At 45.1% G+C, this 57,671-nt stretch carries 44 protein-coding genes (2 of these 44 running past the window's edge); 19 read left to right on the top strand and 25 right to left on the bottom strand.

Annotated features, from left to right (window positions below):
* On the top strand, window positions 1-1,270 hold the 3' portion of the coding sequence (locus NO559_RS03710) for a potassium/proton antiporter (protein ID WP_258330445.1). 458 nt of this gene lie to the left of the window's left edge; 1,270 of the gene's 1,728 nt are visible here — the last part of the coding sequence; its start codon lies off the left edge, out of view; its stop codon occupies window positions 1,268-1,270.
* A 306-nt stretch (window positions 1,271-1,576) separates the two neighbouring features.
* On the opposite strand, the gene NO559_RS03705 is transcribed toward NO559_RS03710, so the two are convergent.
* A complete protein-coding gene (locus NO559_RS03705; RefSeq protein WP_258330444.1) occupies window positions 1,577-1,720 on the bottom strand; it encodes a hypothetical protein in 144 nt (47 codons plus the stop codon).
* A gap of 225 nt (window positions 1,721-1,945) precedes the next feature.
* Window positions 1,946-2,668: a Crp/Fnr family transcriptional regulator gene (locus NO559_RS03700; protein WP_258330443.1), complete on the bottom strand. Its 723-nt coding sequence runs from the start codon at window positions 2,666-2,668 to the stop codon at window positions 1,946-1,948.
* A gap of 498 nt (window positions 2,669-3,166) precedes the next feature.
* On the opposite strand from NO559_RS03700, the gene NO559_RS03695 reads away from it, so the two are divergent.
* A complete protein-coding gene (locus NO559_RS03695; protein ID WP_258330442.1) occupies window positions 3,167-4,102 on the top strand; it encodes a right-handed parallel beta-helix repeat-containing protein in 936 nt (311 codons plus the stop codon).
* Between the two features lie 145 nt (window positions 4,103-4,247).
* Window positions 4,248-4,985 (top strand): FMN-binding negative transcriptional regulator, encoded by a 738-nt coding sequence (locus NO559_RS03690; RefSeq protein WP_258330441.1) that lies wholly within the window; start codon window positions 4,248-4,250, stop codon window positions 4,983-4,985.
* Window positions 4,986-5,199: 214 nt separating this feature from the next.
* On the opposite strand, the gene NO559_RS03685 is transcribed toward NO559_RS03690, so the two are convergent.
* Window positions 5,200-6,495, bottom strand: a complete 1,296-nt coding sequence (locus tag NO559_RS03685; protein ID WP_258330440.1) for an aminotransferase class III-fold pyridoxal phosphate-dependent enzyme — start codon at window positions 6,493-6,495, stop codon at window positions 5,200-5,202.
* A gap of 242 nt (window positions 6,496-6,737) precedes the next feature.
* Here NO559_RS03685 and NO559_RS03680 point away from each other — a divergent pair, with 242 nt between their 5' ends.
* Window positions 6,738-7,961 carry a serine hydrolase gene (locus NO559_RS03680; protein WP_258330439.1) on the top strand — a complete coding sequence of 408 codons (1,224 nt, stop codon included), beginning with the start codon at window positions 6,738-6,740 and terminating at the stop codon, window positions 7,959-7,961.
* A gap of 41 nt (window positions 7,962-8,002) precedes the next feature.
* Window positions 8,003-9,379: a peptide MFS transporter gene (locus NO559_RS03675; RefSeq protein ID WP_258330438.1), complete on the top strand. Its 1,377-nt coding sequence runs from the start codon at window positions 8,003-8,005 to the stop codon at window positions 9,377-9,379.
* Between the two features lie 68 nt (window positions 9,380-9,447).
* Here the strand turns inward: NO559_RS03675 and NO559_RS03670 are convergent, their stop codons facing one another.
* Window positions 9,448-10,488, bottom strand: coding sequence for a LysR substrate-binding domain-containing protein (locus NO559_RS03670; RefSeq protein ID WP_258330437.1), 1,041 nt, complete (start codon window positions 10,486-10,488; stop codon window positions 9,448-9,450).
* A gap of 128 nt (window positions 10,489-10,616) precedes the next feature.
* Window positions 10,617-12,041: an aldehyde dehydrogenase family protein gene (locus NO559_RS03665; protein WP_258330436.1), complete on the bottom strand. Its 1,425-nt coding sequence runs from the start codon at window positions 12,039-12,041 to the stop codon at window positions 10,617-10,619.
* A gap of 288 nt (window positions 12,042-12,329) precedes the next feature.
* On the opposite strand from NO559_RS03665, the gene surE reads away from it, so the two are divergent.
* Entirely contained in the window at window positions 12,330-13,157 is an 828-nt protein-coding gene (gene surE, locus NO559_RS03660) for a 5'/3'-nucleotidase SurE (protein WP_258330435.1), read from the top strand.
* 630 nt (window positions 13,158-13,787) lie between these two features.
* On the opposite strand, the gene NO559_RS03655 is transcribed toward surE, so the two are convergent.
* Genes NO559_RS03655 through NO559_RS03640 form a run of 4 tightly spaced genes read right to left on the bottom strand, consistent with a single transcriptional unit; the run spans window position 13,788 to window position 17,509 of the window.
* A complete protein-coding gene (locus NO559_RS03655; protein WP_258330434.1) occupies window positions 13,788-14,930 on the bottom strand; it encodes a PepSY domain-containing protein in 1,143 nt (380 codons plus the stop codon).
* Window positions 14,931-14,951: 21 nt separating this feature from the next.
* Window positions 14,952-15,668 carry a hypothetical protein gene (locus tag NO559_RS03650; protein WP_258330433.1) on the bottom strand — a complete coding sequence of 239 codons (717 nt, stop codon included), beginning with the start codon at window positions 15,666-15,668 and terminating at the stop codon, window positions 14,952-14,954.
* Window positions 15,669-15,673: 5 nt separating this feature from the next.
* Window positions 15,674-17,017, bottom strand: coding sequence for an OprO/OprP family phosphate-selective porin (locus NO559_RS03645; protein ID WP_258330432.1), 1,344 nt, complete (start codon window positions 17,015-17,017; stop codon window positions 15,674-15,676).
* Window positions 17,018-17,074: 57 nt separating this feature from the next.
* Window positions 17,075-17,509 carry a hypothetical protein gene (locus NO559_RS03640; RefSeq protein ID WP_258330431.1) on the bottom strand — a complete coding sequence of 145 codons (435 nt, stop codon included), beginning with the start codon at window positions 17,507-17,509 and terminating at the stop codon, window positions 17,075-17,077.
* A 462-nt stretch (window positions 17,510-17,971) separates the two neighbouring features.
* Here NO559_RS03640 and NO559_RS03635 point away from each other — a divergent pair, with 462 nt between their 5' ends.
* Both NO559_RS03635 and NO559_RS03630 read left to right on the top strand, forming a co-directional pair.
* Window positions 17,972-19,060 carry a PepSY domain-containing protein gene (locus NO559_RS03635; RefSeq protein WP_258330430.1) on the top strand — a complete coding sequence of 363 codons (1,089 nt, stop codon included), beginning with the start codon at window positions 17,972-17,974 and terminating at the stop codon, window positions 19,058-19,060.
* Window positions 19,057-20,439: a P1 family peptidase gene (locus NO559_RS03630; protein ID WP_258330429.1), complete on the top strand. Its 1,383-nt coding sequence runs from the start codon at window positions 19,057-19,059 to the stop codon at window positions 20,437-20,439. Before NO559_RS03635 ends, NO559_RS03630 begins: the two co-directional genes overlap by 4 nt.
* Window positions 20,440-20,677: 238 nt before the next feature.
* Here NO559_RS03630 and NO559_RS03625 read toward each other — a convergent pair whose 3' ends face one another.
* From NO559_RS03625 to NO559_RS03600, 6 genes are all read right to left on the bottom strand, one after another.
* On the bottom strand, window positions 20,678-23,116 hold the full coding sequence (locus NO559_RS03625; RefSeq protein WP_258330428.1) for a TonB-dependent receptor: 2,439 nt from the start codon (window positions 23,114-23,116) through the stop codon (window positions 20,678-20,680).
* A 345-nt stretch (window positions 23,117-23,461) separates the two neighbouring features.
* A complete protein-coding gene (locus NO559_RS03620) occupies window positions 23,462-25,582 on the bottom strand; it encodes a TonB-dependent receptor (RefSeq protein ID WP_258330427.1) in 2,121 nt (706 codons plus the stop codon).
* Between the two features lie 134 nt (window positions 25,583-25,716).
* Entirely contained in the window at window positions 25,717-28,980 is a 3,264-nt protein-coding gene (locus NO559_RS03615) for an amidohydrolase family protein (RefSeq protein WP_258330426.1), read from the bottom strand.
* Between the two features lie 36 nt (window positions 28,981-29,016).
* Window positions 29,017-32,280, bottom strand: a complete 3,264-nt coding sequence (locus NO559_RS03610) for an amidohydrolase family protein (protein ID WP_258330425.1) — start codon at window positions 32,278-32,280, stop codon at window positions 29,017-29,019.
* 412 nt (window positions 32,281-32,692) lie between these two features.
* Complete coding sequence (locus NO559_RS03605; RefSeq protein WP_258330424.1) at window positions 32,693-33,415, bottom strand: ABC transporter substrate-binding protein; 723 nt, start codon at window positions 33,413-33,415, stop codon at window positions 32,693-32,695.
* Window positions 33,416-33,547: 132 nt separating this feature from the next.
* Window positions 33,548-35,038: a methyl-accepting chemotaxis protein gene (locus tag NO559_RS03600; RefSeq protein ID WP_258330423.1), complete on the bottom strand. Its 1,491-nt coding sequence runs from the start codon at window positions 35,036-35,038 to the stop codon at window positions 33,548-33,550.
* A 523-nt stretch (window positions 35,039-35,561) separates the two neighbouring features.
* Between NO559_RS03600 and NO559_RS03595 the strand changes: the two genes are divergently transcribed.
* Window positions 35,562-37,703, top strand: coding sequence for a carboxy terminal-processing peptidase (locus NO559_RS03595; protein WP_258330422.1), 2,142 nt, complete (start codon window positions 35,562-35,564; stop codon window positions 37,701-37,703).
* Window positions 37,704-37,712: 9 nt separating this feature from the next.
* On the opposite strand, the gene NO559_RS03590 is transcribed toward NO559_RS03595, so the two are convergent.
* The 6 genes from NO559_RS03590 to NO559_RS03565 all read right to left on the bottom strand — a co-directional run bounded on the left by NO559_RS03590 (window position 37,713) and on the right by NO559_RS03565 (window position 44,122).
* Entirely contained in the window at window positions 37,713-37,940 is a 228-nt protein-coding gene (locus tag NO559_RS03590) for a hypothetical protein (protein ID WP_258330421.1), read from the bottom strand.
* A 133-nt stretch (window positions 37,941-38,073) separates the two neighbouring features.
* Complete coding sequence (gene serS, locus NO559_RS03585; RefSeq protein WP_258330420.1) at window positions 38,074-39,366, bottom strand: serine--tRNA ligase; 1,293 nt, start codon at window positions 39,364-39,366, stop codon at window positions 38,074-38,076.
* Window positions 39,367-39,419: 53 nt separating this feature from the next.
* Window positions 39,420-39,797, bottom strand: a complete 378-nt coding sequence (gene crcB, locus NO559_RS03580) for a fluoride efflux transporter CrcB (protein ID WP_258330419.1) — start codon at window positions 39,795-39,797, stop codon at window positions 39,420-39,422.
* Between the two features lie 6 nt (window positions 39,798-39,803).
* On the bottom strand, window positions 39,804-41,117 hold the full coding sequence (locus NO559_RS03575; RefSeq protein ID WP_258330418.1) for a replication-associated recombination protein A: 1,314 nt from the start codon (window positions 41,115-41,117) through the stop codon (window positions 39,804-39,806).
* On the bottom strand, window positions 41,107-41,760 hold the full coding sequence (gene lolA / locus NO559_RS03570; RefSeq protein WP_258330417.1) for an outer membrane lipoprotein chaperone LolA: 654 nt from the start codon (window positions 41,758-41,760) through the stop codon (window positions 41,107-41,109). The genes NO559_RS03575 and lolA overlap by 11 nt, the downstream gene beginning before the upstream one ends.
* A 13-nt stretch (window positions 41,761-41,773) precedes the next feature.
* Window positions 41,774-44,122 carry a DNA translocase FtsK gene (locus tag NO559_RS03565; protein ID WP_375542732.1) on the bottom strand — a complete coding sequence of 783 codons (2,349 nt, stop codon included), beginning with the start codon at window positions 44,120-44,122 and terminating at the stop codon, window positions 41,774-41,776.
* A 220-nt stretch (window positions 44,123-44,342) separates the two neighbouring features.
* Here NO559_RS03565 and trxB point away from each other — a divergent pair, with 220 nt between their 5' ends.
* From trxB to infA, 4 genes are all read left to right on the top strand, one after another.
* Entirely contained in the window at window positions 44,343-45,296 is a 954-nt protein-coding gene (trxB, locus tag NO559_RS03560; RefSeq protein ID WP_258330416.1) for a thioredoxin-disulfide reductase, read from the top strand.
* Between the two features lie 6 nt (window positions 45,297-45,302).
* A complete protein-coding gene (aat, locus tag NO559_RS03555; RefSeq protein WP_258330415.1) occupies window positions 45,303-46,016 on the top strand; it encodes a leucyl/phenylalanyl-tRNA--protein transferase in 714 nt (237 codons plus the stop codon).
* The gene (locus NO559_RS03550) at window positions 46,009-46,731 is read left to right on the top strand and encodes an arginyltransferase (protein ID WP_258330414.1); all 723 of its coding nucleotides are present in this window, start codon (window positions 46,009-46,011) and stop codon (window positions 46,729-46,731) included. Before aat ends, NO559_RS03550 begins: the two co-directional genes overlap by 8 nt.
* Window positions 46,732-46,823: 92 nt before the next feature.
* Window positions 46,824-47,042 (top strand): translation initiation factor IF-1, encoded by a 219-nt coding sequence (gene infA / locus NO559_RS03545; protein WP_258330413.1) that lies wholly within the window; start codon window positions 46,824-46,826, stop codon window positions 47,040-47,042.
* Window positions 47,043-47,058: 16 nt separating this feature from the next.
* Here infA and clpA read toward each other — a convergent pair whose 3' ends face one another.
* Together clpA and clpS are read right to left on the bottom strand one after the other, a co-directional pair.
* Window positions 47,059-49,335, bottom strand: coding sequence for an ATP-dependent Clp protease ATP-binding subunit ClpA (gene clpA, locus NO559_RS03540; protein WP_258330412.1), 2,277 nt, complete (start codon window positions 49,333-49,335; stop codon window positions 47,059-47,061).
* A gap of 32 nt (window positions 49,336-49,367) precedes the next feature.
* Window positions 49,368-49,736, bottom strand: a complete 369-nt coding sequence (gene clpS, locus NO559_RS03535) for an ATP-dependent Clp protease adapter ClpS (protein ID WP_258330411.1) — start codon at window positions 49,734-49,736, stop codon at window positions 49,368-49,370.
* A 217-nt stretch (window positions 49,737-49,953) separates the two neighbouring features.
* On the opposite strand from clpS, the gene cspD reads away from it, so the two are divergent.
* Complete coding sequence (cspD, locus tag NO559_RS03530; protein ID WP_258330410.1) at window positions 49,954-50,217, top strand: cold shock domain-containing protein CspD; 264 nt, start codon at window positions 49,954-49,956, stop codon at window positions 50,215-50,217.
* Window positions 50,218-50,280: 63 nt separating this feature from the next.
* On the opposite strand, the gene icd is transcribed toward cspD, so the two are convergent.
* Together icd and NO559_RS03520 are read right to left on the bottom strand one after the other, a co-directional pair.
* Window positions 50,281-51,534 carry an NADP-dependent isocitrate dehydrogenase gene (gene icd, locus NO559_RS03525; RefSeq protein WP_258330409.1) on the bottom strand — a complete coding sequence of 418 codons (1,254 nt, stop codon included), beginning with the start codon at window positions 51,532-51,534 and terminating at the stop codon, window positions 50,281-50,283.
* Between the two features lie 71 nt (window positions 51,535-51,605).
* Window positions 51,606-53,837, bottom strand: a complete 2,232-nt coding sequence (locus NO559_RS03520; RefSeq protein WP_258330408.1) for an NADP-dependent isocitrate dehydrogenase — start codon at window positions 53,835-53,837, stop codon at window positions 51,606-51,608.
* Window positions 53,838-54,004: 167 nt separating this feature from the next.
* Between NO559_RS03520 and NO559_RS03515 the strand changes: the two genes are divergently transcribed.
* From NO559_RS03515 to purB, 5 genes are all read left to right on the top strand, one after another.
* Entirely contained in the window at window positions 54,005-54,640 is a 636-nt protein-coding gene (locus NO559_RS03515; RefSeq protein WP_258330407.1) for a pseudouridine synthase, read from the top strand.
* Window positions 54,641-54,675: 35 nt separating this feature from the next.
* Window positions 54,676-55,116, top strand: a complete 441-nt coding sequence (locus NO559_RS03510; protein ID WP_258330406.1) for an NUDIX hydrolase — start codon at window positions 54,676-54,678, stop codon at window positions 55,114-55,116.
* A 27-nt stretch (window positions 55,117-55,143) separates the two neighbouring features.
* Window positions 55,144-56,253, top strand: a complete 1,110-nt coding sequence (gene mnmA / locus NO559_RS03505; protein WP_258330405.1) for a tRNA 2-thiouridine(34) synthase MnmA — start codon at window positions 55,144-55,146, stop codon at window positions 56,251-56,253.
* Window positions 56,254-56,276: 23 nt separating this feature from the next.
* Window positions 56,277-56,906 carry a high frequency lysogenization protein HflD gene (gene hflD / locus NO559_RS03500; RefSeq protein ID WP_258330404.1) on the top strand — a complete coding sequence of 210 codons (630 nt, stop codon included), beginning with the start codon at window positions 56,277-56,279 and terminating at the stop codon, window positions 56,904-56,906.
* A 124-nt stretch (window positions 56,907-57,030) separates the two neighbouring features.
* Window positions 57,031-57,671: the beginning of an adenylosuccinate lyase gene (gene purB, locus NO559_RS03495; RefSeq protein WP_258330403.1), read on the top strand. Its footprint extends 724 nt past the window's final position; 641 of the gene's 1,365 nt are visible here — the first part of the coding sequence; the start codon lies at window positions 57,031-57,033; its stop codon lies beyond the right edge, outside the window.

Here is a 57,671-nt window from a genome sequence, read left to right as displayed (position 1 = left end):
TGCGACCCTAGAGATTGAGTCTGGGTCTAATGACCCCATGGCCATCTTCCTTACCATTACACTGGTGCAGATTTTACAGGCTCAGGGCAATGGCAATGAAGGCTGGACCATAGTTAATGAGCTTTTTCGGCAAATGGGTTTAGGCTTGGCCGTTGGCTTTACCGGTGGCTATTTACTTGTACAGTTATTAAAAAAGTTGGCACTGCCCTCTTCTTCCTATCCGCTGCTGGCTTTAGCCGGCGCTATTAGCCTGTTCGGCTTAACAACTATGTGGGATGGCAGTGGTTTTCTGGCTATCTTTATTGTCGGTGTCATGATTGGCAACACGCCATTACCTTACAGCAATGACATACACCGATTTCATGATGGTATTTCCTGGCTAAGCCAGATTGGCATGTTTTTGATGTTGGGCTTGCTGGTTACCCCTAGCAATCTTTTACCGATTATTGTGCCCGCCGTGGCGATTGCCTTTGTGCTTATCTTTGTTGCTAGGCCGTTGGCAGTAGTGATTTCCTTGCTGCCTTTTCGGTTCCCTTGGCGCGAACAAGTATTTATTGGTTGGTGCGGGCTGCGTGGTGCTGTACCTATTATTTTAGCGCTGTTCCCTTCCTTAGCCGGGCTAGAGCACACTCAGACCTATTTTGACCTAGTGTTCTTTGTGGTGCTAGTTTCATTGGTGCTGCAAGGCTGGACCATTGCGCCTATGGCTCGATGGCTAGGAATTGACCTGCCACCAACGGCAAAGGCAGCTGAATGTTTGCACCTAACTATCAAACATGAGCAAGACAAAGAACTGCTGGTATACCCAGTATTGGCTGGTAGCCAAGCGGCTGGCACCAAGGTTAAACGATTACCAGTCACGGAGGGCAGCCAAATAGTGGGCGTTATTCACCGGGGCATACTGCTACACGATATAGACCAACGCAAACTTAGCTGCGACGATCAAGTCATCATCTTGGCCACCAGTAGCGCCAGAACCGCTTTGGGCCGCGTATTCGCCCCAGCTGCGCACTCCTCTTTCAACCAAGATGGGCGCTTTTTTGGTGAATTTGCATTGCATCCACAGGCTAAAATTTCAGAGATTGCACAAGCCTATGGCTTTGAGGTGGATGCAAATATTGCAGAGCTGACCGTCAAAAGTTATCTAGCTAAAAAATTCCATGGCAAGCCGGTAGTTGGCGATTATGTAAAGCTGGGGCCGGTAAAACTTATTGTAAGAGAGATTAAGGGCGTTACTATTGAGTCAGTTGGATTAAAATTAAACTCATAAAATGGGTTGAATTAATCATACTATTTACCCTATTCCCTTAGCATCATATTTATATCGAATAAAAAAGCTTAACCTGAAACTCCAATGACAAAGTAAGCTGGCGTGAACAACAAGCAATAACAAAATATGATCTACACTACGTATGACACAACATAAATAAGAAACAAACAAATATAATTTATTTTGCTGTAGTATCGATAGTATAGTGATTTTGAATAGCCTGAGACGCCAGCCATTTAAAGCCATTCCTAATATATATATTTGCTAAGGAATGATTCAATTCGATAATTGGGGATAGTATCGAACTTACCTCTTCTCGTGCTTGTACTGTTGTTTTTGTTGCTGTTCATTCCTTGATCCAGATGCATTTTTTTTAGACAAAGCCTCTTGCCTAACACTCTCTTTTTCTCTATCAGTCTTCTCTGATTTTATATCTTGTGGCTTATTCATAATAACCTCTGATTACATTGCTATTGTGCGATATGCATAATAGAAAGAGGCTAGATAATGCTCTTTAACGTCATAGCAGTCCGTGCGCTAACACACTTAGTGAAAGTTAATATTGCCAGCCAAACCTAAAATGGCTTCTGCTATAGAATAAATTTTGTCTGTGGCATAATTTTTGGTAGCAGCTATCACTTAAAGTTGACAGCTGACGCTTCTAATACAGATTAGCTAGCTGGGGCCTGGCAATAAACGATCAGTTTCTTTTTTTACCACTGCATAGCACTCGCAACTTAGTTGCTCTAGTTTTGGCCTGTCAAGCACAGTAATGCTGCCGCGCTGATAGGATATTACTCCCTGTTTTTGCAGTTTCCCTGCGGCTTCTGTAACCCCTTCTCGGCGCACTCCTAACATATTGGCAATTAACTCCTGGGTCATTTTTAAGTTATTGCCCGGCAGTCTATCCAGCGACAATAATAGCCAGCGACATATTTGCTGATCAATTGAGTGGTGTCGATTACACACTGCTGTTTGAGCCATCTGAGTAATAAGGGCCTGCGTGTAGCGTAATAGCAACATCAACATTTCACTATGGCGACTGAATTCCGTTTTAAATTGCTGCGCAGCCATACGGTAGCTATTACCAGCACTTTGCACTATTGCTCGGCTTGGGGTACTTTCTCCACCCATAAATAATGCGGTACCCACTAGCCCTTCATTGCCCACTACCGATATTTCGGCCGAGGCGCCGTTTTCCATTACATAAAGCAAAGAGATAATACAGTCGACAGGGAAATAGGCGTGGCATAAGGTGTCCCCAGATTCATACAGCACCGCACCTAATGGTAAATGGACAAGCTCCAAATTAGGTAACAAGCGCTCCTGCACATCAGTAGGCAGGGCTGCAATTAGGTGGTTTTGCCTTGGGTTGAGTGTGTCATCAAGGGGTCTCACAGTTCATTCCTTCCACCATTCTATACAGTCAGTAGCCGATGATATAACTGCGGCTTATAGAAGCATAAAAAACTTGTCTACCAGACACTATACCCTCAATAGCTGCAAAAGTAGCCAGGCATTTACGCAAATTGACAGAGTTTTAGCTGAGCACCAAAACCTAAGATCGAACACAAACTAGCCGTGTATGCATAATGGTCAGGTGTATTCAAAAAAACACCCTCTCTATGCCCCTGAGTGCCGCCATTAATCACCTTAACTCCCGCCCCTGGCCAGCAATATTGGTGTTTTTTAGGGTAACGGTGTATAGCTGCAGGGCTGCAATGACTATGGTGATCTGAGGGCACCAGGAATGCCCGTATTGGCATCTCCTAAACCACGAGTAATTTTTCTATTATCACCTTTCATTTCGGAATCTACAGTAAGCGAGGATTCCCTAAGCTGCCAAGCATTGCTTAGTTGCGGCTTATTAACAATAACGAAAACCAGGTTATAGTTATGCAAAGAGTTTTATATACAGTAATCGCCAGTACGCTATTGATTGCCTGTACCCCCCCGCAACAATCTAAGACTGAGACAATAGCATCAAAACAAAACAATATTATTATTTGCCCAGAAAAACGTAGTGATACCACCTGCGATTTTTTTGGGGAAAACGCGATTCAACAAGCAGTAGATAGCGCGCAAACAGGTAGCACGCTAATACTTAAATCTGGAATATACCAACCCATCTCATACAGAGAGATCCCATTCAATGAATTGATAATCCGAGGATTTACCGTAATTGAGAATAAAGAATTAAAATTAATTGGTGAATCTGGAACAGTTATTGATGGTAGCCTAGGCGCTGCCAGTGCTTTCGTTACTCATAACAGTAAAGTTACCTTTAAAAACATTAATCTCAATGATTTTCGCTGGGATATAGAAGAAGATGACACCTACGATGGCCATGGCATTTTTATTATTAATGGCGAGGCTGAAATAGATAATGTGTCTATGAAAAAAATACAGAAAATGTCACTGACTACTTATGGTAACGCGAAGGTTAAGGCCACCAAGCTTACTGTAACGGACAGCCACCTTGGCATTTGGGCTAATGAAACATCTTCAATTGATCTTGATCACTCATATTTTCACGGCAGTGAGTCCGCAGCTGTCACCGCCTATGATAAGGCTCACGTCAATATCAGTGACTCTGTATTCGAAGAAAATCATGATGATGGCATCTACGCTAGCGATGAATCATCTATACAAATTTCTCGATCTGTCATTACTCATAATAAGCCCTTTGGCGTTAATGTCGATAAAAAAGCACGTATAGATATAGATTATAGCTATATCGCAGATAATCAAAAGAACGTTAACGAAAAGGCTGCGCTGTTGCGCATAGGCAATAACATGCTAAGCCATGATCCTAGAGAAAACACACAATAGTTTAAAGTTTTAAATCAGCAATACCATTGGTAACTGTTTAAAAAGCGTTAATAAAATGAAGCTCGTAAAGGGCTAAAGATTACACTTCTATATGCTGGCTTAATACTTAAGCCAGCATTGTTTATATCAGTAAGAGGATAGTTGTATGTCTGTATCTAAAGTTGCCGCAGGTAAGATCCTAGCAAGCTCACTAGAAGATGTGGGTAAAAATATGTTTGTCCCACAACATTTTGATTTTTCTAAAGAAAGTGAGTTAATTGAATATATAAAAGAAAACCCTTTCGCACAATTTTTTTCAAGTTTTGAAGAACAGCTGCAAATAACAGCTACACCACTTATCTATGCAAACTTGCCATCTGATTCATTAGTAAAAAACAGTGAACCGCAGACCCCAGAATTTTTTGGCCATGTTGCAAAACGTAACCCTCATTGCGCGGCAGTACTAGCAGGGGTACCAGCTGTGGCCCTACTACAAGGTCCGGATGCGTATATCTCGCCACGCTGGTATGTGGAAGAGCCTAAAATACCCACATGGAGTTATGTAGCCGTACAGGTACAAGGGCAATTTATCCCTATAGAAGATCATGAGGAAACACTCAAGGTCTTAGAGGCGACTATCATTCATATGGAGCGCAATGAGAAAGATCCTTGGCGCTATGAAGATACCGACCCCAAACTATTAGATCAATACAGCAAAGGCGTACTGGCTTTTCGCTTTCGAGTAACAGGCATGCAAGGGATAAAGCGCTTAGGTCAAAGCCGTGATTTAGAAGATATGCGCAAGGTCATGCAAGGATTAACAAGCACTGAAGATGCAAATGCCCTCAAAATTGCCAGTATGATGCAAGCTAATATTGATCGCGTAATAGTGCCAGGCTCTTAACTTAATCGTTGCCATGGATGGCGAACAGCTCCCCCCTACTTCTCCCCCCGCTTTTCAAAACACATGTCTAAAGCTGATCACCCAGCTTCAAATGATATCTAATAATTGCAGTACAAATCTTCCGATAAATTAGAAACAAGCGCGGCATAAAAAATCCCCCTGCCGCTGAGGCGTCAGGAGGATTATGCCACTAGGGTATAGCCTTATCTGTAAGCTAAAAAATATCCCTGGCGGCAGCACGTAACTTATCAACAAACTCGTCAACATGTTGCTCTTCAATAATCAGTGGCGGTGAAAGAATGATACTATCACCTGCGCCCCGTACCATTAGACCTTGCTCCATCGATTTTTTGAACAGCCTGGATCCCAGAGGCAAGCCCTCAGATTGTGGGGCAAATTCTATAGCCCCCAACAAGCCATAGTTACGTATATCAACAACTTGAGGAAGATCACTTAGGCTATGAATCGCATTTTCAAAATAAGCACCTATACCTGAATTAACGCGAGTAAATAAAGATTCCTCTTCGTAAATATCTAAGCAGGCATTAGCTGCGGCGCAGGCAATAGGATGAGCAGAATAAGTATAGCCATGCCATAATTCTATGCCTTCAGCAGAGCCAACCACGGTATCGTAAATAAAGTCCTTGCAGAAAGTTGCTCCCATAGGTACAGCGCCACTGGTTAAGCCTTTTGCAGAAGTGTACATATCGGGGATAACATCAAACTCTATAGATGCAGTAAAAGAGCCAGTACGACCAAAGCCGGTTACCACTTCATCAAAAATCAACAATATATCGTGCTCATCACAAATTCTTCGTAACTCTTTTAAATAACCTACGGGTGGCGGTAACACCCCACCGGCACCTGCGATAGGCTCAACTACAACAGCAGCAATATTTTCTGCGCCGTGCAATGCGACTAAATCTTTGAGGGCGCTTGCTTTTTCAACACCAGTCTCAGGCAGTCCACGAGAAAAAGCATTATTGGCCAAATCATGAGTATGGGGTAAATGATCAACAGACCCCCAGCGATCAAAATGACGACTATTATGTATTATACCGCCTACAGAAGTGCCACCAATATTAACACCATGATAGGCTCGCTCACGTGCAATAAATATTTTACGACCTGACTGCCCCTTGGCACTATGGTAGGCCATGGCGATCTTTAATGCAGTGTCTATTGCCTCAGAACCCGAGTTGGTAAAAAATACATGGTTTATATCACCAGGAGAATGCGCGACCAGGCGCTCAGCAAGCTCAAAAGAAGCTCTATGGCCTAGATTAAATGAAGGCACATAGCTCAACTTTTTGGCCGATTCATACATAGCTTCGGCAACTTTTTGCCGACTATGGCCTAAATTTGTACACCAAAGCCCTGCCGTCATATCGAGAAAGGATTGCCCCTCTTCAGTTTGCCAACGCATACCACTGGATGACTCCATAAGTATAGGGCTTTGTTTAAATGCTTTATTAGCCGTAAAAGGCATCCAATGAGCATCGAGCTTCATAACTGCTTCCTCTTTAATTTTTAGTGTTTTGTCTATGACAATAACAGCAGTATATGTAGCTTACAGCCGAGCCAGAAGATGCTAAACATGACAACGTTGGTGACAACTAGGCAACGCTGACTAGGCACTTGTGCGAGCTATGGTGTGATTTGTGCACCGATACCGACACGGTTGGCAACTTCCGCAGCTAAAGGCAAGCCAATATACTCAGTTATGTCATCTACATGTATTGTGTAGTTATTATGAAAGAACAAGAGTTTGAAGATATGCCTCTACAGCAAAAAAATAAATCGAGCACAGCAGCAATAGTCGATTACCAAAAACAATTTGGCATAGATAAGAATGAACTGATTCGTAGAGCGTACGCAGGAAAACTTCCCCCTGGTGTGCAAGTCGATATCTTCAGAAACGCTGACCAGCTTTTTCCAACGCGTATTATAAGCAGGGGAAGCAGTAGTAATACCCTGCCCCCTAGCAAGCAACAAATGGAAAATTTTTCTTTTTATGCTAATGGCAATCATTATGATCTTTACGATTATATTTCCCGCAATCGCGTGGCGGGGCTAATGGTATTAAAAGACAATAAACTGGTATTAGAGCACTACGAGCTGGGCAACAATGCACAAACCCGCTGGATGTCTATGTCTATGGCAAAATCCATTAGCACAACTATGGTAGGCATCGCCATTAAACAGGGCTATATAAACAGTATTGATGATGCGCTTACCACGTATTTACCTGAATTGCAGGGCGGTACTTACGGTGATGTTACTATTAAACAGCTATTGCAAATGACATCCGGGGCACAGTGGAATGAAGATCATACCAACCCTCACTCAGAGCGACGTGATGTTCTGGAATTGCAAATAGGCCAACAACCAGGTTCCATCTTGCGTTATATGTCTCAACTACCTAAAGTTACTGAGCCTGGAAGCCACTGGAACTACAGCACCGGCGAAACACAAGTAGTGGGATCCTTACTTTATGCCGCAACAGGTAAATATCTAGCTGATTATCTCAGCGAAACGCTTTGGTCTAAACTCGGCATGGAATCAGATGCCTATTGGTGGCTAGAGTCGCCACAGGGGCTTGAAGTTGCAGGCAGTGGTATCAGTGCAACACTGCGTGATTATGCCAGGTTTGGTCTTTTTATCATGAATAACGGTGTGCACAACGGTGAACAGCTACTCCCCGACAACTGGGTTAAGGAAGCAACTAGCCCTAGTAACAGCAATAGTGGCTTAATACCCTACGGCTATATGTGGTGGTTAGTACCTAATACCAACGGCAAGTTTACTGACGCGGCCTTTAGTGCTAGAGGTATTTTTGGCCAACGCATTTATATTAACCAAAGCAAAAACACTGTGATAGTGGTATGGAGTGCGCGCTCCAAACCCATGGGATCAGAAAATATCATTGATAACGATTTTTTTAATGCTGTTGTCGATACCTTGGCTAGTGACTAGACCTTCTTTTCAATCATTTACGGTTACACTCTGGAGTTATAATGAGCGCTGATATCACTGCAAGCATCGATACGCTAAAAATATCGAAGCAAGACGATACCGCATTTATAGGTCACCCCAAAGGCTTGGGTTATATTATTTTCGCTGAAGCCTGGGAAAGATTTTCATTTTATGGAATGCAAGCACTACTGGTGCTTTACCTATCCAGTTATCTATTACAACCCGGTGCTATTGAGCAGGTTATAGGCTTTAGCGGATTTAGAGCTGCACTAGAAAGCGTGTTCGGTAATCTATCGACCCAAGCATTAGCTACCCAATTTGTTGGCCTGTATATAGGCTTTGTATATTTTATGCCTGTATTCGGTGGGTTAATTGGCGACCGTTACTTAGGTAGAACAAGAGCGGTAATTATTGGCGCGGTACTGATGGCCATTGGTCATTTTTTAATGGCTGTAGAAGCGGCATTTTTATTTGCCATACTTTTTTTAATACTGGGCTCAGGTTTTCTCAAAGGCAACCTAGCAGCACAAGTTGGCGGCCTGTATAAAAAAGACGACACACGTATTGATGCCGGCTATTCGCTCTACACCATTGCCATTATTGTGGGAGCCTTTGCTGCGCCCTTAGTCTGTGGCACCCTAGGGGAATTCTACGGCTGGCATTACGGATTTGGTGCCGCGGGTATTGGCATGATTATCGGCATGATTATTTACTTAAGTGGTCGACAACATCTACCCATAGATAAACCAACAACGAAGCAAAAAGATAAAACTAAACTAAGTAAATCGGATGTAAACCTAGTTTTATCAATTATCCTTCTACTGGCCATTACCGCATTATACTGGACGGCACAAAGTCAGGTTTGGAACGCCTATCCTCTTTGGGTACAGGCCCGTGTAGATCGGGTTATTTTTGACATGACTATACCTGTAACCTGGTTTCAATCTATGGATACATTTGCAGTGCTTTTATTTGCGCCCGTAGTGCTATGGCTTTGGAAACGACAAGCTGCTAGAAAAACAGAGCCCAGTGACTTAAATAAAATAGCCATAGGTTGTGCTATTTTTGCTGGCGCATGCCTATGGTTAGGGAGCTCCGAGATCAACAGTAATGCAGCTCCTATCAACCTGCTATACCCTGTTGTATTCCATCTTATTTGCTCTATAGGTTTTTTATATGCCAGCCCTACCACCCTAGCATTGGTATCACGTGCCGCACCGGCTTCGGTCAACGCAGCACTGGTTGGCTGTTATTATCTTGCCATATTCTTTGGCGGTATTTTTAGCGGCTGGCTAGGCCGTTATGCAGAAATTCTTTCGCCAGCTAACTTCTGGTTTATGCACGGCGCTATAGTGGCCACAGGTACAGTGCTGATTATATTGTTAAAAGGCTCGTTGCTTAAGGTACTTATTAGATAACAGGCCGAATAAAAACGCCAGCTAGAGAAACCTTCCCTAGCTGGCGCATTCATAAAGTAGCTGCAGCGTTAACTATAGCGGTTTTTGTGGTGGCTGGGATGCACCATAAACTCATCCTCTGAAACGTTCATGGCTTCGGGGAACTCTTCTTTAATCATTTTTAACAGCCAGCGCCGAAAACGATCAATTGGAATAGCGTCCCAGCGATCTTCACGTGCAATAAATAAGTATGCTCCTAAGGCTAAATTCTTAAAGTCTGGATTATTGGCGCCTACATCTAGTAAGCGGCCATTTTTTAAATCATCAGCGGCAACTAGATAATTCGTTAAAGCCACACCACTGTGATGACGCGCTGCTTCCAGAGTTAAGTGACTTTGCCATAGTCGCGGACCAGAAAGCTCAATATCTTCATCAATGCCATTGGCTGCCAACCATGCACGCCAGCGCTCAAAGCCATCCTCATGCAATAAATGATGGTTCAATAAATCAGCAGGGGTTTTTATAGGCTCTTCACGTTGTAAATATTCAGGGCTGGCCACTGCAATAATTGGCGGCCTGGCAATCTCTAACGCTCGTACATAGGCAGGTAGCTCTAACGCAGGCCTATAATAGGGCGAGAATCGTATATCTACATCAGCCTCACGTCTTTCAAAGTCAGGGCCTTTATTGGTGGGTCGTAGCTCAATATCTAAACTTGGATAAGCTTTTTCAAACTTGCCTAAACGAGCCATTAACCACTGCAAGGTAAAGCCAGGCATACTCCAAACTTGCACCTGATCTACATTGTTATGCTTCATCAACTCGACTGTCGCATTGGCAATCATATCAATGGCCTGGGAAATTTCTTGATGGTAGCGTAGGCCATCTTCGGTTAAAACCGCGCCAGCAGGTGTACGCTCTATAAGCTTGGCGCTGGTCCAATCCTCTATACTTTTCAAATGGCGGCTAACGACTGCATGATCACGGCATAGGTGCTGGGCAGCTTTTCTTACGCCGCCCAAGCGGGCAACAGCATCAAAAGCTCGCAGCGCTTCAAAAGGCGGTAAAGACTTACGGGTAGGTAGGTTTGAACTTGGTGGCGTTAGGTCATTAATTTTATCGTCAGACATATAAAAACTCCTGGCACAAAGGTAACAATAAACGCCCCCTTAGTAATTGTCTACCACTATTGATTTAGGAGCTTAATTGCAAGGCCGCTTTACAGCCCTCCCCCGTGCGCTAATTAGTAGAAGATGATTTAGTAAAATACCGCTTTTACCTCAAGATACTCTTCAATCCCCCAAATACCCCGTTCACGGCCGTTGCCGGATTTTTTAAAACCGCCAAAAGGCAAATCAAGCGCAGCTGCCGCCCCGTTAATGTGCACCATGCCCGCACGTATGCTGGGGGCCAGCTCTTTCGCTTCGGCACTGGTTTTAGCAAAAAGATAAGCTGACAAACCGAACTCTGTATCATTTGCCATCGCTACAGCATCGGCCACAGTGTCATAACGTAAAATACATAACACAGGGCCAAATATTTCTTCCCGTGCAATGGACATGGTGCTTTCTACATCACCAAAAATGGTAGGTGCGACATAGTAACCTTTAGCAAAACCCGCAAGCCTAGACGGATGCCCGCCAACTATAACGCTAGCCCCCTCTTCTTTACCTCTCGCTATGTAATGACAAACACGCTCGAATTGCTGCTCGTTAACTAAGGGGCCAAGTATAGTGCTCTCATCTGCAGGGTCCCCCACCTTCATCTTATCAGCCACAGCTTTTGCAGTAGTCACTACCTGATCATAATCGTCACTATGTACTAGCAATCGTGTGGGTGCATTACAGGATTGGCCACTATTATAAAAACAGCGCTCAACACAGTGACTGACTGCCGATACAATATCTGAACCGGGTAAAATCACATAAGGTGACTTACCTCCTAATTCCTGGGTTACCCGTTTTATAGTTGGGGCTGCTGCAGTAGCTACCTCAACGCCGGCGCGTGTAGACCCGGTAATCGATATTAAGTCCACATCAGGGTGTCGCGTTAATGCAGCCCCAGCTATGTAATTACCTTGCACCAAATTAAAAACGCCAGCGGGCACTCCGGCTTCATCTAGAATTTCTGCAAATAAAGCTGCACTGTAAGGCGCATATTCACTAGGCTTTAATACCATACAGCAGCCAGCAGCAATTGCAGCCCCCACCTTGGCAACGATTTGGTTCATAGGCCAATTCCAGGGGGTAATCAAACCAGCGACACCAATAGGCTCTTTGCGAATTTCTGCCGAATCACGCTGGCTAACAAAATCAAAAGACGCCAGCGTCGCACTAATACTTTTCAACAGGCCACTACCTACAGCAACCTGCGCATTTCTAGACATACTGATTGGCGCCCCCATTTCACAAGAAATGGCTTGTGCCATTTCTTCATATCGACGCGTATAGATAGTTAAAATCTTCTCAAGCAGAGCAAGTCTAGTGGCCTTATCTGTTTGACTAAAAGAGGGAAAAGCGCGCTTAGCAGCAGCAACCGCCTGATCAACAACTTCTGCATTGCTCAGCGGTAAGCGGCCTAGTGGCCTTTCATCTGATGGAGAAACAATGGTAAACCACTGTTCAATATTATTTGAAACCCAGCGACCATCAATATAATTACTTTCTGTTAAACCTATGTCCATGGGATACCACACTATAGTTACTGAAAAACCAACATAAAATATATAAAGCAGGCCAAAACCAAGCCTTTGCCGTATAAAACCTGTGTAATTATAGATTATTGAACTTAGACAGTGCGGTGCAAAAACCAACATGCGTGGTGTTAACACGACACAGTGCTTAGATTGGTATAACTATCAGTAGCGGTGTGGATTGAACACCAACAACAAGCATTTATGCACCTCTGTAAATATAGGATTGCCTTTATAGTAACGGTACACCAACCTTCTTATTATGGGATGTATATACATATGCTAAAACGAATCAAATACCAATTTATAATAATCGCCTTGCTGTTCACTGCGACGCCGGGCATGGCTGATAATCAAAAATATCGAATATTACTCACCAACGATGATGGTATTCATGCTGCCGGCTTACATGCGCTTATCGATGCGTTAAAAACCGATTACGAGATTATTGTAGCTGCGCCTGTAAAAAAATGGGGTGGTAAAGGCCATGCCACCCTGCTTTGGGAAAACCCTATTAAAGTCGAAGAAATAGCTTTGCCTAGTAAAGTAAAAGCTTATGCTGTACACGCATTACCCGCCGACGCAGCCAGATTTGGCATTATACAACAACGCGAGATTAACCAGCCCATAGACTTAATAATTTCAGGTGTAAACCATGGCGAAAATTTAGGTTCGCTTTCACATTTATCGGGTACCGTTGGCGCTGCTATGGAAGGCCCCTACTATGGCATACCAGCCATCGCCGTCTCTATAGAAAAAAGAGCTGCTAGCAATAACCAATTTGCAGCTACTACCGAAGCGATTAAGAGCCTAGTTAAACAGATACAGCGGAACGGTTTACCTAAAGGTACTGTTTTAAACGTCAACGTGCCAGAAAATGCTAAGGGTATGCGTATAGCTCCAATGGATGGCGTTAATGTCAGTGTCGATAATTTTGAAATTGTCGACAGCGCTTATAAACCTGTGTTCTCCTACCCCAATGCACAAATGAAGTACAGTGATATGACTGTTTACAGTGAGGGCTATATTGCCGTTACCCCTATCAATATTGACTGGACCGATCGTCAAGCATTAAAGCAGATGATGATTAATTGGGATATTAAATAGCCCTATACTATTAATTCACTAGGCTGTTGAACTCATGAGCTCGTTATTGAATATTTCTCAGCAGCCTAGTGCTAGGTCTATCCTAGCACCACATCAAAATCACTTTGCACACCATCTCTTTTAATTTAGAGCTTCCTTTCAGAAAAAATTAGCACTTAACGGCTAGCTGATAATTATTACCTTAATAAATAGCACTAACATTTATCTATTACGCTTATAGATAACAATGTATCGTACTGTTTTACGATTATAAACAGAAAATTAAGAAACACTAACCAGATTATATTTCGAACAGGCAATTATTTTTAACACTGTATAAGCAATAATTCAGACTAACAATTGATTGCAAATACCTTTGCAATAAACCGCTTTGAAAATGATTATAGACAGAAAGTTTATAAATTGTTAAAGGCAGTCTGGGATACGTGTTTAACAAACACCAAATGATATCAAGCCAACAATATAATCAGAATATCCGTAATGATTAGGAGGTAAATTATATACGTAGTTATTATCACTTCAGCACTAAAAAGACTACCTAATAGCTTATAACTGTGACTATAACTATCAGCTCATCCTTGAACTAGGCGTGAAGAAAAGTATGTTACATAGAAGAATGACAACAGCTTACTAAGTTAAAACCCGCCTTCTTATCCATAAACTAACACCAAATATGGCTAAAAGAGCTGTCATCAAACCGGTTAATGAAACCAGAAAACTCCCCATGGGGCCAGCCACCTCACCACTGTGTAAAGGCAGCCTTAATGCAGCTAGAAAGTCTCCAGCACTGCCAGCGCTTGGATTATCAACACCAAGCACACGCCCACTACCTGCGCCTACATAAATAGTATTGGGGCCCAATCCGGTATCGCAATCACAACCCAGGCTAACACGGTAGCTATTATTAGATGATGAATAACTTATTTTCTTAGGTATAGCTGGCAGATTATTATTTTCGGCATATTTTCTTGCCGCCATTAAGGCTGCAGAATAATCAACAGCCTGAAAGGTTAAATCTGACTCATCCGCTTTGACTTTATCTGTATAGGGGGAAAGAGATGTGACCACAGGGTCAAATACTTCACTAGACAAATTCATTGATACACCACTAACTGCAGCACATAGCATAAACACCCAGCACCATAGCCCTATACTTTTATGTAATTGCAGAAATTTTATCCGCCAAGGGTGTCGCCACTGTACTAGCCAGGATTTTTTCCAAACATTAAAGAACTTACCACCCCGCGGAAAAGTTAGATAAATGCCCATTACCGACATCAATATCCACAACAACCCGACTATTCCCAAGATTCGACTACCCCAAGGTTTCTCCATTAGTAAACGGTTATGTAGTTTATAGATAAACGGAATTATATTTTGCGACTCAAAACAACACTCACCCCACATACGCCTACCAGTCACGTCCCCTGTTGCTGGATTGAAGAAAACCTCATCATAATCCAGCTCGTAGGGACGATTGGTTGCAGGGTTTATTTTTGGCTCAATATAGGCAATAAGTGCATGTTCAGCCTCAGAGGTAATTGGCAGATAATTGACCAAAATATGAGGGTCGCTAGCCTCTAGCTTAGCAACCAATTCTGATGCTGGTAAGCTAGCCTTGCCAATCTCATCAATGATAAAAAGCTCTGGGTTCAACCAAATCTCAATCTGATCTTTAAAGGCAATAACACTACCAGTAAGGCCTGAACATATTAGGAAAGCAGCTAGTATTAAGCCCAAATATCGATGAAAAGATACTACCTTAGCACGCATGAAACCACCATAAAATTGTAATTATAAAGCTATAGAAAAACCAAGACTAAGCCAGAATTGATCACCCAAACCTTCACGATGAATATCTTTTTGACTCCAGCTTTTGTTAATATTGGCAATTATTGCCGTGCTAGGAGATAAGTGATAACTAACATCTACCCCTAGCTGTAAGTGATTAGGGCCGTCATGCTTTTTAGTTGCAAAACCCAAGTCAAAGCCTTCGGTTATATAGGGTTCTATGCTTACCCCCTGTTCTTTAAATTCGAACAAAGAGCTTAAGCTTAGCTCTAGAAAGCCCCCCGAAGCTTCTGTCGCATAAACATAATCTACTGATGGCACTACAGAAAAAACATCTTGAAAAACTATAGCCAATGAAAACTCATTATCATTTTCATTGCTATCTAAAAATGTCAGCCTTGTATAAGCCACTGTAAATTCTGTATCGCCCCAATCAAAGCCATACTCAAGCCCCACTTTTAGCTCTTTGTATGGATCATCGACACCATGGCCATACCACAAAGTGGCGGCAAATGATTGCCAATATGCAAATGCCTCTAATGAATATAGATCTTTACCGTTAATATTATCGCGCCCTTCGGCAACATAACGGCTGTGCTTAGCTATACTACCTTCAAAGTGATAATCATCTACAGCTGACGCAACTACGTTGGATGAAACTGCATAAATAAATACCAACAGCAATGAACGATGTACTATATTCCAGTCTTTAAAATCCATTATTATTACCAGCTTAACTGACTACGTAATACCAACGAATTACCACGATGGTTGCTAGCGCCCTGAGGCTGGGCCTCAAGACTTTCAGTAACATCAAAATGAATTAAATTTGCTGATACACGAAGATGGTTGCGTGGATACCAGTTAAGACCTAATGAATACACATGCCCCTTACCACCATAAACATCGCCATCAACCAAGTCCATATAACTGCTGCGAACAGCCATTTCTAAAGCCCCTAAACCACCAGACTCGAGACCATTGGAAGGTTTGATACCGCCAAAGCTACCTCGCCCACGTTGATAACTGCGCTGCTCCCCGGTAATAACCCATGCAGCTTGCACATATCCACTAACAAAACTAGCATCGGACAAGCTCATATAATCTACAGTTTGTTGACCTAACTCGGCCTGAAGTAACACATTATTATACTGATAGGCTGTTTCTATACCGGCATAACGGATATCGCTAGCGCTATGACTACCAGTATCAAACAGTGCTGCTAACTGATGGTTTTCAGGCTGGCTACTTAAACGATAATCCGTCTCATCATCAAGTTCGACATAGTACCCGGCAAAACCCATATGTAGTGTTTGCTGTTCATTTTTAACAGGCGTCACTAATAAACGTGATGCAAATCGCCAACCTTCATTGTGGCCAGGATTATTATCGGCTTCAGGCTTGCCAAATAAACCTGTATTCAAAGACCACCACTCACCCTGTGTTTCAAAGCCCACACCCACTGACCGACCTAAACTTAAAGCATTATGTAGGGAACGCTCTAGAAAACTGTGATTGGAATCACTGGTTTCATCATCCAGTGAAACTGAAGCCTCATGATGCCCTATGCGAACTGTTGTAGCATTACTTAATCGATAGCGGATAAAGATATCCTCAAAGCCCACTTTTTTATTACTAAAATCTATTTCTGCTACGTAGTCTATACTTTCATCTATATCACCTTGCGCACCAAGACGAACACGCCGTATTTCACTACCACTACCGTAATCTTCGCTAGCAAACATAGCATCAGCTTGCAGTTTACCCCGTGATTTAAAGCTGAAACCTTTATCTTTACTACTGAACTTCGGTGATGGGTTGCTCCAACTTACCGCTGAATTGTTTGCGGCTGGGATTATCACCTCTTCTATACGTTCATCTTGACCACTTTTGCTAGCCTCAAGCCGCTCTAGTCTGAGTTTTAAGGAATACAGCTGTTGTTCCTGTACAGCGATAGCATCACGTATGGTTTTTAGATCATCAGCTTGCACTGCTGCTACTGAAGTCATAGTAATGGCTATTACTAATAAGCCACTGTTAATACAGTTTAGTTTTTTCATAATTTCCATAAATATTGTGGTATTCATTACGTTGATAAATAATATAAATTAAAGTATTGATGTTTATTAGAACGAGTTGTTCAAAGGCCTAAACAGCAACTGCCCTTGTAAGTTTTTATCGCCAAAATATGCCTCCCAGTGCTCACTAATCTTTCCCTTTTCAAGCTGCCACTGACTAACGAGTAAAAAACGTTTGCCTGTTTTATATTGCACACCTTGACCATGACATTGGGCTTTCTTCCAATCAGCCGATAACAAACAGCTGCTACGATATACTGAGTAGTCATCTTTTCCATCAACATCCATAAATCGGCCATTAGCCTGCACAACAATAACGCCACCTTGCCCATCACCCCATGCACCAGCAATGACAGGGTAATTGTTACTGTCGGCGGCTTTAATATTCAGCGACAGCAAACTAAAAAAAATGGTGTAAAACGCGATAAAGCTTGATTTCTGCAATCTAAATAAACACTTATAAACTATTCCTCGCTTGCCCACCCTAGTTCCTCTGGTTATCGCTATGGTTAGGAATAAGTATAAGCAAATCGAAATAATCATGAAGTTGCCAATTGCTCTAGACGCGGTGATAAATTAGCAACAGCCCAAATAAGGGTGACCATGGATATATAGGGGAAGAAAACACCTTAAAATAAAGCAACTATAAACAGCAGTAAATCCTTTTCCATAATGCAATTAGTTGTTAGTGGATTTGCCATGAAATGAAGGGTAAATACTTTAAACGTGCACTAAACAACATACTTAATTTACCACTAATAACAGTTGCTAAATTAGTGTAGTTTGGTGACAAATTAGCAACTGAAATAGCTTAGGCCTAGCCGTATACTGTTGACAGTTTATGTGTTCACTGAGTGACTTCCAATAGCTGTCCACTCTGCAAATGGTAGGACTAACAGTATGATTATTTTAATTCGCAGATTTTTTTTATTATGCACTGCAATAATGGCTTTTTTACTAGCGATTGCAGCTTTTACCGGCAGCATACAAGCATTTTATTATGAAATTGATGAATGGCTAAACCCGGATTTTTATCAAACAAATACCTCTGGCCCTTTACTTCCTGCCACCGAGTTGATTGACCGCTTAGAAAGTACAGTGCCTGGAGCAGAAGTATGGTACCAGCAGGCGCCAGCAGCTACCGGTAGAAGTAGCATGCTGGCCGTTTCACCCAGCTGGGATGAAAAAAACCAGCAATATGCCCAACTTGAAAACAATTACTTTTATATGGACCCGGTAAGTGGTGAAATTATCGGCGCCCGTATGTGGGGAAAATGCTGTTTTGAAGCTGAAAACCTACTGAACTACCTTTATGAATTGCACCACTCATTAACCCTGCCAGGCAATATAGGGTTTTCAATAATGGGGATAGTCGCCTGCGCCTGGACTTTGGCGTGTTTAACTATGCTGTACAGTGCAATTATAAATAAAAAAGGGCTGCCCAGTATCGGTCTATCCTTACCAACGACCGTCTTACTAGCCATATTAATGTTGCCTGTTGCTGTTAGTAGTATTGCTATGAACTTTTCACAACAGCTATTTAAGCCTGTGGTCTCGCTGTTTTCCCCTGTCGCCGCCAGTATTTATGAACAATACGGTGAGCATACAATTGCGGATTATGGCAAGCGTAAACTCAGCTATCAGGATGCCTATCAAATGGCTACTCAGTTAGGCCAACAACGAGGCTGGACTCAGCCTATAGGTGAGCTGTTTTATAGCCACAGTTATAATTTTTATGGCATGGCATTTGGCTTACGTGACCCTGCGGGCATGGGTAACAATTGGCTTTACCTAAGCGCAGAAAACGGCGCAGTAGTTGGCGAAAAAACGCCTACTGCTGGCTCTGCAGGTGATTTATTCTACTACGCTCAACTCCCCTTACACAGTGGTAGAAGCCATGGTTTTATTAGCCAGCTATTTATTTTCATTGTTGGTCTTATCACTACCGGCCTGTCAATTATGGTAATTATCAAAGTGATGAACAAGGCCGTTTGGCAAAAACAAGCAATTAATACACACAAGGCTAAGACATGAATCCCATAAAAAAACATAAGCTCCCTTTCACTCTTTTAATTACAACACTTATTTCTTCGGCCAGTTGGGCCGAATCAACTAAACAAGATGCTTTATATCCGCGTATTAACCAAAAAAGTGAAAGAAACCTCAGTTATGATTGGCCCATTCTTAAGGTTGGTACCGGCAGCTATGAAGAGGGGCCTACAGGCGTGACTGTTTTTCATTTTGAACGCAAAGTAAATGTTGCTGTTGATGTACGTGGTGGCGGCCCTGGTACCGTTAATGCCCCCTATATGGACTTAGGCTATGATATGGCTGAACTTGACACGGTCGTTTTTGCTGGTGGATCCTGGTATGGGCTAGAGGCCACAACTGCGGTAGCCACAGCCCTTAAAGATGACGGCTTACGTGATGGTGATGCATTTTCCCTGACGCCCAATATAGCTATGTCTGTTGGTTCGATTATATTTGACTTTGGAGCCCGTAGGCTCAATGAAATATACCCTGACAAGCGTCTTGCTCAGTCAACATACCGAGCAGCGAAAACAGGTATATTCCCATTGGGGCCTCATGGAGCAGGTCGCTCTGCTATCTCTGGAGGCCTGTTTGGCTGTAATGCCTATTCGGGCCAGGGTGGTGCCTATAGAGAAATTGGCGATATTAAAATTGCTGCCTTTACCGTAGTGAATTCGCTAGGCGCTATAGTAGATCGTAAGGGCAAGATGGCGGCTTGTTACCCAGGTGAGAACTGGCCTCAAAACGCTGCAATGGCAGAGGTTTTAGCCAAATACCCTGATAATTTAGACAACTGGGATGAGCAAAAACAGCAGCAAGCTAGCAGCAAAAACACAACCATTAGCTTAATAGTAACCAATCAGAAACTCTCACAAGCTGAGTTAAAACGTTTGGCCACTCAAGTTCATACATCAATGGCCAGAGGCATACAGCCTTTTACGACTATATTTGACGGCGATGTACTGTATGCAGTGTCCACAGCCGAGCTAGAAGAAAACACTATGTCCTCTGCCGTTTTAGGAACTGTCGCATCTGAAGTAATGTGGGATGCGATACTATCCTCAATACCCGAGCAACCCAAAGCAGCCATACCTAAGAGCAATTTACAATTAAACAAACAATATCTAAACAAACTAACCGGAAAATATACCTTTAGTGAGTTTGCCCAAGTTGAGATAACTAATAAGCGCAATAAACTATACGCACTAGCCACTGGCATACGTGATGTATTTGCTATTGGACGGACAAGTGCAACTGAATTGATACCTGTATCGAAAAATGAATTCATGGTACCTGGTCGCTACCCGTTAACGCTTAAATTTGAAACGCCTGACCAGCTAATTATTAACCCCGGCAAATGGCAACAAACCGCCTATCGCTAATAGATCAATTTTATCTGAGAAAATGGCCGCTATTTATCCATGAATAGCGGCAATTTATAATATTAAGTAGATAAACTATTTTCAAAAATTTCAGATAAGAGCCATATTAGTCCTATTAGTGTAACTGATCTATCTTAATAAATAGTTTCCGTAGGCCTTCTTTTTACTGCTTGGTAATTAAGCATTAGAAAAAAGGGCTTAGACAAGCCCTTGTATTTAATAGCAAATCATATCATCTTTAGAAACGATAGCCTAACGTGACACCGACAGTCCTAGGACGAGCAATACTATCCCGGGTTCCATTCCCAAGCCAGTTTTCAAATACACCTGTATCTAAACCATGATAGGACGTTGGAAATGATCCGGTTACTGCCTTCTCATCCGTGATATTTTTGATATAAATAGAAGCTATCCAGCTATCGTATTGCAAGCTTGCAGATGTATTCCACAATGTGAATGGCTTTAGTTTTTTATGCAAAGTACTATTTTCACTAATATAATTTTTCATATCTGATTGGTAGTAACCATCTAAACGAAGAATTAAATCCCAACGTTCAGATACCGGCATTGTATAATCCAGTGCAACATTTATTAGCTGTTCAGGAATACCTGGTAGCTTTTCCCCGCTTTCAGCGATCACATTATTAAACTGCTTACCGATAAAATCATCGCTTAACTTGGCATTTGTATAAGTATAGCCGCCTGAGTAATGCAGGCGCTCTGTCAAATACCCTTCAATCTCCATCTCTAGTCCTTGAGTTGTTGCTGATTTACCATTGGCAGCCATGAAAAAGCCAAAAGCACCGGTTGTTGTGTTTATTTGTGGAGTGGACCAATCTATATAAAATAATGACACAGTATAAGAAGTACTATCAGTTTTCCCTTTAAAGCCAACTTCGTAATTTATGACGCTATCACTATCATATGTCATAATAGTCTCATGGTTCGGCTCACCAAATGGTAAACCAAAAGGCACAATCGCATTTGAACCACCACGTCGGTACCCTTCTGAAATCGTACTGTAGAGCATATTCCACTCATCAAGATCCCAAGCTATATTAGCTTTGAATAAAATATCATCATCCTCAAAGCTGGGTTGAGTTACCGTTGGCACGCTTGGATCACAGACACAGATAGGAAACCCTAACTGAACAGTGTTGTCGAATGTAGTTTTAAACCAACGTATTCCACCTGTAACACGTAGTTCATCGCTAATATTATATGTAGCTTCACCATAAAGTGAGATATCACTTATTTTTTCATCTCTTTGATAAACGGTATCAATCTCTGTGGTTTCAAACCCTAGCCTTAATGGTGCATATTCTTCCAGCCCTTTTTGAAGACTATACTGCCCCACATTTCTGTCCTGATCCATATAAAAGACACCTGCAACCCAGTCAATAGCGCTGCTGTTCTCATTTGATACCAGCCTCAACTCTTGAGTCAGTGCTGAATCAGAGAACGAACGATCAGCCACAACGGCCGGGCGAGGCATACCCGGATAGTAATTATTAAAAAATTGCCTGCCGCCGCTGACCCAGATAGGTGTATTATCACTCTCAGCACGTCCTTCATGATCATAATAAGAACTATTTGACGTCAGGGTTGCGAACCCAAGATCCCATTCAACATCAAGACTTGTTAATTCAACCTCCCGTGAAGAGGGCTCGGCAAGTGTAGATCCATTTTCAAACTCTTTATATTCATTATCAAAATAATCTGCCCCAGGGGTAACTGCTCGACGACCACCAGTTTTATCAGACTGCCTTTGATAGCTTATTTGAGCCGTTATCTTCTCGTTGATATCCCAAAGCATAGCTGCACGGGCGTACGTAATGTCAACCCAATCCATATCATCTTTATTTTGATAACATGCGCCATTATTAATCTTTTGGCTATCTGTGGCGGAATCTGGAGCAATACAATTGCCATTGCCATCATCGATTAATGGGTCACCACTAGGGCTTAGCTGATAAAGATTTTTATAATCTATAACACCGTCATTATCGACATTACCAGCACCTAAACGAATGGCTATTTTTTCTGTAATGGGGATATTGACCATGATGTCATTGCTAAAATTATCACCGTCTGAACCTCTAGTCTGGCTATAATCTATTTTGAAGCTGGCTTCGAATTGGCTAGGATCAGGTTTATTAGTGATATAACGTACCGTTCCGCCAAGAGAACCTGAGCCATATAGAGTTCCCTGAGGCCCACGTAATACTTCAACACGTTCAAGATCTTTAAGAAGAAAATTCGAAAATATTGGCGTTGCATCTACATAAGTCGATACCGTAGGTACGGCCGATAGAGCGACATCACCTTGGCTCCCCCCATCGACATTCAGGCCACGCACGATAATGCTATTGACTGTACCTGCATTTCTTTGACCTTTATCTGCGACAACGATACCACTCATGGATCGCAACAACTCACTTTGATCTGTGATATGTTGCGCGGAGATTAGGTCACCCTGAACTGCCGATATATTATAAGGTATGTCTTGTACTGAGCTAGCGCGTGACGTTGCAGTAACTATAAGCTCTTCTAGTTTTATACTGTTTTTTTCCTGTGCACTGACTACCGAGGCTGACCCGGCCAAGATGGTACTTGCAGCAAGTGCTTGAGCAATTAATTTTTTTTTAAATATTGAACGACTCGGATGAAACTCCATATTTTATTATCCTTGATTTTCATTAATTTACAGTCACATAGAATACTTGAACATCAATATCTCCAGCCATTGACAAAACACATGAGGCTGGTGACATAAGAGCAACAGAATAATTACTAATGTTAATCTAGGATCAATACTTAGAAACTTACTAGATAGAATATTGATAGATTAAAATAAGGAGCTTACGAGATTAAGACTGAACAAGACTAATAATAAAACACATATTAAATCTAATTAGCGAACACAATTATTAGTATTAGAAAAGATGGGAATATTGGGATATTGCAACGCTGCAGATCATGACGTCGTTATAATCTGCAGCGTTGATTATGGCAGGCTAACTTAGAAATCGTAAGCGACTTTTAAGCCTACAGTGCGTGGTCTTGTGCGATTTGCATTATTCCATGCACTATATGGGTCTATGTATTTATTTTCATCTGTTAGGTTCTGGCCATAAAGCTCGAAACTAACATCACCCATAGTTAATCCTATGCGAGCATCAAACAAACCAATTTTATCAGAGAATTGATCGACATTTTCCTCTGGGAAACTGGTTCTATCGACATAAGGCATTTCATCTCTGTAGCTATAACCCAAGCGTACAAAGCCCGGCTTGGTGTCTGACCACATAAAGTTATAGGTAGCACCCAGGGTAAAGCTATAATCGGGCACATAATCTATAGGATCACCTGGAATATTGGCAGTGTCTGTGGCACCTATAGCCTTAACCTCAGCATCAATAATGGCAACAGAAGCATCAAGGGTCAGCGCGTCTGTAGCTTTCCAGTTGATAGAACCATCAAAGCCAGTAACTTCTACTTTACCAATATTGCTAATTAGTGATTGAAAGCCACGACCCTGTATAAAGACTAGACCGCGACGTAGCATATCGTCATATTCTGTGTAATACACAGCCATATCAACATATAACTCGCCATCTAATAAACTTGCTTTATAGCCTACTTCATAACTCCAAAGTGATTCGGGGTCAAAGTCTGGCAGTTCATCACCGCCAAAATCGAAACCATTAAAGCCGCCACTACGGAATCCCTTTGCGGCGCTGGCATAAATACTCATATTATCGTCTAACGCATAGGTCATATAGACACGAGGGTCTACCGAATCAAACTCACCTTCTTGCTTACCCGCTGACCCGACTACAAGATCAGTTTGTTTGTCTTCAAAATAACGCACACCCACACCAACATTTAACTTATCTGTTAGCTGGTAGGCAACGTCTGCGAAAACAGAATAAGATTTCGAAGTTTGCTCGGTAAAATAATCAGAAAGATAAACAACACCGAAAAACTCAGTTACAACTTCGGGTATGCTTAGGTCCATTGCCATGTCGCTGTAAAATAGACCAACCGTCCACTGCAGTTGTTTATCACCCGTTGAGGACAGGCGTAACTCCTGAGTAAATTGATCTCCCGAGTTATAACGGTTGCTATAGCCAGAAAGATCACCTTCGTAGATAGTTTCGGGGCCACCAAAATACGAGAAGGGATAGTTAACCTCCATATCCGTATATGTTGATGAACTCAACAACTCAGCAAAACCTAAATCGTACGTTAGCTCAAGATTAAATACGTCGTAATCCCACTCTTTATCTATCAACTTTGTTGAAGGGTCAACAGCAACATAAACAGTACGGTCAGGCTGTTCATAGCCTTGGCCTAGTTCATATTCAGCTTTATAGGTGATGGCAGTAGCAAGCACTTCAAGCTCATCCGTAGGTAGCCATAATGCCTTAAGCCTAGCTGTCTTTAACTCTTCATCATTGCCATCTTTAATACCGGCCTCGGGTTGATCTTGCCAGCCGCCGCCATCTTTTATATCCGCTACTAACCTAATAGCAAATTTGTCTTCAACTACTGGTGTATTAATTATTGCAGTAGCGCCTAAACCCATATCACCCTCGGAAACAGAATAAGCCTCGGCTTCTAAGCGACCTGAAAAACCATCCATATTTGGGCGGGCAGTAATATACCTAATGGCACCACCAACAGCACCCTGGCCATAGAGTGTTCCTTGGGGCCCTTTAAGTACTTCTATACGTTCTAGGTCTAAGGTTCTAACAGGCAATATTTCTGTGCCCGTTAATACCATGGGAATCTCATCTTGGTATATGCTGGTTAAGGCACCACCACCGTGAGCATTGGCTATACCACGCAAAAACACTTGATAGCTACCTGGGCCATCTTCACGCATTGTTAACCCGGGCACCGCAAAAGAAAGATCTTGAATATTATCAACACCTCTAATCTCCAACTCATCGCCGGACATAGTCGCTATAGACATGGGGACATCAAGCAGCCGTTGCTCACGTTTTGAAGCTGTTACTATGACTTCCTCAAGACGTTTTTTTTCACTAGCGACAGCAGCATTGGCCAAAGGCATTGCCATGGCCAACATTATCCCACTACATAGCAATCTTTTTTTACTTGCACATATTTGTTTCATTTCTATCCCCACCTCTAATTATTTTGAATTTTAACAGTACCCTGAAACACCCACCTTCGGAAGGTGCTAAAGAACACAAGGCCGGTGCATCATTGTCACCATAAATAGGGCCGCATAAACGTCCCTATTAGACGTCATTGCCCCTGAGATGCCTTATTCCACCCCGTTCCCTTATCATCACCAGACTCCCAGTAAAAACGCGCTCTAGGACGGTTATAATTACCTATCTCATTCATGCTATAGCTATCGTAAAGCCTGCCACCTATCATGACTTGCACAACCGTTTTACTATTGAGAATATTTTCTAAAGGGTTTTTCTCCAGCACTATTAAGTCGGCAAGCTTGCCTACAGTAAGACTGCCTATATCATTATCTAAACCTAAAGTTTTTGCGCCATTTAAGGTGGCCGCTCTGAGCACCCGTTCAGCACTCATCCCGCCCTCGGCCATCAATTGCATCTCCCAATGCATCGCCAGCCCTTGTACCTGTGAATGTGAACCAACATTAACCAGCACACCGGCATCATCTAATTTTTTGGTAGATCTGGCCACAGCCTTAAAGCCTATATCCCACAACTCGTCTGCGGCATGCAAACTTGTCATTGCGCGGGCATAAAGCGGCGCTGCATATTGAATTCCCAGTGGGCTGTAGCCACTAGTGACTTCCGGAACAAAACTATCGATACGTGGATCTTCCCAGGGGCGACTAGTTTGATAAATAAAATTCTCACCCATGATTTCCCCAAATGTTGCGACTAAGGTTGGAGTATTTGCTGTTTGGCTATGAGAAAAAAGTTGAATAACATCGTCGTAATAATTTGCAACAGGTAGGTTGTGCTCTATGGTGTTATGCCCATCTAGTATCGCAGAAATATTATTATAGAAGTGACTCTCCCCTTCTATGGACACCATAACTTCAGACTCCCTAGCAGCCTTAACCAATTGCTGTCTTTGTCGCCGTTGTGGTTGCCTATAACTTTTTATAGTACTTCCACCCAGCGCTTTTTTTCGCAGCATTATATTGTTGGCATCAGTTATATTATTAACCGGCGTGTAAACAGGATCAGATTTTCCTGGACGCCCATAGATAACACTACCCACAGTGATGGTTCGTGGACTTACCCTGTCACCTGATAATTGCATTTCACTGGCGGCATAACTGGGTAGCTCAGAAGAATAAGGGTCAAAGTTGGTAGTAATACCATAGGCCAACGAGGCATATAGGCTGGCCTGTTTTTGTGGAGTAGCTCCAGTAGATTGATAATAGCAACTGTCAACATGGCCATGCATATTGACTAAACCGGGCATTATAGTTTTACCACGGCTATCAATAACTTTAGCGCCCTTGGGAATAGCAATATCTAGCCTAGAACCTACTGCCGCAATACGATTATTTCTAACTAGTAGTGTGCCATCTTCTATAACACCGTTAGTTATTGTAATTAACCGAGCACCTGTGAAAGCTATAGTCCCCTCTGGTACATCAGATTTTACTTTAAGGCCTGTTAATATTGGGGAGCCGTACTGTTTGCTGTTAATGTTTAGACTGTGCAAGACTTCACCCAACATCCAATATATTGTGGATGAATCACCCGCCCATGTCAGATTATAACCACCTACTTTTGATAACTGTGTTACCGGCGTCACGGCCTCACTGGCTGACACCTTCATCGCCCCACCTGCATCAGCCAATGGCATCACATAGTAGTTTTGCTGCTCCTTGAATCCTAGCCATTTACCATTGGGGCTTAACCGTAACTCAGAGCGTTCAGCTACAGGCATAACAGCATGAGTTCGAGAATCCTGCCCCTGTAAATTGACGCTGATTAATTTAGTAACCGCAATATTATTGTCCACATCATCAAGTAAGTAGTAGAGCCGTTTGCTATTGGGTGAAAATTGAGGGTTGACTCCCAATTTTGTTACTAATAATGGTTTTGAATTATGAGATAACGACAAGGTGTATATGCCGCTGGCATTACCAAACCCCCCCATGCATTTACTGTCTTCTTGTATTTGATAGGCCAACATTTTTCCATTGGCTGAAAAAACTGGTTGCCTAATTACACCGCGGTCTTTTAGCAGGGATTTCGACTTTGATCCATCCAAGGTTAGCAGTTTTAATGTGCTGCCTTGCTCATCGTCCCACTCCACATAAGCCAGCGATTTACCATCGGGGGAAAATACCGGCTCAAATTCAAAAGCCTGGCTGTCCGTCAAACGTTTTGGCTGGCCAGCAGGTAAAGTTTTATACCATAAACGGCCTAGCGCATTAAAAACCATGCTTTGCTGGTCAGCTGATAGCGCTAAATGCCTTATAGCCTTAACGGTTAGCGTTTCTGGCTCTAATTGTTGAGTAAAACGTGTGGCCTCGGTGATGCGGTGCTTGGCGGTAACACGAAAAGGTATCTCTGTGGCCGAAGCAGTTTGGGTATCTACCTTATAGAGTTTGCCCTGCCCCCAAATGGCAATATGACGACCATCGGGAAACCAATCATATTGCGGGTAATAGGTACCCTGAGCAATCCACTCGCCTTGCATATCGCGATCTAATTGGTCGTAGACCGGCCGCTGTTCGCCGCTGTTCAGGTCATAGACAAACAGAACTGTTTTATCCTTGACCCGCCTGACAAATGCAATGCGTTGGCTATCGGGAGAAACTTGCGCGGTGGTTGCACCACCAAAACCTTTTAATAATTCTGTGGTTTTTCCGGTCTCCATATTGCGCTGCATAATGGCATGCACCGTATGATTAGCATCAATAAAAACACCTTGACCGTTAGGGCCGCCTACTTTTTGGGTGTAATACAAATATTGCCCATCTGCTGAAAACTGCGCTTGCGTAACATTTTGAAACGCATGCGGCGACTCGACCAGAGGTTGACCACTTCCTCCATTGATATGGTATAGCCTAAGCTCGGAAGTAAATAAATCACTGTACTGTGAAGATAGCTTGGTGGCTGCTATATAGTTTCCACTGGGTTCCCATGCTGGGTTGCTGACTACATCAACACTCTCATAAGTGACCTGTCGCGAATTGCTACCATCTAAGGAGGTAATCCAGACGTTATCCTCACCGCTTTTATCACTGATATAGAGCAGCGAGTTACCATCAGCACTAAACCGAGGCATGCGATCCATCGCTGGACCGCCTTTTATTAATGTTGCCTCGCCACCAGTAATAGGCAGTCGGTAAATATCCCCTAATAAATCAAACACTAGAAACTGACCATCTGGATGCACATCAACACTCATCCAAGTGCCTTCTTGCAGGGTAAATGCAACATCCTTATAGGGTTGTCCAGTATCAGTGATATCCCATGTATCAGCTGACACTGTGCCAGCAGCAAGCCATAGGATAGTCAGCCACTCGAAAAAACCTCTACGTACAATAAACATTTATATACTCCCAACAGATTAGTTAACGAAATAGGCTTACTGACCGGACCAGGCCTCATTCCAGTCTATATCGTTATAATCTGGGAGTTCCCAATAAAACTTACTGCGTGGACGCTGATAATTGCCAACTTCATTCATGCTGAAGCTATCGTATAAACGCCCATTTATCATGGTATAAATGACACTGTTGGTGTTGCGTATATCTGCCAATGGATTTTTTTCTAGCACGATAATGTCGGCGAGCTTACCAACTTGCAAAGAACCTATTTGCTCCTCCACGCCTAATGTCTTAGCGCCGTTGATCGTTGCAGTACGCAGTATCTTATGGTTTTCCATACCACCCTGCGCCATAGACTGTAGCTCCCAATGCAGTGCCAGACCATAAACCTGACCATGAGAACCTGCATTGATAATCACACCAGCATCATCCAGTTTTTTTACCGAGCGGCTGGCAGCCCTAAAGCCTACATCCCAAATTTCTTCAGCGGCATGCAAGCTGGTCATGCTACGCACATGCAACGGGGCAGAATAAGGTGTACCTACAGGGCTGTAACTTGAAGTGGTATCTTGCACATAGGACTTTATTTTGGGGTCTGTCCAAGCGCGGGTACTTTGATAAAAATAATTTTCGCCCATGATCTCACCAAAAGTCACATTCAGCGTAGGCGTATTGGCGATATCACTATGGGCCATTAACTGCACAATATCATCATAGTAATTAGCTACGGGGATAACATGCTCTAGCGCCATGTGACCATCAAGGATCATACTAATATCAAAGTAAAAATGGCTCTCACCTTCGGCATCGACCATAACGCCAGCCTCACGGCCAGCTTTCACCAATTGCTGGCGTGCGCGCCGAGAAGGCTGCTTATAGCTTTTGATTACACGTCCGCCTAATGCTCTTTTTCGCACCATGACATTCTCGGCATCGGCATAACTATGCAATGGCTGATACGTTGTATCACCTTTACCTGGGCGCCCATAGATCACTCTGCCTGAAGAAAGAAACCTAGGCCCCACTAAAATACCAGCCTGTTGCATTTCCATAGCTGCATAGGCCGGAATTTCAGATGTGTAAGGATCATAATTAGTAGTTATTCCATAGGCGGCAGCAGCGTAGTGGCTAGCATGTTTTTGTGGCATTAGTCCGCCGTAATAACAACAGTCTATGTGGCCATGCATATCTACCAGACCAGGCATTACCGTTTTGCCTGTGGTGTCTACTATATGAGCATCTTTGGGTATCAGCACTTCGTTAGCATCACCTACGGCAACAATACGATTACCCTCAACAACTACGGTGCCTTGCGCAATAACTTTATCGCCCTGCATGGTAATCACTTGGCCACCGGTAAACGCAACAACACCTGCTGGTTTGTCTCCTTTAGCGATTAAACCAATACTGGCGTAGGGGGCAGCGTTTGCAGCGTGCGTAGAAAAGTCACTGCTAGAAACTCGGTATAGATCCTTACCCAGAGTCCAATATAGGGCGCTACTGTCTGGTGCCCAAGCGAGGTTATAACCGCTAGATACCGTTAATGCGGTAACAGGCACGGCATCGTCCTTAGCTGAAATTTCAGTCAAGGCGCCTGTTTCTTTATAGGGCAGCACATAGTATTGCTGGTCTTCTTTGAAAGCGATCCACTGGCCATCAGGGCTAAGTTTTAGCTCATGCCGGTCGGCACCTTTGGCTAGCACATGATCACGATGGTCAAATCCCTCTGTAGTAACACTGGAGATATAGGTATTTTTGCTTTCCATGCGCGTGTAATAAACGCGTTTGCCATCATTAGAAAAAATAGGGGTTTGTGCCATCTCAGCAATCTTTTTCGATTCCCCACCCTGTACAGAAACAATATACAAGCCCGGCTTTGCTCGGTAGCCGCCCAAAGTTTTGCTGTTTTCATCGATGATGTAGGCTAGGTATTTACCGTCAGGTGAAAATACAGGCTGTCGGATAACGCCACGGCTCTCAACTAAAGTGTTTTTACGCTTACCGCTGGGGGTTGCCAGTGTTAAAGCACTACCCTTTTCATCATCCCACTCTACGTAAGCCAGCTTTCTATTATTAGGTGAGAAGGCTGGATCAAACTCAAACGCCTGCGATGAAGTGATACGTTTAGGCTTGCCATTAGGTAACTCTTTTTTCCATAGATAACCCAGCGCGTGAAAAACCATATCAGATTGCTTTTTAGCAATAGCTAGTTGGCGCACTGTTTTAACCGTGAGCTGCTCTGGTGCCAAGTCGTCAGAAAAACGAGGGGTTTTAGTAATTCGGTGCTTGGTGTGTGCCAGAAATGGAATTTCCTTAGCCTCACCTGTGTCCATATTAATTTTAAATAACTTACCCTTGCCCCAAATCGCAACATGCTTATTATCAGGAAACCAATCAAACTGTGGGTAGTAAACACCTTGCAGATAAAAGTCGGCCTGCTGATCACGATCCAAATCGGCATAGACCGGGCGTTGCTCGCCAGATATAAGGTCGTGTACAAATAAAACTGTTTTATCTTTGACACGACGCACAAACGCAAGCCGTTTATTATTGGGCGACACTTGTGGTGACAATGCGCCACCAAAGCCTTTAATCAGAGCTGTAGTTTCCCCGGTTGCCAAATCACGGCGCATAATACCGTAATTAACATGGTTAGCATCGACGAAAATATGATGATCAACTAACCGCTGCGTATAGTAGATATATCGGCCATCACTAGAAAAGTTAGGCTCTTGTACATCACGTTTGTTTTCTGGCGTTTCGACTAAGGTCCGGCCCTTACCGCCATTGATATGAAAAAGCTGCAAGGTAGACATCTTCTGACTGTCAAAAGTATTGCCAACCCTGGCGGCTACTACATACTCGCCATCAGCACTCCATTCAGGATTGGTCAGCATATTGGTTGTTTCTTGCGTAATCATACGGGCAGCTGAGCCGTCCGTGTTAGCCACCCAAATATTATCTTCACCACTGCGATCACTCACATAGAGTATTTTAGATCCGTCCGGGCTAAAACTGGGGATACGTTCAAGTGCCGCACCACCACGAATCAAGCTGGCCTCACCGCCAGTGGCCGGCAAAGTGTAAATGTCACCTAATAAATCAAAAACCAGGGTCTTACCGTCTGGACTAACATCCACACTCAGCCAGGTCCCCTCAGTCACAGAAAACTCCACCTCGTAATTGGGCTGCCCTGTGTCAGTAATGTCCCAGCTTTCAGCCTGAACGCCGCTGACCCCAGCACCCAACAGCAAACACCCCAAAGGCATTATGGCTTTTAGACTTCTGATAATTTGTGACATATATACTCTCTACCGTTTTTATTCATGGTTTTGCAACAATCAAATATCGACTTATAACCCAATAGTACACAGAGTCTATTTCACTGAGGAGATGCCAAACCCATCCAATTTGGTGCTTTATGAACACCAGAACAATCTTCACAGCAAGCTGGCCCAACATAACTCAGCCTAGAAGAAAAATATGGAATGCACTACAAGGTAATTACTGAAGCTTTCCTGCTCAGCGTATCACTAAAGCCACTTAAATGAGCAAAATTTCAGGTGATTCTACACTGGTTATTATTGCCTAACAGAAGCTGGCAAGTGTTCGGGACGGTTTAGGGGATAGACTTAATAGCCAGCAGGCACAGCCTATAATTGCAACGAAGATAGCATTATGGAAGGGATCTTTTACAGCAAGCTATAATTACTGTTAGCGCGGAAAATATTTTGCCATTATCAACTCTAGCTGCCCGCTAGCAACTAAGCGCTCATAGCCCTCGTTTAACACTTGGGCATAGCGCCGCGAATTAGGTCTGGCAGGCGAAAAGGCTATATATAAATCCTCTTCATCGGCCACACCCGCAAAACGTAGTTTGATGCCTAGTTTTTCATGGTGGCGGTAATAGTCCATTACAAACTGATCTTCAACCAGTACATCAATCCTACCTGCAGCAAGCTTTTTTAAGTTTCTGACCAATCCACCATTGCCGCCTATCACTTGCACCCGAGTAGGTTCTGCTAAATGAGGAACAATGTAGCGATAATAAAAAGTGCCGTATGAATAATCCTGAATGGCCCCTAAGCGCACCTGGTTTAAAGATTCATCACCCGTATACTGCCAGTGATTATCACTAAGAGTGTAAAAATTATGCTTGGCATAGCCCATTTTTGCCTGGGTAAAAATAAAACCGGGCGCCTCTGCAGGCCCCACACTGACAACCGCATCAAACTCGCCATACCGGGCGCCATGCAGTGCTCTGGACCAGGGCATATTATTATAAGTAACCGTATAGCCGGCTTCAGTAAAAATCTGCTGGGCGATTTCAACCAAATAGCCAGGCTTGTTTGAGTTAGGCTGGCAGTTGTGGGGACAATACTCTTCGCCGACCAGGCTAATTTCTTCGCTGTAAGCCTGCGGTTGGCACAGCAGCAATAATAGTATGCAGCAATAGTAGCGCCATTGCCTAGCCCGCCTAAAACAGGAGGTAGTGAAATCTGAGGGGGCGTTTATCGTTACACTCCCCACGCTATCTATTAAAACTTTGAGATGTAAAGCTCAAAACAATTACTCAACCTTAAAGCGGTGGATTAATAAATCTAGCTCTTTTGATAAAGAAGCTAACTGAGTGGCCTGCTCAGCAATTTCATTAACAATATGGCTACTCTCTTCGCCAGTATTGACTATACGTGAAATATTTCTATCTATATCGTTAGAGACGAGGCTTTGCTCCTCTACAGCCGTGGCGATCTGGGTCGACATATTCATAATCTGCTTAGTTGACTCCACTATAGCAATGATGGACTCACCACTCTTTTTAGCACTCTCCACCGTCTCATCGCCTATAGTACGGCTCTCTTTTAGCACCTGCACTGCCAGTGCAGAGCCTTCTTTTAAGCGGTTAATATTACTATTAATTTCTTTGGTTGATTGCTGAGTCCGGCTAGCTAGGGCTCGCACTTCATCAGCTACTACCGCAAACCCGCGACCTTGCTCACCCGCCCTGGCGGATTCTATCGCAGCATTGAGTGCCAGCAAGTTAGTTTGCTCGGCTATACCGCTAATTACCTCTAAGATAGTGACTATGCCTTGCACTTCGTTCTCTAGATTATCGATAACCTCGCTGGTTTTCTCTAACTGGCCAGACAGAGCCTGAACGGAATTAATCGAATCATTAACTATGCCGTGAACATTTTCAGCATCGGCTTTTACATGGTTTGCGGCATCAGCAGTGTTTTGAGCATTCTCGGCAACCTCTTTGGCGCTGGCACTCATTTCTGTAACCGCAGTTGCAACCAAATTAGTTTCATCTTGCTGTTGCGAGAGCAGACCCGTCACTTTACCTGATGAGTCCTGCACGCTGCCAGCAAACTGGTTGAGCTTCACGATAGACTGCATAGTGGACAACACCAGGGTTTGTATCTGAGTCACAAACAAATTGAATTGTTCGGATAACACGGCCATCTCATCATGGCCTCGCACAGGCATACGTTGAGTTAAGTCACCTTCACCATGAGCAATATCGGTAATCCCCTTGCAGACCAGATTGATTGGCCTGGTCACCATATTTCTAACCAGTATGATGAGCAAAGCTGATAACACGGCAATAATGATGAGAATTTGTATCATGGCATTTTGCAGCGAGTTGTTAAGCTCTTTATCGATGCGGTTTTGGTCTAATGTAAGGATGATTTTACCCACCACACTTACTTCACCGCTATCATTATGCTTAAGTTCTTGAATAAACTGCTTACCACTTTTATCGCCGCCGGAGAAAAGCTCATCGTCGCTTTCCGACAATATGGTGACAGAATTTACATAATGGCTTTTAAGCTCAGAGCGCGCAACACGCTGCAACTGCTCTTCCTCAAAATTCCATATCAAAGCCGGTAAATTTAACTGCATGCGCTCTAGAGCCAGACTTACACTCTCCTCAGCATCAGCAATAAGGTTCTTTTTAACAGCCTTATAGGAATAGGCCCCAGATAAAACCATCACCACGGTAACGGTTAAAATGGTAATGCAAAGCAATCTGAGTGCTAGGTTTTTTTTAAGCATTGTTGGACCCTGTTATCAGTCTGTTAAACCATTTTTAATACTGTGCGCTTTAATTACAGATATCAGTTTTATTGATGCTGCTCAGCTGGGCTAGCTATAAACATAGCCTAGCTTAGTACAGTAAAGCCAAAGGCATAAAACCCATTGCCAAAAAAGTCGGCATATAAGCGTGCATAGTGCTTATATCGCGCTGTGGGCATAAAACTTTAATATAAATGGCGACTTATCTAGTGCTAGTTATTTTACGCCGTTCACGGCTAAGGCCTTATCGCCACAGCCCTTACTGTTATTGTTCAATACGCAGCACTCAAACTGCCCGGGGATTTAACACCGTATTAGCAACAGAGTAGTACCCAGTATCCTGCCATAGCTTCAGCGTATACTATTACTCTATTTACTCTATGTTATTGTTTTATAAGAGTATAAATAGAAACGATGCAGGCATTAAAACATAGATGATGCACACCAGCAATCTCTATGAAATAATGCCTGTAATTAAATAATTTACAGTTGGGATATTGTTTTGAGCACAGCTAGCCGTACGTCTTGTCGTTTTACAGCCCTGATTTCTCTCGTATTTTTTATATGCGCCAGCCTACCAGCCGCACTGGCTGTGCCAACCACTACCCCCGCGCTAGCGCCCACCGCCGAACAAGCTAAAACCACCAAAGAAATCATCCGCAAACTCACCTATATGCACTACGCAGGAAAACCAGTGGATGACGCCATATCGTCACAGTTTTTCGACAATTACCTTAATCGCTTAGATGGTGCCAAAACCTTTTTTCTGGCCAGTGATATAGCCGAGTTTGAGCCCAAGCGCCTACTGCTAGATGATGAACTAAAACGTGGCGACCTTAGCACCGGCTACGCCATTTACAACCGCTACCAGCAACGAGTATTGGCACGCATCAGTGCTATACAAGAACAATTGCCCACGTTAATAGATAGCCTGGATTTAAACCGCAAAGAAAGCCTACTACTAGACCGCTCCGAACAACCCTGGCCACAAGATGCTGCTGCCGCTGACGACCTGTGGCGCAAGTTGCTTAAAAGCCGCATTGTTAGCCTGCAGCTAGCTGGCAAGTCTGACCCTGAAATAGTCAAGCTGCTAAGCAAGCGCTATCAAAACCAGTTTAACCGGGTCCAGCAGTCCAACGCCGAGGACGCGTTTCAGGCTTATATCAATTCTCTTACCGAGCTATACGACCCCCATACCAACTACCTATCGCCGCGCAGCTCGGAAAACTTCAATATTAATATGCGCCTGTCCCTACAAGGCATAGGCGCAGTGCTGCAGCAAGAGGACGAATATACCAAGGTAGTACGCCTGGTACCTGCAGGGCCAGCGTTTAAACAAGGCGAGCTACAACCCTCGGACCGCATAGTAGGCGTTGCCCAAGGCGATGAAGAGTTAGTAGACGTCATAGGCATGCGCTTAGACGAGGTAGTAGACCTAATACGCGGCCCTAAAGACAGCATAGTGCACTTAGAGGTCATCCCTGTCACCGCCAAAACCGATGATGAGCGCAAGCTGATTAAGATACGCCGTGACACTGTAAAGCTAGAAGAGCAAAGCGCGCAGCGTAAAATGTTAAATATTATGCACCAAGGCAACATGCATAAACTTGGGGTCATTGACCTACCCACCTTTTATCGCAACTTTGCCGTAAGAGATATTAACCACCCCGATTTCAGAAGCACTAGCTACGACGTGATGAAACACGTAACCGCCCTGCAAGCCGAAGGGGCCGAAGGCATTATTATCGACCTTAGGGATAATGGCGGCGGCTCACTAGACGAGGCCAATGCCTTGACCAGCCTATTTATAGAAGCCGGCGCCACCGTGCAAATTCGCCACTCCAATGGCAAGGTTGATAGAGCCGGTAAAAACTACCGCTCTAATTATTTTGATATGCCGGTAGTGGTACTCATTAATCGCCTCAGTGCCTCAGCCTCTGAAATATTTGCCGGCGCTATGCAGGACTATAAGCGCGCACTGATTATCGGCTCGCCCTCTTTTGGCAAAGGCACAGTGCAGTCCATCAATGACTTAACCCAAGGCCAGTTAAAAATCACTGAGTCCAAGTTTTACCGTGTGTCGGGTGAAAGTACTCAGCACCGCGGCGTAGTGCCCGATATTCTATTCCCCTCCTTGTACGACAGCGAAAAAGTGGGCGAAAGCTCCCTAGAGCATGCCCTACCCTGGGACACCATAGCCGCCATGAATTTGCGCAAATATTACAACTTGGAGCAAGCCATCCCCACTCTGGCGCAACAACATCAGCAACGCGTAGCCCATGACCCGGATTTTATCTTTATGAAAGATAGGCATGAACTGGCTGACCAAGCCAAAAAAATAACCCATATCCCATTGAACATAGCCGACCGTAAAGCCTTGGATGAAGAGGAAAAAAATAAACTCCTAGCCATAGAGAACAAGCGTAGAAAAGCTAAGGGCTTAAGTTTGATAACCGACTTGGACGAACTCAAAGAGGAAGACAGCAAAGAACAAGCTGAAAAAACCGCCGCTAACGAGCCCAGCAACGCCATTGATGAAAATGACCCTTTACTCAATGAGGCCGGTCAAATTTTACTGGATGCCATGCCCTATTATCAGCCCCAGCAAGTGGCTAAGCGGCCCGCTTATGCACCCAGCATGTAAGTACAAAAACTAAACAATAAGATTGACCCGCCCTTTGCGTCTATCAGAACTGACACGGCGGTCGACTACGTACTGGCCGCCGGGGGTTTTGCGACGATTGCGGTGGCCGCGGCGCTCAGCAGTAACAGGCTTTTGCTCTTCTCGCTCAGGCTCTACGGCATAGGCCCTACGCTGGCTTTTTTTAGCCGCAGCAGTAGCCTTAAAAGGGGTGGTATTGATGGGGGGTAAATTGATCATTAAGTGAGCTCCTAAATCTAATATCGACCCAAGCGCTCACTTCTTTAATACTAATACGGTAAATTTTGCCAAGCCCTGCAGCCAACACAGCGTATAGGTCATGTTAACTATAGGGCTTGCCGCAGGGCGTTGCTTAAGACAACTCCGTAATACCACCCATATAGGGGCGCAAGGCCTCGGGCACGGTAACCGTTCCCTGCTCGGTTTGGTAATTCTCCAAAATAGCAACCAAGGTGCGGCCTACCGCTAAACCAGAGCCATTAAGAGTATGCAGTAGCTCTGGCTTATTGGTTTCGGGGTTGCGCCACCTTGCCATCATGCGCCGGGCTTGATAATCACCAAAGTTACTGCACGATGAGATCTCGCGGTATTTTTGCTGACCGGGTAGCCACACTTCTAAGTCGTAAGTCTTTAATGCCGAGAAACCCAGGTCGCCACCGCATAAAATCACCTTGCGGTAAGCCAAGCCTAGCTTTTGCAATATGGCTTCGGCATGGCCGGTTAAGCTCTCTAGGGCCTGCTCTGACTCGCTAGGCTTAACCAGTTGCACCATTTCCACTTTTTCAAACTGATGCTGGCGTATCATGCCGCGGGTATCGCGGCCATAGCTGCCGGCCTCACTGCGAAAACAAGGGGTGTGGCAGGTGTAGCGCAGGCCGTATTCCATTTGCTTGGCGTCCACAATTTGGTCGCGCAGCATATTAGTTACCGGCACTTCGGCAGTTGGAATTAAATAGTAACCCTGCTCGCCGCCTAGCTTAAACAAATCTTCTTCAAACTTGGGTAGCTGGCCAGTGCCTTTTAAGGAATCGGCATTAACCATATAGGGCACATAAACTTCTTGGTAATCGTGCTCATTAATATGGGTGTCTAACATAAATTGAATCAGTGCACGGTGCAGACGCGCCATAGCGCCCTGCATCACCACAAAACGTGAGCCGGTTATTTTGCTGGCAGTATCAAAGTCTAGGCCTCCCAGCGCTTCACCTATGTCTACATGGTCTTTAGGCTCAAAACTAAAGCTGGGCTTAGTCCCCCAGGTGGCCACCTCTATGTTGGCGTCTTCATCATCGCCTACGGGTACAGCATCGTCTGGAATATTGGGTATGGACAACAGCAACTCATCCATAGCCTCTTGTGCTTTGCGGGCGCGCTCTTTTAAAGACTCTAATTGCTCACCGATTTTGGCTAGGGTTTCATTAACCGTCTGCTTGGCTTCATCAACGCTAACCCCAGACTGTACCAGCTCGCCAATTTTTTTAGAGGCCGACTTGCGCTCAGCCAGTAGCGCCTGGCTTTCGCTATCAGCAACTTTGCGCTCATTGTCCAGTGCTTCAAAGGCCGCTATATCTAACGTGTATTTTTTCTTAGCTAATTTTTCGGCAACGCCAGCAGGGTCTTGGCGAATAATTTTAATATCTAGCATGGAGCTTAAAACCTATTTAAAACGAATGAATATAAAGTGAATTGGCTAGCGCGCTAAAAAACTAAGCGCGTTAATATCATTGCCAGCCAAGCCATCAACAAACAAACCACTAAGCTGCTAATAATATATAAAAATGCATTGCCGAGCTGGCCATGCTCTAGCAGTGTAATCGCCTCTAATGAAAAGGTGGAAAAGGTGGTAAACGCACCTAAAAACCCCACGATCAAAATGCTACGCCAATCCGGTGATAACGATAAACGCTCAGCAATAAGCACATACATTACACCAATTAAAAACGAGCCTATCACATTGACACTAAACGTACCCAAGGGGAACTTACCATGGTAAAACTGGTTGATTAGGTTCACCAAGCCATAGCGGCATAAGGCCCCTCCGGCCCCGCCTAATGCGATAAATAGCATTTGTTTCATAACAGCTTAGGGCTCCGGATAGCGGCGTATTCTACTTGTTTTATCAAGTTCGCGCAGGTTATTTAGCTTCTCGGCTATTTTCAACTCCAAGCCTCTGGGTACAGGCTGATAATAGCGCTGGTCTTTGAGGGCTTCGGGTAAGTAGTTTTCACCAGCGGCATAGCCGTTAGGCTCGTCATGGGCGTAGCGATATTCGGCGCCGTAGTCCATATCCTTCATCAAGCTGGTGGGGGCATTGCGTAAATGTACCGGTACTTCATAGCTGGGCTGGCTTTTAATATCGGCCATCACTTGGTTATAGGCGCTGTAAACCGCATTACTTTTAGCTGCGCTGGCTAAATACACCACCGCCTGCGCTATGGCTAACTCCCCTTCTGGGCTACCTAGGCGCTGCTGCACATCCCAGGCGTTGAGGGCTATTTCTAAAGCTCTGGGGTCGGCATTGCCTATATCTTCACTGGCCATGCGCACTACCCGCCGGGCAATATAAAAAGGGTCGCAGCCGCCATCTATCATGCGGCAGAACCAATACAGGGCTCCATCGGGAGAGCTGCCACGCACGGATTTATGCAGCGCGGATATCTGCTCATAAAACAAGTCGCCGCCCTTATCGAAACGGCGCACATAGCCTTCTAAGACCTCATCGAGTACGGCGGTTGTGATGCTTTCGCCAGCGGCTAATTCTGCAGCCAGCTCCAATAAATTTAGAGCTCTTCTGGCATCGCCATCAGCGGCTTGCGCCAATCGGGCAAGCTGGGCTGGGGCTATTTCAACACCGGGCAGCGAGGCGATACCACGGCTTAAAATATCGCTAATGGCAGACTCACTAAGCTCGCGCAACTTATAAACGCGGGTACGGGAAAGCAGTGCGTTGTTTAATTCAAAGGAGGGGTTTTCAGTAGTAGCACCGATAAACAAAAAAGTGCCATCTTCCACATAGGGCAGAAAAGCATCTTGCTGAGATTTATTAAAGCGATGCACTTCATCAATAAATAAAATGGTTTGTTTTTGCTGGGCTTGATATTGCTTGGCTTGGTCTACCGCAGCGCGGATTTCTTTAACCCCGGAGAGCACTGCCGAAATAGTAATAAAATGTGCCTTGCATAGCTTGGCGATTAACTTGGCCAAGGAGGTTTTACCCACACCCGGCGGCCCCCATAAAATCATGGAGTGCATTTGCCCGCTATCCAAAGCCTCGCACAGGGGCTTGCCCTTGCTTAATAGGTGCTCTTGCCCTATGTAATGATCTAACTGAGTAGGCCGCAGTTTAGCCGCTAAGGGCTGATACACCGGCTGCTGGCTAAATAAATCAGCGCTCATTCACTATCACTTCTACGCCCGCAGGCGGGGTAAATTTAAATTGCTGATCAGCTACCGGCAAGTTTATTTCAACTTCTGAAAACGAAATACTGGTCGTTTGCTCAAAATTATCTTTCAACACCATGCGAGTAACTTTTTGCTGCTGAAAACTTATGGCTAGCTGTGAAAAAGCGCTGTCGCTGGCATTAGGCAGCAATTGAAAACTAATACTGCTACCATCTTTCGCCAACACTGAGACTTGATAATTTTTTTGTATCGCTGCTATGTCACCGCTAAGCAACAAGGCCGGCGCCTTATCTATATTACTGCTATAGCTTTCTTTGTTAACCTGCTCTAAATCTATATCGTATAACCATAGGCTTTCGCCATCGGTGACAACAAGGTGCTCATAGGGCTGTTCCGTTAACCAATAGAATTGCTGCGGTTTTTTCACTATCAGCTTGCCGCTGGCCTGCTGTAATACTTGACCTTTGTCATTGCTAATGGTTTGCAGAAATTGCGCCTGCAGCGTTTGGGTATCTTGCAGTTGCTGCGCTAATAAACTGGCAGCACTGCCCTGCACTTCAGCAGTATCATCAGCATAAGAGCATGCGGCGCTTAGCCATAGTAATACGGTAGTCAGCTTAAAAACTCGTTTAATCACTTTAAACCCTATGCTATTCAGCAGGTGGCGGCGCTAAAACTTCTCTAGCACCGTTATGGCCCATTTCGCTGACCACACCGGCCGACTCCATGGTTTCAATTAGCCTTGCGGCGCGGTTATAACCTATACGCAGCTTACGCTGCACTGCCGAAATAGAAGCGCGACGACTGGAGGTAACAAAATGTACCGCTTCGTCGTAGAGGGCATCGGATTCATCCGCGCCACTATCACCGCCTTCGTTGGCTATGCCGGGTATATTATTGCTGGCACCATCATCGATCAGGCCTTCGATGTAAGCAGGCTCGCCACGGCGTTTCCATTCGGCAACCACTCTGTGCACTTCATCATCATCCACAAAAGCGCCATGCACCCGTATAGGTAAGCTGGTGCCCGGTGGCAAAAATAGCATATCGCCTTTGCCCAATAACTGCTCGGCACCACCTTGGTCCAGTATGGTGCGCGAATCCACCCGCGAAGACACCTGACAAGCCATACGGGTGGGCACGTTGGCTTTGATTAGACCCGTAATAACATCCACCGAAGGGCGCTGAGTACCTAATATTAAATGTATACCAGCCGCCCTGGCCTTTTGTGCGATACGGGCGATAAGCTCTTCAACTTTTTTACCTACCGTCATGATCATGTCGGCAAATTCATCTATCACCACAACTATGGCCGGTAGTTTTTCCAGCTCCTGTTGTTTGGGCGGCTCTACCCCATCAACGTGGACATAGTCTTCAGCGGGCACATAAAAGGGATCCATAATAGGCTCACCGGCCGCCTTGGCCTCGGCCACTTTGCGGTTAAAGCCCGCTAAGTTTCTCACCCCTAGTGCCGCCAATAATTTATAGCGGCGCTCCATTTCGGCCACACACCAGCGCAGGCCGTTGGCGGCCTCGTTCATATCGGTAATTACGGGGGTTAATAAATGGGGGATGCCATTGTAAACCGTGAGCTCTATAACTTTTGGATCTACCAAAATAAAGCGCACATCTGCGGGCGTGGATTTATAAAGCAAGCTCAGTAGCATTACGTTAATCAAAACCGACTTACCGGCACCGGTGGTACCGGCAACTAACAAGTGCGGCATTTTGGCTAAGTCAGCCACTACCGGCTCACCGGCAATATCATGGCCCAGGGCTAAGGTGAGTGGTGATTTAGATTCATCATAATCTTTAGATGACAGCACATCGTGGAAGTTAACAATGGCTCTGTCCTCATTGGGTATTTCTATACCCACTACCGGCTTACCCGGTATGACCTCTACCACCCGCACACTAATTACAGCCAAAGAGCGAGCAATGTCTTTGGCTATGCCCACTATCTTACTGACTTTTACACCGGTACCAGGCTGTATTTCAAAACGAGTAATCACCGGGCCGGGGAAAACTTCCACCACTTCGGCGACTACGCCAAAGTCTTTTAGTTTATGCTCCAGTAGTTTTGACATGGCCTCTAGGGCTTCGGTGGAGTAACCCTTTTTGGAGGCATTGCAAGCAGGGTTTAATAAGCTTAAGGGCGGCAAACTGCCAGTGATGGGGGCATCAAATAAAGGCTGCTGGCGCTCGCGCTCTTTGCGCTCACTGACCACCGGCTGCTGCTTAGGCATGGGTTTAATCACTGGCGGCTTTTTGCTTTTGCTTTCTTCCACATGCTTGGCAATAACCACCTTGCGCTCTTGCTGCACTTTTTGCTGGGTTTTCTTTTCCTGCCGACTGCGCCAATACTGAACGGCGCGATCGCGTATATATGAGCTAATGCTGAGTGTTACAGCGCCAAGTTTATCCATTAACCGCAACCAAGAAAGGTCGGTAAAAATAGTCATACCAAATAACAATAAAGCCAGCAAAATCAGCCGAGCACCAAACACACTGAAAGCAGCTACGGCGCTACTGGCAACTGCCTGACCTAGGATGCCGCCGTTACCAAAAGGCAGCTCAGAACTCGATACATCCCCTATCGCCGTCAAACTGGTACTGGCCACCATAACCATTAGCAGGCCCAGCACTCGTATAAAAAAGGTCCACCAGTTAAAAGGCCCTTGGCGATAGCGCTCCCTAAATAATATAGAAGCCCTATAACCCAACATTAACGGGAACAAATAAGCCATATAGCCAAACAGTGAGAAAAACACATCCGCCAGCCATGCGCCCGTGGGGCCGCCGCGATTAGCCAGGCTTTGGCCACTGCCGGTATCTGACCAGCCTGGGTCAGCTGAGTTATAGGTCAACAGGGCAACGAGCAAATAGACAAATACCGCAAACACCCCAATCAACGCCCCTTCGCGCAAGCGTGGGGCAAATTTTTCGGCGGCAATATTTTGAGTAGATTTTTCAGCAGTAACTGGTTTATTCAAAGCCAATTATTCCTTTGCCTTGCAAGGCTTTTATTCTTAAAAATTGGCCCAATATTATCACCTACACAGCTAAATTGCTGCCCCTGATGGCCAATTAAGCTAGCGACTCAATCACAGATAAAGGCTTTAGCCCTATCTGGATTTGAATTATGATAGTGGGCTGCATAGGCGCCCACTGTATACAATTCAACCGCCTCACCACACTCACACAATACACAGGTTTTATATGAGCGATATCCAGCACCATCCACTGATCATTTTAGGCTCCGGTCCTGCCGGCTACACCGCTGCTGTTTATGCTGCCCGGGCTAACTTAAACCCGGTATTAATTACCGGCATGCAGCAAGGTGGCCAGCTCACCACGACTACCGAGGTTGATAACTGGCCAGGTGACGTAGAAGGCTTACAAGGCCCCGACTTGATGGTGCGCATGCAGCAGCACGCCGAGCGCTTTGACACCCAGATTCTATTTGACCACATTGAAGAAGCCCAGCTACAACAACGCCCCTTTATCCTAAAAGGCAATAGCGCCACTTACAGCTGCGATGCGCTGATTATTTGTACTGGCGCCTCAGCCCAATACCTGGGCCTAGAATCAGAACAAGCCTTTATGGGCAAAGGCGTTAGCGCCTGCGCCACCTGCGATGGTTTTTTCTACAGGGATAAAAAAGTTGCAGTTATAGGCGGCGGTAACACGGCCGTAGAAGAAGCACTATACCTATCCAATATTGCCTCCGAGGTCACCCTGGTACACCGCCGTGAAGGCCTGCGCGCTGAGAAAATCCTGCAAGACAAGCTGTTTGAAAAAGAGAAAAACGGCAATATCACCATTATGTGGAACCATACTCTAGATGAAGTAACGGGCGACGACATGGGCGTAAGCGGCTTAAATCTGCGCAGCACCAAAGATGACAGTATCACCAGCATAGATGTAGAAGGTGTATTTATTGCTATAGGCCACAAACCCAATACCGATATTTTTGCCGGCCAGCTGGATATGAAAGACGGCTATATCAAAATCAACAGCGGCTTAGAAGGCAATGCCACAGGCACCTCTATAGAGGGCGTTTTTGCCGCTGGCGATGTGGCGGATCATATCTATCGTCAAGCCGTAACTTCAGCAGGCGCAGGCTGTATGGCAGCACTGGATGCCGAGCGTTACCTAGACGATTTAGCTTAACAATTAATGACCACACTGCCCTGGCTGGACCCCGACGAGCTGTATTTCCCACCCACCGATACCGCTCTAACCGAACCCAATGGCCTACTGGCCGCCGGGGCAGATTTAAACCCGCAGCGCTTATTGCTGGCCTATCAACAGGGCATATTCCCTTGGTATGAACCCGGCGAGCCTATACTGTGGTGGTCACCCAGCCCTAGAGCGGTGCTCTTCCCCCAACACATACATATATCCAAAAGCCTCAACAAGCGCTTAAAACGACAAGAATTTACCGTCACTTGTGACCAGCAATTTATAGCGGTAATCCAAGCCTGCGCCGACACACCCAGAAAGGGCCAGCCCGGCACCTGGATTAGCGATGACATCATTGCCGCCTACACCACCCTGCACCAACAAGGCCACGCTCACTCTGTAGAGGTCTGGCATAATGACCGCTTGGTCGGTGGCTTATACGGTATTAATATAGGGCAAGTATTTTTTGGTGAATCCATGTTTAGCCATAGCACTGACGCCTCAAAAATAGCCTTTGTCGCTCTGGCGCAAAATTTAGCCGCCTGGGGCTACCCATTAATTGACTGCCAAGTCGCCAACCCCCACCTAACAACACTGGGGGCCGAGGAAATAGACCGCAGCCGATTTAACCACCACCTGCAAAACTACATCTTAAAAGCTGGCGTTAGCGACTGGCAGGCGAATTGGCGGGGCCCTCAGCATGTCTAACAGAGAGCTAATCAATCTAGAGCAACTAAAATTTTATAGCACCCGTGAACACCCCTGCAGCTATTTACCGCAAGAATTAGCCACCACCCTGTTTTTAGATCCAGAACAAAAGGTAGAGCAACCCCTGTACAGCGCCCTATCCGACTTTGGCTTTAGGCGCAGCGGCAATAATATTTATCGCCCCCACTGTGCTAGTTGCCAGCAATGCATCTCCATACGCATACCCTGCCAATCATTTTGCCCCAGCCGGCAGCAACGCCGCATACACAAACGCAATGCCGACCTGCAGTGCCAGGAAGTAAGCTCTATAGATAATGATGAGTGCTATGCGCTATTTGAGAAATACATCAACCTGCGTCATGCCGATGGCGACATGTACCCCACCAGCCGCCCTGACTATGTGAACTTTCTCTGCACCCCTAACAACTACAGCCGTTATTTTACTTTTCGCTTAAAGGAGCAGCTTATTGCCGTTGCCCTGGCTGATCAGCTAGAGCAAGGATTATCAGCGGTATATAGCTTTTTCGACCCCGATCACGACAAGCGCAGCTTGGGCACTTATATGATTTTATGGCAACTAGAAGAGTGCAGCCGCTTAGGGCTACACGCACTCTACTTAGGCTACTGGATTAAAAACTGCCAAAAAATGCGTTATAAATCAGCTTTTAGGCCACTAGAGCTTTATATAAACCAGCAATGGCTGCAGCTAAATTAATTCTCTTTTGATTCTCAGGTGATTTTAGGTACAATGCGCGCAGTTTTTCGTCGGCTAGGCGATTGTATTTAAACCATCGAGGTAAGTGCCGAATGGCAAAAGAAGATCAAATTGAAATGGAAGGTGAGGTGATAGACACCCTACCTAACACAACGTTCCGTGTAGAATTAGAGAACGGCCACATAGTAACAGCTCACATATCAGGCAAAATGCGCAAAAACTATATACGCATTTTAACAGGTGACAAAGTTCGCGTAGAACTGACTCCTTACGATTTAAGCAAGGGCCGCATCACCTACCGCGCCCGCTAATTGCCTGCCGAGGCGCTTATACCAGCGCCTCTTCTGCTTCCTCCACCTCTAGTACCAACTTACCAGCACTCTCACTGATATGTACTATGCCGCCTTTCTCTGAAAGCGCGCCAAACAACACCATTTCTGCCAGTGGCTTTTTAATATGCTCTTGTATGACTCTAGCCATAGGTCTTGCACCCATAGTTTTGTCATAGCCTTCGCTAACCAACCAGCGCCTAGCACTGTCATCAACATGCAAAGTAACTGACTTGTCATCCAGCTGCCCTTGTAGCTCAACTAAGAATTTATCCACCACAGTTAACACCACTTCTTCCGGCAAAGCCTTAAACTGCACTATGCCATCTAAACGGTTACGGAACTCTGGAGTAAACAATCGGCTAATCGCTTCCATGGCATCGGTACTATGATCTTGCTCAGAAAACCCTATAGAGCGGCGACTGATATTTTCAGCACCGGCATTGGTAGTCATGATAAAGATTACGTTTCTGAAATCAGCTTTTCTGCCGTTGTTGTCTGTAAGTGTGCCGTGATCCATAACCTGTAATAACAGGTTAAACACTTCGGGATGCGCTTTTTCTATCTCATCAAGCAACACAACACTGTGAGGGTGCATAGTGACCGCCTCGGTTAACAAGCCCCCCTGATCAAAGCCCACATAACCCGGAGGCGCACCGATCAAGCGTGACACCGTATGGCGCTCCATATACTCAGACATATCAAAGCGTATTAACTCTAAGCCAAGAATTTTAGCCAGCTGCGCTGTCACCTCGGTTTTACCTACACCGGTAGGCCCGGCCAATAGGAATGAACCTATGGGTTTCTGCACCGGCTTTAAGCCAGCCCTAGCCATTTTGATAGATGTGGCCAACGAGCCTATGGCCTCATCCTGACCAAACACCACCATTTTTAAATTGTCTTCTAACTTGAGCAGCTGCTCTTTATCGTTGGAAGAAACAGACTTAGGCGGTATACGCGCAATGGTTGCCACTATGCTTTCTATCTCGGCAACATTGATCACCTTCTTGCGTTTGTCTGGCGCCTGCAGGCGCTGATAGGCCCCTGCCTCGTCAATAACGTCTATGGCCTTGTCAGGCATAAACCTGTCGTTAATATAGCGCTCCGACAATTCTGCGGCGGCCTGCAAGGCTTTATCGGTATATTGCAGGTCGTGATGCTCTTCAAAACGGCTTTTTAGGCCCTTTAGAATCTTAAAGGTGTCCTCAACCGAGGGCTCAGCCACATCCACTTTTTGAAAGCGGCGGCTCAGCGCCCTGTCCTTTTCAAAAATACCGCGGTATTCCTGAAAGGTGGTGGAGCCTATGCAACGCAAACGCCCTGAGCTTAACAGGGGCTTTAATAAGTTAGAGGCATCCATCACCCCACCCGAAGCTGCACCGGCACCGATGATGGTATGAATCTCATCGATAAATAAAATAGCGTGCTCGCGTCGTCTTAAATCTGCCAGCAGGCCTTTAAAGCGCTTCTCAAAGTCACCGCGGTATTTAGTGCCAGCCAATAAAGCGCCCATATCCAAGGAGTAAACCGTGCTCTCCTTTAAAATATCAGGGACTTCGCCATCGACTATCATCTTGGCCAAGCCCTCAGCGATAGCGGTTTTACCTACGCCGGACTCACCCACTAATAAGGGATTATTTTTGCGGCGGCGCGATAGTATCTGCGCGACCCGCTCAACCTCAGTATCACGCCCCACCAATGGGTCTATACGGCCCAGCTTGGCCTCTTCATTTAAGTTGGTGGCGTAATTATCCAGCGGCCTTTGATCTTGCTCAGTAGCCACGCCATCCTCATCAAGCGGGGTACGGTCGTGCTCTAAACTGTGATCGCTATGGCCGGCCACCTTGGAAATACCATGGGTAATATAATTAACAATATCCAAACGAGCGACGCTTTGCTGTTTAAGAAAATAGACAGCCTGGCTCTCTTGCTCAGAAAAAATCGCCACCAAAACATTAGCACCGGTGACTTCTTTTTTGCCCGAGGACTGAACATGAAATACTGCTCTTTGCAGCACTCTCTGAAAACCTAGGGTTGGTTGCGTTTCACGCTCTAAGTCTCGCTCGGGAATCAGCGGTGTAGTGGAGTCGACAAAGTCGACCAAATCTGTACGTAGGCGGCCTAGGTCAGTGCCACAGGCCATTAATACATCAGCAGCGATATCATTATCAATTAATGCCAGTAGCAAATGCTCTACTGTCATAAATTCATGCCTTTTGGTACGGGCCCCTTTGAATGCCTGATTTAATGTCAGTTCAAGGTCTTTGCTTAGCATAGACGTATACTCCGAAACATAATTACGTTTGCTTAGTCTTCAGAAGGCTCAACTTCCGACAATAGCGGATGCTGACACTCTCTGGCATATTGATTCACCTGCTCGGCTTTAGTTTCCGCGATATCACGAGTATAAAGCCCACAGATTCCCTTACCCTTTGTATGTACCGTTAGCATCACCTGCGTTGCCTGCTCCCTATCCATATTGAAGAAAGTTTCTAAAACCTCTACCACAAATTCCATCGGGGTATAATCATCGTTTAGCAACACTACCCGATACATCCGAGGCCGCTTTAATTCCGGCTTAGCGTACTCAAGTGCTAGATCACCATCATCGTAGTTTGGTAAATCTTCGTCATCACTCATAGATAATGTTAGTAGAAGATTTTCATGTTTACCCATAACTATGCTCATATCTTTAAAAATTACAAAAATGTGGGTCAATTTTACCCAATTTGATTATATTTCAGCCAGACCTCTTGACTATTGATCAAAAAATGTTAAATAGGAAGGCGTTTCTACTTCTTAGGAACAGAGAGAGCGGCACCTCATAATAATAAATTAGGTGGTGTTAATGAAACAAATACGCCTTTTAAGGCAATAATAAAAGGGCCTCTTCATGTACACAGGAATGGTCAAGTGGTTTAACAATGCAAAAGGGTATGGCTTTATCTTATCGGAAGATGGTGGTGGCGATATTTTTGCCCATTACTCAGCTATCGATATGGACGGCTATAAAACACTAAAAGCGGGTCAAACTGTCACGTTTGAAACTGAGCAAGGCCCCAAGGGCTTACACGCTACCCAGATTCAGGCGGTTGAACCCCAAACAGAAAAGCAGCCTAGCCCCGAACAACAAGAACCCGAGCTAGCAGCAAATTAACCCCCAGCGGCTACTAGCAATAACTAAATGCTAGCAACCAAAAAGCCACCAGGGGTTTAACGGTTACATACCTTTAATAATTGCTTCGCCAAACTCTGAGCAAGACAGTAGAGTTGCGTCTTCCATCAAACGATCGAAGTCATAGGTAACGGTTTTTGCCTGTATAGCATTATTCATACCATCAATAATCAAGTCCGCCGCCTCATTCCAGCCCAAGTGACGCAACATCATTTCTGCCGAAAGGATTAATGAACCAGGATTCACCTTATCTTGACCAGCATACTTAGGCGCAGTGCCATGGGTAGCCTCAAAGATAGCTACTTTATCGCTTAGATTGGCACCGGGAGCAATACCTATACCCCCCACCTGCGCTGCCAATGCATCAGAGAGATAATCACCGTTAAGGTTTAATGTTGCTATAACGCTGTACTCATCGGGGCGCAATAACACTTGCTGCAACATAGCGTCAGCAATCACGTCTTTTACTACTATCTGCTTGCCAGTGTTGGGGTTTTTAAAGCTCATCCATGGGCCGCCATCTAACAACTCAGCGCCAAACTCAGCCTGGGCCAACTCATAGCCCCAATCCTTAAACGAACCTTCGGTGAACTTCATGATATTACCCTTGTGCACCAAGGTTAATGAAGGCAGGTCTTGATCGATAGTGTATTGCAAGGCTTTACGTACCAGGCGCTGGGTACCCTCTTTAGAAACAGGCTTAATGCCTATACCACAGTCGGTATCAAAACGGATTTTGGTAACACCCATTTCTTCCTGTAAAAACTTAATCACCTTGGTGGCTTCGTCGGTACCTGCACGCCACTCTATACCACAGTAAATATCCTCACTGTTCTCCCTGAAAATCACCATATTGGTTTTTTCAGGCTCTTTAACGGGCGAAGGCACGCCTTCAAACCAGCGCACAGGGCGCAAACACGTGTATAAATCCAGCTCCTGACGCAAGGCAACATTCAGCGAGCGAAAGCCCCCGCCCACAGGGGTGGTTAGCGGCCCTTTAATGCCTACCGAATAGTCTTTTAATACCTCCAGCGTTTCCGCGGGAAACCAGTCACCATCGTATAGCTCAGCAGCTTTTTCACCGGTATACACTTCCATCCAGCTGATTTGCTTACTGCCGTTGTAAGCCTTTTTAACGGCAGCATCGACAACTTTAATCATAACAGGGCTAATATCTACACCTATGCCATCACCTTCAATAAAAGGAATAATGGGCTGATCAGGCACATTTAATGTGTTATCAGCATTGACGGTGATCTTCTCACCTACGCTAGGTACTTTTATGTGTTGATAAGGCATATGCTAATGCTCCTTACAAATTTTCATTATCGATGGCTACAATAGCCAAACGCGCATCTTGGCCCGTTAGTTTAGGCGAAAGAGGCCAATGCTGCATTCAAAGTGCTACTGGGACGCATGGCGGCTTCCGTTTTAGCACTATTTGGGTGGTAATAGCCACCTATATCAATAGCCTGTCCTTGGCTGGCATTGAGCTCTTCTATAATCACCGCCTCGTTACTGCTTAACGCCTCTAGCAGGGGCTTAAACTGCTGCTGCAACTGAAGATCATCATTTTGCGCAACCAGCGCCTGCGCCCAGTATAAGGCTAAATAAAAATGACTGCCGCGATTATCTAAAGTCCCCACCCTACGCTGTGGCGACTTATTCTCTTGCAAGAATTTTGTCGTGGCTTGATCTAAGCACTTAGCCAGCACCTGCGCTTTGCCGTTGTTGTTCTTGTGGGCTATATCTTCCAAAGATACCGCCAAGGCCAAAAACTCACCCAAGGAATCCCAGCGTAAATGCCCTTCTTCGGTAAATTGCTGCACATGCTTAGGTGCAGAGCCGCCAGCACCTGTTTCAAACATGCCGCCGCCGTTCATTAAAGGAACGATGGAAAGCATTTTCGCACTGGTGCCTAACTCCATAATCGGGAACAAATCGGTTAAGTAATCTCTTAGCACATTACCGGTTACCGAAATGGTATCTTTACCTTTAATAATACGCTCTAGGGTAAAACGCATCGCCATAACTGGCGCCATAATGCGTATACGTAGGCCTTCGGTATCGTGATCTTTTAGATATTTTTTAACCTTTTTGATCATTTGCACATCATGAGCGCGGTTTTCATCTAACCAAAATATGGCTGGCACACCGGTGGCTCTGGCGCGGTTAACCGCTAGCTTCACCCAATCCTGTATAGGTAGATCTTTAGCCTGACACATGCGCCATATATCGCCTTCTTCAACGCTGTGTTCAAAGATCACCTTATCATTTTGATCAATTACCCGAATAACACCTTCGACCTCAACCTCAAAGGTCTTATCGTGAGAGCCATACTCTTCTGCTTTTTGCGCCATTAAACCTACGTTGGGCACAGTGCCCATAGTGGTGGGATCGAAGGCGCCATGGGTTTTACAGAAATTGATCATTTCTTGATAAATCGTGGCGTAAGTGCTTTCGGGCATAATGGCCTTGGTATCTTTTAATTTGCCATCGGGCGCCCACATTTTACCACCCTCGCGTATCATTGCCGGCATGGACGCATCAACAATAACATCACTAGGTACATGTAGGTTTGAAATACCTTTATCAGAATTAACCATTGCTAAAGGCGGCCTATCGACATAGATGTCACGTATATCGCGCTCTATCTCTTCTTGTAAGGTACGCGGTAGCTGTTTGATTTTTTCGTAAACATTACCTAAACCATTGTTAGGGTTAACACCGATCTCTTCAAAAGTTTCGGCATATTTTTCAAAAATTTCTTTATAAAAAACTTTTACTGCATGGCCAAAAACAATGGGGTGAGAAACCTTCATCATAGTGGCCTTTACGTGCAACGATAACAACACGTCAGTTTCTTTGGCGTCTTGAATTTGCTCTTCAAGAAAGGCACATAATGCTTTTTTGCTCATGCGCATGGCATCAATAACTTCACCAGCCAGTAAATCAATATTACTTTTTAAAACCTTGGTCTCACCTGCAGTATTAGTATGCTCTATACGTACCGTGCAGGCCTCTGCAACCGTGCAGGATTGCTCGCTAGAATAAAAATCTCCACCACGCATATAGGCCGCATGGGTACGCGATGCAGGGCTCCACTTACCCATTTTATGAGGGTTAGTACGAGCATATTGTTTAACCGCTGGTGGCGCACGTCTATCTGAGTTGCCTTCACGCAACACGGGGTTGACCGCACTGCCTAAAATTTTGGTATAACGGCTTTGTATGCTTTTTTCCTCTTCGCTACGAGGCTCATCAGGGTAAGCGGGTATATCAAAACCTTGTGCCTGTAACTCAGCAATAGCGGCTTTTAGCTGTGGAATAGACGCGCTGATATTGGGCAGTTTAATAATATTGGCTTCGGGCTTAAGAGTAAGCTCGCCCAATTCAGCAAGCGTGTCGCTCACTTTTTGATCATCGGTTAAATTTTCGGGAAAACTCGCCAAGATTCTTGCCGCAACAGAAATATCTTTAGACACAACATCAATGTCTGCAGCTTGGGTAAATGTTTTAACAATGGGGAGTAAAGAATACGTGGCTAAGGCAGGTGCTTCGTCTGTTTGGGTATAGACGATGGTTGAACGTTTATCGGTCATAATAATTCCTATGCTGTAATGGCTATGTCGCCCGAGGCCCTGCTGTTAGCAATTTTTGATTGCTACGTTTCACGACCTCACCGCTATGAAAGCGCGCGGATTATAGCAGCAAGCTATCTGTTCTGATAGCTGGTAATATTAATTGCATACCCATTAAATATTTTCTTATGTCCAAACTTATTCTATTTAACAAGCCCTTTAATGTGCTTAGCCAGTTCACTGACGATGCTGGCCGCGACACTTTAAAACGCTACCTGCCCAATATAAAAGACTGCTACCCCGCAGGCCGTCTAGACTACGACTCAGAAGGTTTACTGCTGCTTACTGATAACGGAACACTGCAGCATCGCATCAGCCACCCCGCTCACAAATTAGCCAAAACTTACTGGGTACAAGTAGAGGGGCAGCCCAGAGATGAGGACCTCAAGCCACTGCAGCAAGGCATACTGCTAAGTGATGGTCCTTGCCTACCCGCGCAAGTTAGCCGCATCGCCGAACCCCAGCTATGGCCACGCAACCCGCCAGTGCGACAACGCCAACATATACCTACCGCTTGGTTAGAAATCACCATTACCGAAGGCCGCAACCGCCAAGTCAGACGTATGACTGCCGCCGCCGGCTTCCCCACCTTGCGGCTAGTTCGCGTACGCATAGGCAGCTGGAACTTGGACGGCATCAACCCAGGCCAATACCAAGAACTACAGGTTCACGCTCCGCAAACAGCTAAAAAAACCACCAAACAGCGCCCAAAAAACAAAAACTCGCACAAACGGCATACCACTAAACGCGGCCGCCGCTTATAATGCACAGCCAAATATTTAAGCCCAAGAGTAGTAATATGGAATGGCAGCCACACGTAACCGTTGCAACGGTTATTGAGCGTGATGAAAAATTTTTATTGGTAGAAGAACTATCCAATGGCGAGCAAGTCTACAATCAGCCCGCTGGCCACCTAGACCCTAACGAAACCCTAGAACAGGCCGCAGTACGCGAAACCCTAGAGGAAACCGGCTGGGACATAGAGCTGCAAGGCCTATTAGGTGTCGCGCTGTATGAGTCACCCCATAACAGCATTACCTACCACCGCACCACTTTCTACGGCAAGGCGCTTAAACACCACCCCGAGCGCGCGCTAGATGATGGCATCATTCAGGCGGTATGGATGAGTTACGAGGAATTAGTCGCCAGCTCTGATAAACTACGCTCGCGCTTAGTGCTAAGTGCCATAGAGCAGTACCGCAACGGCCACCGCTACCCTTTAGATTTTATATATCGCTAACAGCCATTCACACAACTAAGCAACCTCATGACACACACTCCTAACACCCCAGCAAAAGTTATCGTCGGCATGTCCGGCGGCGTAGACTCCTCCGTTGCCGCCCTACTGTTACAGCAACAAGGCTATGAGGTGGAAGGCTTGTTTATGAAAAACTGGGATGAGGACGATGGCACCGAGTACTGCACTGCCAAAGATGACCTCGCCGACGCCGAGCAAGTCTGCCAAAAGCTGGGCTTAAAACTGCATACCGCCAATTTTGCCGCCGAATACTGGGATAATGTTTTTGAGCATTTTTTAGCCGAATACAAAGCCGGTCGCACACCCAACCCTGACATACTGTGCAACCGCGAAATTAAATTTAAAGCCTTTTTAGAATACGCCCTCACCCTGGGGGCTGACTATATCGCCACCGGCCACTATGTGCGCCGCTCCGCGGACGATAACAACGCCCAGCTATTAAAAGGCCTGGATGACAACAAAGATCAAAGCTACTTTTTGCACGCCGTAGGCGGCGAAGAAATAGGCAAAACCTTATTTCCAGTAGGCGAAATGGAAAAACCTGCCGTGAGGGCCCTAGCCGAACAGCACGACCTGGTCACCCACAACAAAAAAGACAGCACCGGCATTTGTTTTATAGGCGAGCGCCGGTTTAAAGACTTTTTAGAACAGTACCTACCCGCTCAACCCGGTGCCATAGAAGACGTAGATGGCAATCCCATGGGTGAACACAGCGGCCTGATGTACCACACCATAGGTCAGCGCCAAGGCTTAGGCATAGGCGGCGTAAAAGGCGCCGGAGACGAGCCCTGGTATGTGGTAGACAAAGACCTGAGCCGCAATGTTTTAATTATCGCCCAAGGCAAGCACCACCCTAGGCTATACAAGACCGGCTTATTACTCAGCGAAATACATTGGATTAACCATCAAGCCCCAGAGCTGCCCTTGCGCTGTATGGCGAAAACACGCTATCGCCAGCAAGACCAAGCCTGCCAAATACTGGCCGATGGCGATGGCTACCAAGTACTGTTTGATGAACCCCAGCGCGCCATTACTCCAGGGCAATCTCTGGTGCTTTACCAAGACGACATATGTCTAGGCGGCGGCATTATTGAACAAGCCATTAACACAAAGCCCTAAGCTATTAATATTTAAGGAAAACCTTGCAAGATTTAAGCCCTAGCCAATCCCAGGCTCTAGCGCTGGCCGCACTGCTGCAAAGCGCTCAATTAGTCGATCAAATAGCGGTAACCGGCAAGGCACAGCCTGAAGCCTTCAACCCGCTACTGCAAAGCCTATTTGCCTTTGATAGCGAGCATCCCGCCGCCATTTATGGCGGAGTCTACGGTGTAGAGCCCGGCCTAAAGCTGCTTATCACCGCGCTAGCAGGTAGCACTAACGGCAGCTATCGCTCAGTAATACGCTATGCATTGGCCATGATTCACTTAGAGGGCAAGCTCAGTAAAGATGCCGATCAGCTTAAAATCATTGCAAACAGATTGCAGCACATACACTTTAACTCAGAGCATTTTACTAATGATATCAACACGATATCGACCAGTGTTGCAGCAGTTTATAAGGATACGATTAGCACCTACAAAAGCCGCATACACGTGAGCGGCAACGCCATACACCTGCAAAGCAGCGACAACGCCGACAAAATTCGTGCCCTGCTGTTAGCCGGTATTAGGGCTGCCGTCTTGTGGCGGCAAATGGGCGGCAAGCGCTGGCATTTTCTCACTTCACGCAGGCGCCTATTACAGGCGGCACAAAGCCTGATAAATCCGCAATAGGCGCTGAAAACAGCGCCCAGTTCGTGTATGATGCGCAGCTTTCTTGGCTACGCCCTACTTCTAAGCTCCTCAGCCTTGACCGCTGGCAACGGGCTTTTATTGACTCACAGTGAGATTTAACACCATGGATTTATCTGCGCTTTCCGCAATTTCACCTATAGATGGCCGCTACGGCAGCAAAACTGCGTCCTTACGCACTGTATTTAGCGAGTTTGGCTTAATCAAAAACCGCGTAACCGTAGAGATACGCTGGTTACAAAAACTGGCCCAGCACCCGCAGATTGCTGAAGTCCCCGCCTTTGATGAGCAAGCCAACGCTCTGCTTAATAGCATTGTTGATAATTTTTCTGAGCAAGATGCCCAAGCCGTAAAAAACATAGAAGCTACCACCAACCACGATGTTAAAGCGGTTGAGTACTTCATCAAGCAAAAAATAGAGACTAACGCCCAGCTTAAAGCCGTTACCGAGTTTGTACACTTTGCCTGTACTTCAGAAGATATTAACAACCTTTCCCATGCCTTAATGCTACGCGAAGGCCGTGAGGTGGTACTTGCTGAAATAGACGCCATTATCGATACTCTGGCTGCACAAGCCAAACAGTTTGCCAGCGTCCCCTTGCTGTCACGTACCCATGGCCAAACTGCCAGCCCCTCCACAGTAGGTAAAGAATTTGCCAACGTCGTCGCCCGTATGCGCAGACAGCGCGAGCAAATTGCCAAGGTAGAGCTACTGGGTAAAATCAACGGCGCGGTAGGCAACTACAA

This window comes from Dasania sp. GY-MA-18 (assembly GCF_024734385.1).
Lineage (GTDB): Bacteria > Pseudomonadota > Gammaproteobacteria > Pseudomonadales > Dasaniaceae > Dasania > Dasania phycosphaerae.
Note: the sequence above shows the minus strand (reverse complement) of the source record. Positions and strands in the feature narration are given on the sequence as shown.

Coding starts and splice junctions, on each gene's coding strand:
- NO559_RS03705 (WP_258330444.1), bottom strand. CDS start 1,720: ATGAATAAGCCACAAGATATAAAATCAGAGAAGACTGATAGAGAAAAA.
- NO559_RS03695 (WP_258330442.1), top strand. CDS start 3,167: ATGCAAAGAGTTTTATATACAGTAATCGCCAGTACGCTATTGATTGCC.
- NO559_RS03690 (WP_258330441.1), top strand. CDS start 4,248: ATGTCTGTATCTAAAGTTGCCGCAGGTAAGATCCTAGCAAGCTCACTA.
- NO559_RS03685 (WP_258330440.1), bottom strand. CDS start 6,495: ATGAAGCTCGATGCTCATTGGATGCCTTTTACGGCTAATAAAGCATTT.
- NO559_RS03680 (WP_258330439.1), top strand. CDS start 6,738: ATGAAAGAACAAGAGTTTGAAGATATGCCTCTACAGCAAAAAAATAAA.
- NO559_RS03675 (WP_258330438.1), top strand. CDS start 8,003: ATGAGCGCTGATATCACTGCAAGCATCGATACGCTAAAAATATCGAAG.
- NO559_RS03670 (WP_258330437.1), bottom strand. CDS start 10,488: ATGTCTGACGATAAAATTAATGACCTAACGCCACCAAGTTCAAACCTA.
- NO559_RS03665 (WP_258330436.1), bottom strand. CDS start 12,041: ATGGACATAGGTTTAACAGAAAGTAATTATATTGATGGTCGCTGGGTT.
- surE (WP_258330435.1), top strand. CDS start 12,330: ATGCTAAAACGAATCAAATACCAATTTATAATAATCGCCTTGCTGTTC.
- NO559_RS03655 (WP_258330434.1), bottom strand. CDS start 14,930: ATGCGTGCTAAGGTAGTATCTTTTCATCGATATTTGGGCTTAATACTA.
- NO559_RS03650 (WP_258330433.1), bottom strand. CDS start 15,668: ATGGATTTTAAAGACTGGAATATAGTACATCGTTCATTGCTGTTGGTA.
- NO559_RS03645 (WP_258330432.1), bottom strand. CDS start 17,017: ATGGAAATTATGAAAAAACTAAACTGTATTAACAGTGGCTTATTAGTA.
- NO559_RS03635 (WP_258330430.1), top strand. CDS start 17,972: ATGGCTTTTTTACTAGCGATTGCAGCTTTTACCGGCAGCATACAAGCA.
- NO559_RS03630 (WP_258330429.1), top strand. CDS start 19,057: ATGAATCCCATAAAAAAACATAAGCTCCCTTTCACTCTTTTAATTACA.
- NO559_RS03625 (WP_258330428.1), bottom strand. CDS start 23,116: ATGGAGTTTCATCCGAGTCGTTCAATATTTAAAAAAAAATTAATTGCT.
- NO559_RS03620 (WP_258330427.1), bottom strand. CDS start 25,582: ATGAAACAAATATGTGCAAGTAAAAAAAGATTGCTATGTAGTGGGATA.
- NO559_RS03615 (WP_258330426.1), bottom strand. CDS start 28,980: ATGTTTATTGTACGTAGAGGTTTTTTCGAGTGGCTGACTATCCTATGG.
- NO559_RS03610 (WP_258330425.1), bottom strand. CDS start 32,280: ATGTCACAAATTATCAGAAGTCTAAAAGCCATAATGCCTTTGGGGTGT.
- NO559_RS03600 (WP_258330423.1), bottom strand. CDS start 35,038: ATGCTTAAAAAAAACCTAGCACTCAGATTGCTTTGCATTACCATTTTA.
- NO559_RS03590 (WP_258330421.1), bottom strand. CDS start 37,940: ATGATCAATTTACCCCCCATCAATACCACCCCTTTTAAGGCTACTGCT.
- serS (WP_258330420.1), bottom strand. CDS start 39,366: ATGCTAGATATTAAAATTATTCGCCAAGACCCTGCTGGCGTTGCCGAA.
- crcB (WP_258330419.1), bottom strand. CDS start 39,797: ATGAAACAAATGCTATTTATCGCATTAGGCGGGGCCGGAGGGGCCTTA.
- NO559_RS03575 (WP_258330418.1), bottom strand. CDS start 41,117: ATGAGCGCTGATTTATTTAGCCAGCAGCCGGTGTATCAGCCCTTAGCG.
- trxB (WP_258330416.1), top strand. CDS start 44,343: ATGAGCGATATCCAGCACCATCCACTGATCATTTTAGGCTCCGGTCCT.
- aat (WP_258330415.1), top strand. CDS start 45,303: ATGACCACACTGCCCTGGCTGGACCCCGACGAGCTGTATTTCCCACCC.
- NO559_RS03550 (WP_258330414.1), top strand. CDS start 46,009: ATGTCTAACAGAGAGCTAATCAATCTAGAGCAACTAAAATTTTATAGC.
- infA (WP_258330413.1), top strand. CDS start 46,824: ATGGCAAAAGAAGATCAAATTGAAATGGAAGGTGAGGTGATAGACACC.
- clpA (WP_258330412.1), bottom strand. CDS start 49,335: ATGCTAAGCAAAGACCTTGAACTGACATTAAATCAGGCATTCAAAGGG.
- clpS (WP_258330411.1), bottom strand. CDS start 49,736: ATGGGTAAACATGAAAATCTTCTACTAACATTATCTATGAGTGATGAC.
- cspD (WP_258330410.1), top strand. CDS start 49,954: ATGTACACAGGAATGGTCAAGTGGTTTAACAATGCAAAAGGGTATGGC.
- icd (WP_258330409.1), bottom strand. CDS start 51,534: ATGCCTTATCAACACATAAAAGTACCTAGCGTAGGTGAGAAGATCACC.
- NO559_RS03520 (WP_258330408.1), bottom strand. CDS start 53,837: ATGACCGATAAACGTTCAACCATCGTCTATACCCAAACAGACGAAGCA.
- NO559_RS03515 (WP_258330407.1), top strand. CDS start 54,005: ATGTCCAAACTTATTCTATTTAACAAGCCCTTTAATGTGCTTAGCCAG.
- NO559_RS03510 (WP_258330406.1), top strand. CDS start 54,676: ATGGAATGGCAGCCACACGTAACCGTTGCAACGGTTATTGAGCGTGAT.
- mnmA (WP_258330405.1), top strand. CDS start 55,144: ATGACACACACTCCTAACACCCCAGCAAAAGTTATCGTCGGCATGTCC.